General features: G+C 68.6%; 43 protein-coding genes, 1 tRNA gene and 3 pseudogenes (1 of these 47 running past the window's edge). 14 read left to right on the top strand and 33 right to left on the bottom strand.

Annotated elements, in window-relative coordinates; genetic code table 11:
* Positions 1 to 11 precede the first annotated feature (11 nt).
* The 3 genes and pseudogenes from HG543_RS03370 to HG543_RS03385 all read left to right on the top strand — a co-directional run.
* A pseudogene (locus HG543_RS03370) lies at positions 12 to 6,119 on the top strand (amino acid adenylation domain-containing protein); the annotation flags it as partial.
* Positions 6,096 to 6,226, top strand: a tRNA-OTHER gene (locus tag HG543_RS03375). The pseudogene HG543_RS03370 and the gene HG543_RS03375, both read left to right, overlap by 24 nt.
* Before the next feature lie 720 nt (positions 6,227 to 6,946).
* The gene (locus HG543_RS03385) at positions 6,947 to 7,252 is read left to right on the top strand and encodes a hypothetical protein (protein WP_169343187.1); all 306 of its coding nucleotides are present in this window, start codon (positions 6,947 to 6,949) and stop codon (positions 7,250 to 7,252) included.
* Between the two features lie 117 nt (positions 7,253 to 7,369).
* On the opposite strand, the gene HG543_RS03390 is transcribed toward HG543_RS03385, so the two are convergent.
* The 6 genes from HG543_RS03390 to HG543_RS03415 form a co-directional block, all read right to left on the bottom strand.
* Positions 7,370 to 9,676: a hypothetical protein gene (locus HG543_RS03390; RefSeq protein WP_169343188.1), complete on the bottom strand. Its 2,307-nt coding sequence runs from the start codon at positions 9,674 to 9,676 to the stop codon at positions 7,370 to 7,372.
* 197 nt (positions 9,677 to 9,873) lie between these two features.
* Positions 9,874 to 11,094: a tyrosine-type recombinase/integrase gene (locus HG543_RS03395; RefSeq protein WP_169343189.1), complete on the bottom strand. Its 1,221-nt coding sequence runs from the start codon at positions 11,092 to 11,094 to the stop codon at positions 9,874 to 9,876.
* Positions 11,091 to 11,315: a helix-turn-helix domain-containing protein gene (locus HG543_RS03400; protein WP_169343190.1), complete on the bottom strand. Its 225-nt coding sequence runs from the start codon at positions 11,313 to 11,315 to the stop codon at positions 11,091 to 11,093. Before HG543_RS03400 ends, HG543_RS03395 begins: the two co-directional genes overlap by 4 nt.
* Positions 11,316 to 11,323: 8 nt before the next feature.
* Positions 11,324 to 12,853 carry a primase-helicase family protein gene (locus HG543_RS03405; protein ID WP_169343191.1) on the bottom strand — a complete coding sequence of 510 codons (1,530 nt, stop codon included), beginning with the start codon at positions 12,851 to 12,853 and terminating at the stop codon, positions 11,324 to 11,326.
* Entirely contained in the window at positions 12,850 to 13,908 is a 1,059-nt protein-coding gene (locus tag HG543_RS03410; RefSeq protein ID WP_169343192.1) for a hypothetical protein, read from the bottom strand. Before HG543_RS03410 ends, HG543_RS03405 begins: the two co-directional genes overlap by 4 nt.
* A 260-nt stretch (positions 13,909 to 14,168) precedes the next feature.
* A complete protein-coding gene (locus tag HG543_RS03415; protein ID WP_169343193.1) occupies positions 14,169 to 14,453 on the bottom strand; it encodes a hypothetical protein in 285 nt (94 codons plus the stop codon).
* Between the two features lie 917 nt (positions 14,454 to 15,370).
* On the opposite strand from HG543_RS03415, the pseudogene HG543_RS54935 reads away from it, so the two are divergent.
* From HG543_RS54935 to HG543_RS03430, 3 genes and pseudogenes are all read left to right on the top strand, one after another.
* A pseudogene (locus tag HG543_RS54935) lies at positions 15,371 to 15,520 on the top strand (primosomal replication protein N); the annotation flags it as partial.
* Positions 15,521 to 15,895: 375 nt separating this feature from the next.
* A complete protein-coding gene (locus tag HG543_RS03425) occupies positions 15,896 to 16,981 on the top strand; it encodes a phage major capsid protein (RefSeq protein WP_169343194.1) in 1,086 nt (361 codons plus the stop codon).
* A gap of 104 nt (positions 16,982 to 17,085) precedes the next feature.
* Entirely contained in the window at positions 17,086 to 17,286 is a 201-nt protein-coding gene (locus HG543_RS03430; RefSeq protein ID WP_246356725.1) for a hypothetical protein, read from the top strand.
* A gap of 800 nt (positions 17,287 to 18,086) precedes the next feature.
* On the opposite strand, the gene HG543_RS03435 is transcribed toward HG543_RS03430, so the two are convergent.
* The 3 genes from HG543_RS03435 to HG543_RS03445 form a co-directional block, all read right to left on the bottom strand.
* Positions 18,087 to 18,845 (bottom strand): hypothetical protein, encoded by a 759-nt coding sequence (locus HG543_RS03435; RefSeq protein ID WP_169343195.1) that lies wholly within the window; start codon positions 18,843 to 18,845, stop codon positions 18,087 to 18,089.
* Between the two features lie 169 nt (positions 18,846 to 19,014).
* Positions 19,015 to 20,196: a trypsin-like serine protease gene (locus tag HG543_RS03440; RefSeq protein WP_169343196.1), complete on the bottom strand. Its 1,182-nt coding sequence runs from the start codon at positions 20,194 to 20,196 to the stop codon at positions 19,015 to 19,017.
* 12 nt (positions 20,197 to 20,208) lie between these two features.
* A complete protein-coding gene (locus HG543_RS03445; RefSeq protein WP_169343197.1) occupies positions 20,209 to 20,748 on the bottom strand; it encodes a hypothetical protein in 540 nt (179 codons plus the stop codon).
* A 202-nt stretch (positions 20,749 to 20,950) separates the two neighbouring features.
* Between HG543_RS03445 and HG543_RS56155 the strand changes: the two are divergent.
* The 4 genes and pseudogenes from HG543_RS56155 to HG543_RS03460 all read left to right on the top strand — a co-directional run.
* Positions 20,951 to 21,154, top strand: a pseudogene (locus HG543_RS56155) (DUF5953 family protein); the annotation flags it as partial.
* A gap of 159 nt (positions 21,155 to 21,313) precedes the next feature.
* The gene (locus HG543_RS03450; RefSeq protein ID WP_343073265.1) at positions 21,314 to 22,177 is read left to right on the top strand and encodes a DUF2381 family protein; all 864 of its coding nucleotides are present in this window, start codon (positions 21,314 to 21,316) and stop codon (positions 22,175 to 22,177) included.
* A complete protein-coding gene (locus tag HG543_RS03455; RefSeq protein WP_169343198.1) occupies positions 22,174 to 23,955 on the top strand; it encodes a serine/threonine protein kinase in 1,782 nt (593 codons plus the stop codon). The genes HG543_RS03450 and HG543_RS03455 overlap by 4 nt, the downstream gene beginning before the upstream one ends.
* Positions 23,956 to 24,118: 163 nt before the next feature.
* On the top strand, positions 24,119 to 25,270 hold the full coding sequence (locus HG543_RS03460; protein ID WP_169343199.1) for a serine/threonine protein kinase: 1,152 nt from the start codon (positions 24,119 to 24,121) through the stop codon (positions 25,268 to 25,270).
* Between the two features lie 787 nt (positions 25,271 to 26,057).
* Here the strand turns inward: HG543_RS03460 and HG543_RS03465 are convergent.
* From HG543_RS03465 to HG543_RS03495, 7 genes are read right to left on the bottom strand one after another with little or no spacing between them, the layout of a single operon-like run.
* On the bottom strand, positions 26,058 to 27,434 hold the full coding sequence (locus HG543_RS03465) for a class I adenylate-forming enzyme family protein (protein WP_169343200.1): 1,377 nt from the start codon (positions 27,432 to 27,434) through the stop codon (positions 26,058 to 26,060).
* 5 nt (positions 27,435 to 27,439) lie between these two features.
* On the bottom strand, positions 27,440 to 28,450 hold the full coding sequence (locus tag HG543_RS03470) for a 3-oxoacyl-ACP synthase III family protein (RefSeq protein ID WP_169343201.1): 1,011 nt from the start codon (positions 28,448 to 28,450) through the stop codon (positions 27,440 to 27,442).
* Positions 28,447 to 29,202, bottom strand: coding sequence for an SDR family NAD(P)-dependent oxidoreductase (locus tag HG543_RS03475; protein ID WP_169343202.1), 756 nt, complete (start codon positions 29,200 to 29,202; stop codon positions 28,447 to 28,449). Before HG543_RS03475 ends, HG543_RS03470 begins: the two co-directional genes overlap by 4 nt.
* Complete coding sequence (locus HG543_RS03480; RefSeq protein ID WP_169343203.1) at positions 29,199 to 29,435, bottom strand: acyl carrier protein; 237 nt, start codon at positions 29,433 to 29,435, stop codon at positions 29,199 to 29,201. The genes HG543_RS03475 and HG543_RS03480 overlap by 4 nt, the downstream gene beginning before the upstream one ends.
* A gap of 17 nt (positions 29,436 to 29,452) precedes the next feature.
* Positions 29,453 to 30,502 carry a 3-oxoacyl-ACP synthase III family protein gene (locus HG543_RS03485; protein WP_169343204.1) on the bottom strand — a complete coding sequence of 350 codons (1,050 nt, stop codon included), beginning with the start codon at positions 30,500 to 30,502 and terminating at the stop codon, positions 29,453 to 29,455.
* Positions 30,499 to 31,263 (bottom strand): hypothetical protein, encoded by a 765-nt coding sequence (locus tag HG543_RS03490; RefSeq protein ID WP_169343205.1) that lies wholly within the window; start codon positions 31,261 to 31,263, stop codon positions 30,499 to 30,501. The genes HG543_RS03485 and HG543_RS03490 overlap by 4 nt, the downstream gene beginning before the upstream one ends.
* A gap of 23 nt (positions 31,264 to 31,286) precedes the next feature.
* Positions 31,287 to 32,450 (bottom strand): MDR/zinc-dependent alcohol dehydrogenase-like family protein, encoded by a 1,164-nt coding sequence (locus tag HG543_RS03495; RefSeq protein ID WP_169343206.1) that lies wholly within the window; start codon positions 32,448 to 32,450, stop codon positions 31,287 to 31,289.
* Positions 32,451 to 32,885: 435 nt separating this feature from the next.
* Between HG543_RS03495 and HG543_RS03500 the strand changes: the two genes are divergently transcribed.
* Entirely contained in the window at positions 32,886 to 33,641 is a 756-nt protein-coding gene (locus tag HG543_RS03500) for a LysM peptidoglycan-binding domain-containing protein (protein WP_169343207.1), read from the top strand.
* A gap of 79 nt (positions 33,642 to 33,720) precedes the next feature.
* Here the strand turns inward: HG543_RS03500 and HG543_RS03505 are convergent, their stop codons facing one another.
* The gene (locus tag HG543_RS03505) at positions 33,721 to 34,278 is read right to left on the bottom strand and encodes a GNAT family N-acetyltransferase (RefSeq protein ID WP_169343208.1); all 558 of its coding nucleotides are present in this window, start codon (positions 34,276 to 34,278) and stop codon (positions 33,721 to 33,723) included.
* A 187-nt stretch (positions 34,279 to 34,465) separates the two neighbouring features.
* On the opposite strand from HG543_RS03505, the gene HG543_RS03510 reads away from it, so the two are divergent.
* On the top strand, positions 34,466 to 35,638 hold the full coding sequence (locus HG543_RS03510; RefSeq protein WP_343073264.1) for a hypothetical protein: 1,173 nt from the start codon (positions 34,466 to 34,468) through the stop codon (positions 35,636 to 35,638).
* A 7-nt stretch (positions 35,639 to 35,645) separates the two neighbouring features.
* Here HG543_RS03510 and HG543_RS03515 read toward each other — a convergent pair whose 3' ends face one another.
* The 13 genes from HG543_RS03515 to HG543_RS03575 form a co-directional block, all read right to left on the bottom strand.
* Complete coding sequence (locus tag HG543_RS03515) at positions 35,646 to 40,526, bottom strand: non-ribosomal peptide synthetase (RefSeq protein ID WP_169343209.1); 4,881 nt, start codon at positions 40,524 to 40,526, stop codon at positions 35,646 to 35,648.
* An 87-nt stretch (positions 40,527 to 40,613) separates the two neighbouring features.
* Complete coding sequence (gene amcH, locus HG543_RS03520; RefSeq protein WP_169343210.1) at positions 40,614 to 42,023, bottom strand: adenylate-forming 2-oxoglutaryl-ACP ligase AmcH; 1,410 nt, start codon at positions 42,021 to 42,023, stop codon at positions 40,614 to 40,616.
* Between the two features lie 115 nt (positions 42,024 to 42,138).
* Positions 42,139 to 42,696 (bottom strand): cispentacin moiety biosynthesis protein AmcG, encoded by a 558-nt coding sequence (amcG, locus tag HG543_RS03525; protein ID WP_169343211.1) that lies wholly within the window; start codon positions 42,694 to 42,696, stop codon positions 42,139 to 42,141.
* On the bottom strand, positions 42,693 to 43,814 hold the full coding sequence (amcF, locus tag HG543_RS03530; RefSeq protein ID WP_169343212.1) for a cispentacin biosynthesis acyltransferase subunit AmcF: 1,122 nt from the start codon (positions 43,812 to 43,814) through the stop codon (positions 42,693 to 42,695). The genes amcG and amcF overlap by 4 nt, the downstream gene beginning before the upstream one ends.
* A complete protein-coding gene (gene amcE, locus HG543_RS03535) occupies positions 43,808 to 44,338 on the bottom strand; it encodes a cispentacin biosynthesis cyclizing decarboxylase AmcE (protein WP_171818298.1) in 531 nt (176 codons plus the stop codon). The genes amcF and amcE overlap by 7 nt, the downstream gene beginning before the upstream one ends.
* Positions 44,287 to 44,703: an acyl-CoA thioesterase gene (locus HG543_RS03540; RefSeq protein ID WP_169343213.1), complete on the bottom strand. Its 417-nt coding sequence runs from the start codon at positions 44,701 to 44,703 to the stop codon at positions 44,287 to 44,289. Before HG543_RS03540 ends, amcE begins: the two co-directional genes overlap by 52 nt.
* The gene (amcC, locus tag HG543_RS03545; protein WP_169343214.1) at positions 44,700 to 46,094 is read right to left on the bottom strand and encodes an amipurimycin biosynthesis protein AmcC; all 1,395 of its coding nucleotides are present in this window, start codon (positions 46,092 to 46,094) and stop codon (positions 44,700 to 44,702) included. Before amcC ends, HG543_RS03540 begins: the two co-directional genes overlap by 4 nt.
* Positions 46,091 to 46,363 carry a cispentacin biosynthesis acyl carrier protein AmcB gene (gene amcB, locus HG543_RS03550; RefSeq protein WP_169343215.1) on the bottom strand — a complete coding sequence of 91 codons (273 nt, stop codon included), beginning with the start codon at positions 46,361 to 46,363 and terminating at the stop codon, positions 46,091 to 46,093. Before amcB ends, amcC begins: the two co-directional genes overlap by 4 nt.
* Before the next feature lie 20 nt (positions 46,364 to 46,383).
* Positions 46,384 to 47,376, bottom strand: coding sequence for an NAD(P)H-quinone oxidoreductase (locus tag HG543_RS03555; protein ID WP_169343216.1), 993 nt, complete (start codon positions 47,374 to 47,376; stop codon positions 46,384 to 46,386).
* Between the two features lie 4 nt (positions 47,377 to 47,380).
* Complete coding sequence (locus HG543_RS03560; protein WP_169343217.1) at positions 47,381 to 47,911, bottom strand: MaoC family dehydratase; 531 nt, start codon at positions 47,909 to 47,911, stop codon at positions 47,381 to 47,383.
* Positions 47,912 to 47,942: 31 nt separating this feature from the next.
* Entirely contained in the window at positions 47,943 to 49,175 is a 1,233-nt protein-coding gene (locus HG543_RS03565; protein WP_169343218.1) for an aminotransferase class I/II-fold pyridoxal phosphate-dependent enzyme, read from the bottom strand.
* Between the two features lie 55 nt (positions 49,176 to 49,230).
* Entirely contained in the window at positions 49,231 to 50,079 is an 849-nt protein-coding gene (locus HG543_RS03570; RefSeq protein WP_169343219.1) for an HpcH/HpaI aldolase/citrate lyase family protein, read from the bottom strand.
* 531 nt (positions 50,080 to 50,610) lie between these two features.
* Complete coding sequence (locus HG543_RS03575) at positions 50,611 to 51,015, bottom strand: hypothetical protein (RefSeq protein ID WP_169343220.1); 405 nt, start codon at positions 51,013 to 51,015, stop codon at positions 50,611 to 50,613.
* 109 nt (positions 51,016 to 51,124) lie between these two features.
* Here HG543_RS03575 and HG543_RS03580 point away from each other — a divergent pair, with 109 nt between their 5' ends.
* Together HG543_RS03580 and HG543_RS03585 are read left to right on the top strand one after the other, a co-directional pair.
* Positions 51,125 to 51,688, top strand: coding sequence for a cytochrome P450 (locus tag HG543_RS03580; protein WP_169343221.1), 564 nt, complete (start codon positions 51,125 to 51,127; stop codon positions 51,686 to 51,688).
* Positions 51,689 to 51,761: 73 nt separating this feature from the next.
* A complete protein-coding gene (locus tag HG543_RS03585) occupies positions 51,762 to 52,304 on the top strand; it encodes an SMI1/KNR4 family protein (protein WP_169343222.1) in 543 nt (180 codons plus the stop codon).
* 128 nt (positions 52,305 to 52,432) lie between these two features.
* Here the strand turns inward: HG543_RS03585 and HG543_RS03590 are convergent, their stop codons facing one another.
* From HG543_RS03590 to HG543_RS03600, 3 genes are all read right to left on the bottom strand, one after another.
* Entirely contained in the window at positions 52,433 to 54,571 is a 2,139-nt protein-coding gene (locus HG543_RS03590; RefSeq protein ID WP_169343223.1) for a M28 family peptidase, read from the bottom strand.
* Between the two features lie 63 nt (positions 54,572 to 54,634).
* Entirely contained in the window at positions 54,635 to 55,678 is a 1,044-nt protein-coding gene (locus HG543_RS03595; RefSeq protein WP_211193701.1) for a proline iminopeptidase-family hydrolase, read from the bottom strand.
* A gap of 134 nt (positions 55,679 to 55,812) precedes the next feature.
* Positions 55,813 to 57,671 carry the 3' portion of an amidohydrolase family protein gene (locus tag HG543_RS03600; RefSeq protein ID WP_169343224.1) on the bottom strand. The gene runs 766 nt beyond the window's last position, so the window shows 1,859 of its 2,625 coding nt (coding positions 767-2,625); its start codon lies off the right edge, out of view; it ends in the stop codon at positions 55,813 to 55,815.

Below are 57,671 nucleotides of genomic sequence, written 5' to 3' on the forward strand. Positions count from 1 at the left end.
CGCACCAGGAGGTGCCCTTCGAGAGGCTGGTGGAGGAGCTGCAGCCCGAGCGCGACATGAGCCGCGGCCCGCTCTTCCAGGTGATGTTCGTGCTGCAGAACGCGCCGGGCGGAGCGGTGAAGCTGCCAGGGCTGACGCTGGAGGCGGCCGAGTCGTCGGGCAAGACGGCCAAGTTCGACCTCACCCTCGGCATGGGTGAGTCGGAAGAAGGGCTCTCCGGAGGCCTGGAGTTCAACAGCGACCTGTTCGAGCCGGAGACGGTGGAGCGGCTGCTGGGGCATCTGCGGGTGCTGGTGGAGGCAGCGGTCGCGAGGCCCGAGACGCGCCTGGCGGATCTGCCGTTGATGGGTGAGGAGGAGCAGCGCCGGCTCGTGTCCGAGTGGAGCGGGACGCGAGTGGAGTACCCGCGCGAGGCGGGCCTGCACGAGCTGTTCGAAGCGCAGGTACAGAGGACGCCGGAAGCGGTCGCGGTGGAGTACGCGGGCCAGCGGCTGACGTACGCGCAGCTCAACCAGCGCGCCAACCAGCTCGGGCATCACCTGAGGGGCATGGGAGTGGGCCCCGAGGTGCGCGTGGGGCTGTGCGTGGAACGCTCGCTGGATCTGGTGGTGAGCGTGCTGGGTATCCTGAAGGCGGGCGGTGTGTACGTGCCGCTGGATGCCAGCTACCCGGTGGAACGGCTGGCCTGGATGCGGCGCGAAGCCGGTGTGGCCCTGTTGGTCGCGCAGGAGTCGCTGCTCAACAAGCTCGCGCTGCCGGATGGCGAAGCCGTGGTGCGCGTGGATACCGACTGGCAGGCGCGCATCGCTCGCCAGCCGGACAGCAATCCGCGTCCCGTTGTGGGTGGCGACAACCTGGCGTACGTGATGTTCACGTCGGGAAGCACGGGCAAGCCGAAGGGCGTGGGCGTGCCGCACCGGGCGGTGGCTCGGCTGGTGCTGAGCAACGCGGGAGTCCAGGGAGCTGCGGGAACGGGCCTCATGGCCACCGGTGTGAGCACCGGCTCCGCTACTGACGCGGCAGCCGACTACGCGCACTTCGGACCGGAGGAGGTGTGGCTGCAGCTGGCGCCCATCTCGTTCGACGCTTCGACGCTGGAAGTCTGGGGTGCGCTGCTGCATGGCGCGAAGCTGGTGGTGTACCCGGCGGGCACTCCGTCGCTGGAGGAATTGGGCCGTGCGCTGGGCGAGTCTGGCATCACGTCCCTGTGGCTGACGGCGGCCCTCTTCGAGCAGATGCAGGCGAGGCAGCCCGAAGCGCTGGCGCGAGTGAAGCAGGTGCTCGCGGGTGGCGACGTGCTGCCGGTGACGCGAGTGAAGGAGCGGCTGGCCTCTGGAAACGTGCTCATCAACGGGTACGGCCCGACGGAGAACACGACCTTCTCCGCGTGCTACCGCATGGAGGGAGTGGAGGAGCTGGGCGCCTCGGTGCCTATCGGCCGTCCCATCACGAATACGTCCGCGTACGTGCTGGACGCCTCCCTGCGCCCGGTCCCGGTGGGAGTGCCGGGCGAGCTGTACGTGGGAGGAGAGGGCCTGGCGGTAGGGTACGTGGGCCGGCCGGAGCTGACGGCCGAGCGCTTCGTGCCCAACCCGTTCGGCGACGGAGAGCGGCTGTACCGCACGGGCGACCAGGTGCGCTGGAGGAAGAACGGCACGCTGGAGTTCCTCGGCCGCAACGACACGCAGGTGAAGGTGCGCGGCTTCCGAATCGAGCCGGGCGAGGTGGAGACGGCGCTGGCGCAGCACGCGGGCGTCAGTGAGGCCGCCGTCGTGGCGCGGGAGGACGGAGCCGAAGGCAAGCGGCTGGTGGCGTACGTGACGGCGAAGGAGGGCGCGGCACTGGACGTGGCCACGCTGCGCACGCACCTGAAGCAGCGGCTGCCGGAGTACATGGTGCCGTCCGCGTACGTGGTGCTGGACGTGCTGCCACTCACACCCAACGGCAAGGTGGACCGCAAGGCCCTGCCTACGCCGGAGAGCGCGTCCGAAATCCACAGGCATGAGTACGTCGCACCCCGCACGCCGGTGGAGGAAGTGCTGGCCAGCCTGTGGTCGGAGGTGCTGCGTCAGGACAGGGTGGGCGTGCGCGACGACTTCTTCGCGCTGGGTGGCCACTCACTGCTCGCGACGCAGCTCGTGTCGCGGGTGCGTGAGTCCTTCCAGGTGGAGCTGCCGCTGCGCGAACTGTTCGAGTCGCCGACGATCGCGCAGCTGGCCCTCCGCATCGAGAGCGCACGTGCCATCACCGGGGGAACGCAGGCGCCGCCTTTGAAGCCCGCGCCTCGCGATGGCGCGCCGCCGCTGTCCTTCGCGCAGCAGCGCCTGTGGTTCCTGGAGCAGCTAGAACCGGGGAGCACCGTCTACAACGTGCCCTCGGCGGTGCGACTGTCCGGCTCGCTGGACGCAGGCGCCCTGGAGCACGCCTTCCACGAGCTGGTCCGCCGCCACGAGTCGCTGCGCACGACCTTCCAGGTCATGGGTGGCGCTCCCGTGCAGATCATCGACCCGCGGGGCCGCGCACGGCTCGACGTGGTGGACCTGTGCCACCTCTCCGAGTCCGAGCGCGAGGCGGAAGCGCGTCGGCGGGCCCTGGAAGAATCCCAGCGCCCGTTCGACCTGGAGCGGGGCCCTCTCCTGAGGACGACGCTCCTGAAGCTGTCGGACCAGGAGCACGTGCTCGTCCTGGTGATGCACCACATCATCTCCGACGGCTGGTCCATGGGACTCCTGGTCCAGGAACTCGCACAGCTCTACGCGGCGTTCTCCCAGTCGTTGCCGTCTCCGCTGCCGGAGCTGCCGCTCCAGTACGCGGACTACGCCATCTGGCAGCGCGGCTGGCTGAGCGGTGACGTGCTGGACGCTCAGCTGGGCTACTGGAAGCAGCAGCTCGACGGCGCACCCCGGCTGCTGGAGCTGCCCACGGACCTGCCTCGGCCGGCGGTGCAGTCCCTGGAGGGAGCCTTCGCGCCGTTCTCGCTGGGCCGCGAGCTGTCCGAGGCCGTGAAGGCGCTCGGCCGCCGCGAGGGCGTGACGCCGTTCATGGTGTTGCTGGCGGCGTTCCAGGCCGTGCTGGCGCGTTACTCGGGCCAGGAGGACATCTGCGTCGGCTCGCCCATCGCGGGCCGCACGCGCGGCGAGACGGAGGGCCTCATCGGCTTCTTCGTCAACACGCTGGTGCTCCGCACGCGGCTGGACGGCAATCCCTCGTTCCGCGAGATGCTCGCCCGCGTGCGCGAGGTGACGCTCGGTGCCTACGCGCACCAGGACGTACCCTTCGAGAAGCTCGTCGAGGAGCTGCGTCCCGAGCGCAGCCTGAGTCACTCGCCGCTGTTCCAGGTGATGCTCACCCTCGACAGCACGCCCAAGGCGGCGGGGCAGGGGATGTCCGGCCTGACGCTCCAGCCCGTGGAGGTGGAGCACCGGGTGGCGCGGTTCGACCTCACGCTCGGTCTGGCCGACGGCGAGGACGGACTCACTGGAGGCCTGGAGTACAGCACCGCCCTGTTCGAGCGCGCGACCGTGGAGCGGCTGCTCGGCCACCTGAAGGCGCTGCTCGAAGGGGCCATCGCCCGGCCGGAGCAGTCCGTCTTCGCGGTGCCCCTGCTGCGCGACGACGAGAAGCGGCGGCTGCTGGTGGAGTGGAACGACACCGGCTCGGCGGGTCCGGCGGACGCGTGCATCCACACGCTCGTGGAGCGCCAGGTGTCCGCCACGCCGGACGCGGTGGCGGTGAGGGCCGGCGCGGTGGCGCTGACGTACCGCGAGCTCGACCTGCGGGCCAACCGGCTGGCGCATCACCTGCGCGGACTCGGCGTGGGGCCGGAGGTCCGGGTGGGCCTGTGCATCGAGCGCACGGAGGACCTGGTGGTGGCGGTGCTGGGCATCCTCAAGGCGGGCGGCGCGTACGTGCCGTTGGATCCCGCGTACCCGCGCCAGCGGCTCGCGTACATGCTGGAGGACGCGAAGCCGCGGGTGCTCGTGGGACAGCGGCGGCTCCTGGAGTCGCTGCCCCCGTCGGAGGCGGCCTGGGTGGCGCTCGATGAGGCGCACACCCTGGCGTCCGCGCGCGGGGACGCACCGGTCTCCGGCGTCGCTCCGGACCATCTGGCCTACGTGCTGTTCACGTCGGGCAGCACGGGACGCCCCAAGGGCGTGGCGCTGGAGCACCGGAGCGCGGTGGCCTTCCTGCGCTGGACGGCCCGCGCCTTCGCGGCGGCTGAGCTGGCCGGCGTGCTGGCCTCCACCTCGCTCAACTTCGACCTGTCCGTCTTCGAGCTGTTCGCTCCGCTGACGCGCGGTGGCGCGGTGGTGGTGGCGAGGAACGCGCTCGAGCTGCCGTCGCTTCCGGCGGCGGACCGGGTGACGCTCATCAACACGGTTCCGTCGGCCATGGCGGAGCTGGTGCGCGCCAACGCGGTGCCGGGCTCGGTGAGGACGGTGAACCTGGCCGGCGAGCCGCTGGCCAACTCGCTGGTGCAGGCCATCCACCAGGCGGCGCCCGGCGTGGAGCGCGTGCTCAACCTGTACGGGCCCACGGAGGACACGACGTACTCGACGTGGACGGTGGCGCCCCGGGGCGCGCGGCGGGAGCCGACGCTCGGCAGGCCGCTGGATGGAACGCGCGCGTACGTGCTGGATGCGCTGGGGCAGCCGGTGCCCCAGGGCGTGGCCGGCGAGCTGTACCTGGCCGGCGCGGGCCTGGCGCGCGGCTACGTGGACCGGCCGGAGCTGACGGCCGAGCGCTTCGTGCCGGACCCGTTCAGCCAGGAGCCCGGAGCGCGGCTGTACCGGACCGGAGACCGGGTGCGGTGGCTGCCGGAGGGCGTGCTCCAGTACCTCGGCCGCATCGACCAGCAGGTGAAGGTGCGCGGCTTCCGCATCGAGCTGGGCGAGGTCGAGGCCGCGCTGCGCCAGCAGCCGGACGTGCGCGACGCGGTGGTGCTGGCGCGTGAGGGCCGGCTGGTGGCCTACGTCGTGGCCCGGTCGGGCGGGGCGCTCGACGCGGCGGAGCTGCGGCGGTTCGTGAAGGAGCGGGTACCTGACTTCATGGTGCCCGCGGCCTTCGTGACGCTGGACGCGCTGCCGCTGACGCCCAATGGCAAGGTGGACCGCAAGGCGCTTCCGGCGCCGGAGGTCCGCTCGGAGCCGGCGCGTGCCTACGTGCCGCCGCGCGACGAGGTGGAGCTGCTGCTCGCGCGAATCTGGGAGGAGCTGCTGGGCGTCGGGCCCATCGGCATCCACTCGGACTTCTTCGAGCTGGGCGGACACTCGCTCCTGGCCATGCGGATGATGTCGCTCATCCGCGAGCGCCTGGGACGGAGCCTGCCCGTGGTGTCGCTGTTCCAGTCGGGCACGCTGGAGGAGCTGGCGGCGCGCCTGCGCGAGGCGCCGGGGCACCTGTCACCGCTGGTGCCGCTCACCACGGGAGGCTCGCGCCGTCCGTTCTTCAGCGTCCACCCGGTCAGCGGCAACGTCCTGCCGTACCTGGAGCTGGCGCGCGCGCTGGGGCCGGAGCAGCCGTTCTACGCGTTCCAGTCGCCCGGCATCGACGGAGAGGGCACTCCGCTGGAGACGGTGGAGGCGCTGGCGGCGCGCTACGTGGAGGAGCTGCGCGCGGTCCAACCGTCCGGCCCGTACCGGTTGGGAGGCTGGTCGCTGGGAGGCGTCGTGGCCTTCGAGATGGCGCGGCAGCTGGAGCAGCGAGGGGAGCGGGTGGAGCAGCTCGTGCTCATCGACGCGTATGCCTTCGACCAGCGTCCGCCGGAGGGGGCAGGGGAGTCGTGGCTCGCGGCCCGGTTCGTGGAGTTCACGGCGCGGCTCGTCGGACTGCCCGTGCCGGAGCTCCGCGAGGAGGAGGTGCCCGGAGGCGATGCGCTGCTGAGTCGCTTGCTGGAGGCGGGCCGCAACGCCGGTGTCCTGGCGCGCGGCGTGGGCCTGGAGCAGCTCCGCGCGCTGTACCGAGTCTTCGCGAGCAACCTCCGTGCGCTCTGGGACTACCAGCCCGGTGCCTACGGTGGTCGTGTCACCCTGGTTCGCGCCAGTGAGACACAGGTGCCCACGGGGCCGGATGGTGGCTGGGCGATGCTCGCGGCCGGAGGCGTGGAGGTGCACGAGCTTCCGGGTGACCACCACTCCGTCCTCCACGCGCCGAGCGTGGAGCTGCTCGCGAGGAAGATTCAGGAGTGATGGCACAGAGGCGGCGGGTTCGGTTCCCGCCGCCTCCAATGAAAGCAACCCGCCGCTCTGAGCCCGGCCAGCCCGCCTGCCGGAACTGAGCCCTCGGCGGGGCTGGGACAACTGGCAGACGGCGCAGTAACGGTCGCTCCAGTGGGCGAACAACGAGCCCAACGCCCACGGCAGCCAGGACGAGGTCTGGTACGGCCGCTTCGATATTCCGCCGTACATCTCGTTCAGCACCATCCAGTTCGCCTTCTACGTGGATGACGCGTCCGGCAACCGCACCTGGAACAACAACAACGGGCAGAACTTCGTCGTGTACCGCTGAGCCGCGCCTGGCTCCGGGCTCGAGCGTCTCGAGGACCGCGCCGCGTTCTCGTTCTACCCTGACCGGCCGCGTAGGCCATGCCGCCGTGCCCTCCGTCACTGCAGGGCGCACGCCGCGCGCAGGAAGAGGGTGAGGACGTCCGAGAGGAGCCTCACGTCCTTGAGCAGCACCCACCGTCCAGGTGAAGGCTCATGTCTTTCATTGGCCACGCGTCCCACTCCCCTGGTTTGATTTTTGATTGAAGGAGGGACGACCCTGGGGGCCGTTCATGAAAACCCATCGCGGCGCTCCTCCTGGATCGGTTTCTTCACGGACTCCAGGAGGTCCGATTTTTTTGGGGTTTGACCTGCCATTGGTTCCAGGCAGTATGCGCCGGACTGTCCTCGTCTTCCGGACAGCCGTTGAGCCGCAGTGGTGCCACTTCAACCCGAGAGACGTCATGAACCTGCTCCGCCGCTCCCTGCTCCTGATCCCCGCCCTCTTCCTCGCGCCGCTGTCCGCCAGCGCGGCGGCTCCCTACTACCCGTACTGTGACTACAAGTGCGTCGGCCAGTGGGAGTGCAGCACCCCGTGCTGGGACTTCGACAGGACCATCACCACGTGCGGAGAGTACTTCGGCGTTTGCGATGGCCTGACGGCGCAGCCGTCCGAGGTGCAGGCCTTCGTGCAACCGGAGGCCGCCCAGCAGGAGACCGATGACGCGGCGCTCATCTGCCGCGCTCCCGTCGAGCAGGCCCAGGGCTGATCACCCATCGCGGTCACTCATTCCTGGAGCGGTGTCTTCACGGACTCCAGGAATGAGGTTTTGATCTGTCTCCGAACACTCGAGAGCTGCCGCTGCCCGGCGTGCTGCCGGTGTGCCTCAGAAGTGCAAGCGGTAGCCCACCGACAGCGCGGCGGTCCACCCGTCGCCAGAGCCCGCCTGACCGCGGAGCAGCTCGGCGCCCAGCAGCAACGGGCCGAGGCCCCCCTCCACCGCGGCGCCCCAGGTGCCGAGCTCCCCGTCCAGCAGCGGCAGCCAGCGGGCGCTGAGCACCAGGCGCTGCGCCCTGCCGTCCAGCAGGGCCAGGGCGAGCTGCGGCCCGGCGAGAAGCGCGCTCGTCGCCTGCGTCTCGCCCGTCACGGGCGCGGTCGCCTGCACGCGCTGCCACTCGGCCGAGGCTCCCAGGCCAATGCGCCCCAGCCAGAAGCGCGCGCCAGGCACCACCCGGAAGAGCTGCTGTTTGGCCGTGCCGCCCAGCTGCCGCAGGTACTGACCCTGCGCGTGCAGCTCGAGGCCCGAGGCCATCCCGCCCTCGAGCGGCGGCTCCCCGAAGAAGCCGAGGCGCAGGCCCAGTGTCGCGCCGCCCAGGTAGGTGTTCCCGGAGTCCAGCGTGCCTGGCAGCGAGAGGCTTGCGCCGCTGGCGGCGAGCGAGAGCTCCCTGCCGGGGCGCGCCCGCGGGTCCTCGCTCCGCGCGAGCGTATCCGCGTGCGCCTTCGCGTCCTTTTCCCGGCGCTCCTCCCCCTCTGCCTCGAGCCGGCGCAGGCGCTCCTCACCGGCGCGCTGTTCCTGCTCCTGCAGCTCGAGCGCGGCGTACTTCGCGCGGCGGGCCTCCTCCTGCGCCTGGGCCTTGCGCGCGTCCTGGGCCACGCGCGCCTCGCGCTGTTCGGCCTCCTCGCGCTGCAGGGCCTCACGCTGGGCACGCAGCGCCTTCTCGCGCGCCTCCTGCTCGGCCTTCAGCTGCGCCACGGCGCGCCGGTGGGCCCCCGCGCGCTCCTCGGCCTGCTCCGCCAGTTGCTCGGCGCGCTCGCGCGCCTCCTCCCGCCGCTGCTCCTCGGCGCGGGCCTGTGCCTCCAGCTTGCGCCGCTCGGCCTCGCGCTCCGCCTTCTCGAGCTGCGCCTCGCGCCGACGCTCCATCTCCTCCTGCTCTTGCGTGAGCTTTTCGCGCTGCTCCCGCCGCAGGCGCTCCAGCTCCGTGCGCTCCGCGGCCAGGCGCTCGGCCCGCTCGCGTTCGGCCTGTACACGTGCCGCCTCCAACCGCGCCGCCTCCTCGCGCTGGGCCTGCACACGCGCCGCCTCCAACCGCGCCGCCTCCTCGCGCTGGGCCTGCAACCGCCGCTGCTCCTCGGCGCGGGCGCGCTGCTCCGCCTCCATGCGGGCGCGCTGCTCCTCGGCGCGGGCGCGCTGCTCCGCCTCCATGCGGGTGCGCTGCTCCTCGGCGCGGGTGCGTTGCTCCGCCTCCATGCGGGCGCGCTGCTCCTCGGCGCGGGTGCGTTGCTCCGCCTCCATGCGGGCGCGCTGCGCTGCCGCCTCGCCCGCGGCATGCTCCTGCTCGGCCTGTGCGTCCGGCTGGATGGTGCGGGCCTCGATGGTGGCAAACGCAGGCGGCGCGGGCCTCGATGCGGACGGCGCCGGCGTGGCGGCCGCCAGGAGAGGGGCCTCCGATGGAGAGGCACTCGCTCCGGACGCCGTCGGTGCAGCGGGCATCGATGCAGCGGGCATCGCGGCAGCCGTCATCGGCGCAGCGGACGTCGCGGCAGCTGCCATCGGCGCAGCGGATGTCGGCGCAGCGGACGTCGGCGCAGGCGCCACCGGCGGGACCGCCGCCGCTGGGGCCGCCCCCGGAGCGGCCACGGCCGCCGCGGGCGTGGGCGCGGCCACATGCTGGGCCACGGCGGGAACGGCGACTGCGGCACCCGACGTGCCCGCAGCGCTCACCACCGCGCCGCCGGGGCGCTGCCCGCAGCGCGCGAGGGCGCCCTGCGTCCAGGTGGCCCACCGCAGCGCCTCCGCGTGCACCTGCCGGTGCGTCGAGGCGTGGATGCGGCGCTGGCGGGCCTGCGCGGCGAAGCCTCCCTGGGTAAGGTCGCAGTGGGCCGGGGCCTCGACGTGCGCAAGGGGAAGCTGGAGGTCGAAGGCCTCACCGCCCACGGGCGCGGCGAGCTGGGCGCGGAGCGCCGCCTCGTCGTGCGCCGCGGCGCGGGTGTTCACCGCCTCGGCGTCCGTGCGACAGCGCTTCAGCGCGCCGTCGCACAGCTCGCCGGGGATGCGGCAGGCGTTGGAGGCCTCCTCCAGCGAGCGCGCGAGCCGCTCGTCCGCCTCGGCCGCCGCGAGCAGTAGCGCTGCGTCACGGGGCGCCGGTAACGCGCAGTCCTGCGCGCGGGCGGGGAGGGAGAGCAGCGCCGCCACGACACAGCTCAGGGCGGCGCAATTCAGGAGGGCAGGGGCAGGGGGCGTCCTCACGGAGGGAGACAATAGCGCCCTTCGGAGCGGACTCCGAGTGCGCGCCCCTGGCAGGCTGCTGAAAAACACCGGTGCGGGATCGCCCTTCTGGGAGTGCCAGGCGGCAGGTTCGATTCCCGCCGCCTCCACATTTTAGGCCGTGATCACGGCTGGTTAGCAGCACCTTCCAGCCGTGTTGCGTCTATGTCGCGTGCCGGCGCAAAGGGCGCGTCGAGCACCGCGACAGCCTGCTTCCGGGTCTCGGGGCTCAGGTGGGCGTAGCGCATCGTCATTTCGATGGTCGCGTGCCCCATCAGCTCCTGAATCACCTTCAGCGGAACCCCCTTCATTGCGAGGTGGCTCCCGTAGGTGTGCCGCAGGTCGTGCCAGCCGATTTGCCCCTGCTCGCGGGTGATGCCCGCCGCCCGGAGCGCCCGACGTAGCGGCGCCTTCAACGTCCCTTCGGTGAGCTGCTGTCCGTCCTCATGGCAGAACACGAAGCGGCCCCGAAGGTGCCGGTGTGCCTTGAGGGCATCCACCACGGACGCAGGCAGCTCGACCGCCCGCTCGCGCCCGCCCTTCGGCAAGCCCTCCACCCCGCGCCAGATAGTCCGGCGAACGTGAAGGGTGCTCCGCTGCCAGTCCAGGTCGGTCCACTGGAGCCCGATTAGCTCCCCCAGCCGCAGCCCCGCCTTGAGGGCGACGAGCAGCACGGGACGCCACTCCAGGTCAGCAGCGGCGACAAGCCGCTCGGCTTCGTCGAAGTTCAGGAAGTCGAAGGCAGCCTTCGGCACCTTCCCGAAGAGCTTCACGCGCGGGGCCTGCGGGATGACCCGTTGCTCTTCCGCGAGCGTCAGCAGCTTGTGAAGCACGGTCAGAACGTTGTTGATGGTCTTCAAGCTCAGGGGCTTGGGCTCCACGTCCTGCCGCTTCCGGATCGCCGCCTTTGTGGGAGCTTCCTTCCGGGCGCGAGCGGCTGACTTCTTCTTCCGCATTAGCGCCTTGAAGTCTTCGATTTCAGCCGGGCCGATCTTCGCGAGCGCCATCTTCCCGAAGAACGGAACGACGTGATCGGCAAGGATCTGCCCCTTGCTCACGACGCTTGAGTGTTTGTTGTTGTTCTCGCTGTAGGTGAGGAAACGCGGGGTGAACTCCGCGAGCGTGATCGGGCTTTCCTCGCCGCACTTCTCCTTTCCGAAAGTCCCATTCAGGAGGGCTTGCCGCAGCTCGCGCTCGTATTGCTGAGCACCGCGACGGGTCTGCACGGGCGACGTCTTCGTCACCCGCTCTTCCCGTCCGTCTGCGTGCTGAAACACGATGTCCACCGTCCAGCTCTCCTGAATCTTCCCGGCTTTGTTCTTCCACTTCCGCGACCTGACGCTCATTGCTTCACCCTGCCGTCAGGACCGCGTCCCTTACCGGGGGAGGACTCTACCAGGGCGGCACGGCGGATCCGCAGCGCTTTCCCCACGCGCACGACCCCGGGTATCTGCCCCAACCGGATCGACTCACAGAGCGTCTTCCGGTTCACGCGCAGGAGACCGGCGGCTTCGTCGACGGTGAGAAACTCGGGCGCGCTGGAGCCCGCTTCCGTGGGCATCTTCATCGCAGGGCTCAGCTCCCGTTGCTGGGCGTCGCGTGACCCGGTCTGGGCTCGGCTGTCGAGTTCGCGGCACCGGAACTCGTCCCGGCAGCGCTACGCGGTCCCGTGAGAGGAACGACGTTCGTTGCGAGCGCCGTTGCATCGTCGCCCGTCTGATGCCACGGAGGTAGCCAGCCCCGCGTCTTGCTGTCGCGCTGCTCAGTCCAGCCCGCCGACTTCAGCGCGGAAAGGAAGGTTCTCTTCTGCGGTGGATGCTTTTGCCCCACCACACGGCAGAAGCCGCAGACCGCCGCATACAGCACGTCGTTCGTGAACGCCTTCGTCTTGCCGACCACGGGCCCCGGAGGCGCGTGCATGTTCGACGGCGCGTTGGGACTCTTCGTCGCCCAGTCGAGAATCTGGCGGTCGCGGTCCGGGCTGTCGCTCAAATCGCGCAGGAACTGCTCCGTCACTGGCTCGCTGAGCTGCTGAAGCTCCTCACGGGAAGCGTTCGCGTGCGGCCTGCGGACTCGCCGCGCGTCCACGGCGCGGTTGACCATGGCGTGAGCGAAGGCGGCCACCTGCACCATGAACTCGGGCGTAAAGGCGTCGTCCTCACTCGGCGCGTGCAGCGATTCCAAGAACTCCCGATGCGTCATGCCGAGGTCCGGGTGCTGATACTCGGCGGGCTTGGTCTTGTTGTGGAACACCGTCCAGCGGCGGTCGTTCTCCTCGATTTCGATTGGCTTCGTTCGGTTGGTAGCGGCGAGGAGTCCGGCGCGGTTTGATGCTGGGGTTCGGGGAACGCCCTTGCTCTCCAGGAAGACCTCGCTATCGGTGATCATCGCCTTGAGCCCGTCGCCGAGCGAACCGCCGCGCTTGTGGTTGTCGAGCAGCTCGTTGGCGAAGATGAGGAGCTTCGTAGCGAAGTGGAGGTTGTAGGGCTTGGCCAGGTCCGCCTCGCCAATCTGGACGCAGTTGGAAGGCCCCAGCAGGTGCGCGAGCACGCGATAGAGCGCGTTCTTTCCGGAGCCCGGGGGCCCTTGCAGAAGGATGGCGGTGCCCGGCCTGGAGCCCGGATTCTGCACCTTGAACGCGATCCAGTTGAGCAGCCAGTCAAGGCCGGCTTCGTCTTCGGCGAGCCAGAGCAGAACGCGGCGCACGTCGGACCAATCGCCCGAAACCGGCACGAGCGTAGGAGCCTCCCAGGTGTTGACCGCGAGCGTCTCGTCCTTACGCATGAGGAGATCGGGCGCGTTCGGCTTGCACTCAATGGCCATGACGCCCGCGCAGAGACCCGGCACGTTGGGTGAAGCGGCCAACGGGCTGACTCCACGCGGCCACATATTTCGCGGGTCCACCAGCCCTCGCAGAATCAGGTAGTCCTCGGCTGCCTTCTGCGTCAGGAACTCCGGAGCGAAGCCGCGCCCATCGTGGCGCCGTGCAAGGTAGCGCTCCAGCGGAACGACCTTCACGAGCGGCAACTTAGCGACCTGGGCAAGCGCTGCTTCCGTGTCGGCTGCGTGGGCCAGCGCGTCACCGGGATGGATGGTCGTGCTCATTGCTCGCCCCCATTAAGATGGCCAGCGCTGGCCGCCAGCCCCAGAGCACGGCGCCATTCCGCATACTCCGCTTCCCGTTGGGCCACTCTCTGGCGGTCCCATTGCGTGAGCTTGGCGCGAGCCCCGCGCAGCCCTCGCAGCGCTTCACTCCACACGTCGCGGGAGGGCTCCAGCCGCACGAGCGCATCGAGCGAGCGGCGCGCGGTTTCGAGGAGGCTTTCCGAACTCTCCTCGGGCGTGGCGACGCGGGCGAGCATTTCGGTCAGCTTGTTGATGCCCAGGTGCCGCTGCCCGTCGAGCATGAGCACTTCGCCCGCGTCCATCTGCGCGAGAACCGTCACGGCGTCGGGACGCTTGAAGCGCCGGAGCCGCCTACGCACGTCGTTGGGGTCAGCCGCCCGCGAGCCGTCCACCTGTTCTTCATTGGGACGCTCGGCATAGCGCGCGAAGGGCTGCCGCAGCAGGGGACCGAACTCGGCCTGCACGTCGAGCGGCTGGCCCTGGTGGTGCTCCGGGGCTGGACGTGGCAGCGCGTTGCAGGGGTCCCAGCTTGGCAGGTAGTAGAGCCGCGCAACGTCCTTGCAGGAGATATCGGCCTTCAACGTGGCTTCCGTCAGGCCCCCGAGCCCCACGCACTGCATGAGGCGCGGCCAAAGGCGCTCGGACCAACGGCTCGCCGAGCCAACGGGCACGGGCTCACTGAACGGGAAGACGACGCGGTAGCGGATGGGCTTCGCGGTGCGCCCGTAGGAGTGCGTTGGGTAGGCGAGGAACCACAACCCACGGCGGCGCAGGCTCGCCAGCCACGCATCCAGCGCGGCCTGCGTTTCACCGTCGAAGTCCACGATGCCCAGAGTGACGTAAGAGAAGTTCGCGTTGCGGCGGTAGGGTGCTGGCGTGGGTTGCCCGTCCTTGCCCTCGTAGAGCCCATCGGCGCAGGGCGGATGCGGCTTGGCCGGGATGATGGCGCGGCCGTCCTTCTCCGGACGCACGAGCGGAGCGGCGGCCACCTCGTAAAGAGCGCCCATCAGCTCGCCCGCTGAGCCGAACTCCACGACATCCAGGCTCCCGGGAGTGAAGCGCGAGTCAGTCAGGCAGACCGTCCAGGAAGCGGGCACCTGCGCGGGGGCCGACGCTCGGTTTCCCGCGTCAACATGGGACGGCATGGGGGGAGCTGTGACGGAAGTCCCAACGCGCTGGGGCTCCGTCATTGCTCCGTCACTGGGGTTTTCACTCTGTACGTGACGGAGTGACGGAACTCTCTCTTCCTTAAGGAGAATAGAGAGAGAGGGGAAGGAGACACGAGCTGCGTCAGTCATTCCGTCACCCCCTCGCGACGTGGGGCAGGCGTAGCGACCGGCGTCAGCGCGTTGGGGTCGGCGAGCATGTAGACGCGCGGCACCGCACCGCGCACGCCGGGTCTGTGACGGTGGGACACGCGCACCGCGCCAGTGGCCAGCAGAAGGGTCAGGGCCCGTCGAGTGAACTGTTCTCCGGAGCCGAGGTGCCCGCGCAGCTCCTTCACGGTGAGGCCATCAGGCCCGGCTTGGGTGAGTGCTGTGATGACGTGAGGAATGGACTTTTCGAGAACTTCAATCATGTTTGTTTTTCGTTGTTTCTCCCATCGCGGTAAATGCGTGCGTTTTTTGGCCGGTGGTTCACGGGCACTGGCACCGATGGGCGAACGTGCTCCGCTCGCTCGCAACCCAAAGGGCCTAGCATTCCGCAGCCTGCCCTCGCGATGGACGGACCTGGAGACGCCCCCCCGGTTCGGATTTCCGCAGCCCGGGCACTTGGGACCGTGCTCGGCGGTCGTACACGCTCAGAAAATTTCCAAAAAATCTCGCGGGTTCGGTTGGGTTTTACCGTCCGTACCCCTCGAAATCTTGCCGAAACCGCCCCCGTAACCGGCTGGATGCCGATGCGTCGGCTACGGGCAGAGCAGGTACACTCGCCCCGCGCCACGGTCCCCAGGTGCCGCTGCCCGCCCTTGGCACCGCACTCGCCCGCGCGTCGGCTGCCGCGCTCCTGGAGCCCCTCTACAGGCCCGCCGTGCTGTCCCTCGCGTCTGGTGGCTCCAATGCCCGGCTTTGGCCCGGCCAGCAAGCAAGCGCGCCCCAACAGACTCCGACGCCTTCCGCATGCAGCTCGGCAGAAGTGCGCGCCGACGCCGTCAGCGGCGAATGAGCCACAGACAAAAACCGCACCCATTTACCGGGTGCAATGCCGAACCCGATCACACGCTCTCTTCAGCTCGCCGCCGTTCGGAAGGATGCGGCTGCACCGACCGCCGTCGAGGCTGGCAGCGGTCGGCGTGTCTACACGTTCCGGGCGAGCGACGGTGACTTCGATCGCTACTCCGACCGGCTGAACGCCAAGGGTTGGAGGATCGACGGGTACAACGTGAACGGCGTCGTTCTCTTCAATCACGACGACGGCGTTCAGGCTGCACTCACGGGGGCTGAGCCGCCGCTTCCCATCGGTAAGGGGCGCGTCTACGTCGAAGGCGACGCGCTGATGATCGATGTCGAGTTTGACGACGACGACGACTTCGCGAAGCGCGTCGAGCGGAAGGTCGCGAAGGGCATCCTCAACGCTGTCTCAGTCCGCTACCTGATGCTCCCTGGCCAGTACCGCGCGAACGATCGCGGCGGCTTCGACTGTGACGCTCAAGAGCTGCTCGAAGTTTCGATCGTGACGATCCCGGCGAACGCGCGAGCTGTGCGCGCGAAGTCGCTCGACGGTGCGGGTGAAGACATCGTCGAGCGCATCGCGAAGCGGGTCGTCGAGCTGCTCGACGCACGCGCCGAAGCGAAGGCCGACGACGACGAGAACGACAAGCCTGACGCGAGCGCCGAGCCGGCCGACAAGCCTGACGAGCCCGCGCCCGCGAACGAGAGCAAGCCCGATTCGGGCGAGCCGCCTGCCGACGCGCCGAAGGCAGACGACGACGAAGAGGAAAGACGAAGGGTTTCAACGCAGCCGACGCCGCGAAGCAATTCGTCGAGGCATTCAAAAGCTACATCCGAGGAGTGTGAAGTAATGACTCACGAGCAGATCACGAAAATGGTGAAGGCGCTCGGCCCCGAGGTCGCGCGTGAGCTGATCAACGCTGCGGCCCGAAGCGCCCCCGGCCGCGTGGGTACAGACAGGGCGACGCGCGAGGGCAGCGTCTACGCAAGCGTCGCGAACTTTGGCGCGTTCACGAAGAGCGTCATCGCCTTGGGTCGCCGCACGGGCGCGGGCGAGCTGCTCGACGCCGCGAAGCGCTTCGGCAATGCCGACGTGCAGAAGGCGGTTCAGCTCAGCAAGTTCGACAGCGCGGGCGTGCTCGCACCGATCCAGCAGAGCGGCGAGGTGATCGAATTCCTCCGACCCGAGGCCGCGCTGCTCAAGCTCGGCGTGCGAACCCAGCCGTTCAAGGGCGAGTTGCACATGGGCACGCAGACGGGGACTTCTGTCTTCAAGTGGGTTGGCGAGGGGGAGACGGTCCCGAGGAGCGCGCCGAAGTACGGGAAGCTCGTGCTCAAGGCGCACAAGGCGATGGTCCTCACCGACGTCAGCAACGACCTGCTGCGCACGCCGGGGGTCGGTGACGCGAGCGTCGGTGAGGACATCCGCGCCACCGTGGCTGATGGCCTCGACGACGCTGGCTTCAACGGTGACGGCACAAGCGCCGCGCCGAAGGGGCTCTTCGTGCAGCTCGACCCCGCGCAGGTCTTCGCGAGCACGGGCACGACCGCCGCGGCATACCTGGCCGACATCGATAGGGCGGTCGAGCTGCCGCTGACCGCGCATGTTCGCATGGGCACTGCGGCGTGGGTCATTCACCCGACCCGGGCGACTGCGCTGATGCAGCTCAAGGACACGGGCATCTTCATCTTCCGTCAGGAGATGCTCGACAAGGGCACGATCCGGGGCTTCCCCTTCGTGATGACGACTCGCGTCCCCGTGACGAAGATCGTCTTCTCGGCGGACTGGCGGCAATTCATTTACGGGATCGACGAGAATCTGATCCTCTCCGAGCACGACACCCGAGCCGAGCACGACGAGACGACCATCCGCGCGATCGTGAAGGGCGACTTCAAGCTGCGCCAGCCGAAGGCGTTCAGCTCGATCACCTACTAAGCCGACTGGGTGATACCGGGGCAGCTCGCACAGTGCATGCGGAAGACCTGCCCGCGCTCGAAGCTGGCCGTCTTGGGGGGAACCACGACAACGCGGTTCTACGCATGCTGTCGGCCAGTGCGCCGTCGCTCGTCGCGGGTTTCTGGGAGAGGTTCGCCCGCGACCTGGACTTCGAGCCGCTCGGGGTCGAGTGGGTGCCGGAGACCGCGCAGCCCCTCAAGCGCGGCAAGCTCCGCCTGATGCGCGGTCACGTCTGGCATCGAGTCCAGGAGACGGGCACATGCACGGGCCCCGACGCCCCGTAGACGAGGCGCGCTTGCTCGTGGCTCGTGGAGCCCGGCATTTAATCGCTCGCTCTAGCGGGGGGGCTGCCTGGAGACACTCCCCCCCGGTTCGGATTTCCGGAGCGCCGTCACTTGGAACCTTGCTCGGCGGTCGTACACGCTGGGAAAATTTCCAAAAAAGCTGGGGCCGCTGATTTTGCTGCGTGTTCCCCCTGAAAACTTGCCGAAATTGTACAGCTTTGCCTGTCGCTTTCGAGTCCGCTGAGTGCAAGCCTAGCAGGCTGCCGCTACGGCATGACTCATCGCTCCTGAGCCGGTGCGCGAGTCCTGCTGGCCGCCCGCTCCGAAGCGTTGGTTATTGCGATCTGAGGGCCCGCCACGATTCCGCTGCGCCAATGCTCGAGGCCTCGGATGGCCCCGTTGGCGAGACATTCGTTGCGTCGTTCCTAGCGTTCGCAGGCGGCCCACGATGCCATTTTCCCTAGCCGGTGCCCCGGGGGGACCCTGCGTGTTCGTTGCTACGCTCCCAAGGCTTTCCAGCGCCTTTGGTCGGTACCGTAGCTGCCGATTAATGGACCGCCCAGCCGGCACAGAGCTGCTAATGCTCGCGGCAGAGCCATCGCACGCCGCGCCGAGCGCCGGTGCGAATAAACGCTCCTCTCCCTTGTCGTGGCTCGCCGCTGCTTGGGGGGCCGCCATGGGGGCGGTTGTCGAGCAAGCGGCTCATGCCTGCTCCTTCTCCGCTCACTCGTTGCGCGCCAAATCTGCCAGTACAGAAGGCTGTCAATCTACTTGACGATGCCGCAATTGCTGCGGTCTCGTCACCGAGTGGTACGCAGCAAGAGATCAATGTCCTGAGCATGGGCCCATAACGCCGCGAGCAACTTGTGAAACAGTGCCTCATCTAGAGGTAATGGTTGATCAAGAACTAGAGAGGGGATCGAGCCTTTGCAGCCCTCAAACGTTCGATCGTCGGTCAGTCCACGAGAGTGAACAATGCAGTTCCGAAACAACTGAGCTGCATGGAGATGCTGCAAGTTTAGCTTGTGCTCTGAATCCGCTTTGACAACATTGATTCCAAGCACGGAGTCAACGGCGGTAGGACGCTTCGAGTAGTTTTCCCCGAGAACTTCGGCAGTCCGATGCCCGACCCATAGTCGCTTAACGAAGTCCGCTGCTGTCTCCGCTGATGTGGCTTGGTCGATTGGAATCTGCATCTTTATCGACTTGTCGGGAAGGGGTTCGTCTTCAAGGTGCTTACGAACCGTTCGTTCCAAGAATGCTTCGTAGTGTGCAACAGCATCTACCAAGCAAAGTTGTCGCAAGCGAGACGACTGTCCATCTACAAGCGACTTAAGCTCTGAGGTGGACAGGTTAAGATGGCTGGAAACCGATGTGGGGATAGCGGCGCGCGCAGTTCCTGATGCGGTGGCCGCTTTGAGTGCGTGCGCTCCAGCAACCGCAAGCCAGTAAAAATGATTTATATCCGTCAGCGCATCTTGGAACGCGGCGAGAGCATCGGAAACTGGCGGGCGGTGCTCTCGTTTCGGCAACACGCGTGCAGGTCGTTTATTCGCCATCGGTAGCCTCCAAGATCAAAATACAATGCGGCGATGAAGGTTCTGGTCGTCTATTCATCTGCCCTCTTGGGGCTACCTCAGTTCACTAGAGCTTGTTTCTGTAGGATACGCTCCTGTCAGGCGACTCCTCCGGCGGAGAAGTTGTCCGGATTCCTAGCCGAAGCCGGCTCTAGGGGGATGTTTGCAGTTGGGTTGGCTGGGGGGGGATATCGGGAGTCGGCGCAGGCCGAGCGTCTTCAGTCGCCTTCGCCACTTCGGCTGTTTGTAGGCGTTGTATTTCACTGCGCAGCCAATCTCGATAAAAGTGCGTGTTGGTAAACGTCGACGTCTGACCAGTGCCAAGACTGGCAACCCCAATGATTGAAGGTGTGCCCCCTCCCGCATCTTCTCGCAAGCAGGGCCCGCCACTGTCACCTCTGTAGATATGTGGTCCTGGCTGCGTCACCTGAATTTTCTTTCCTCCCTCAATCGATGTCCTTGATATAACGTTCCTTCCAGAGCGCCGGTGTCCATAAATCCCGCCGACTATCTTGTCGAAACCGAACCCAACCATCGTTCCAGCTTCACTTGTCCGCGCCTCTGTGTCGGACAGAATGGCACTACCCCAATTGCTCTGTACGTCTTTTTCAAGAAGCAGGAGGGCCAGATCGGCATCGCTTGAGGAGACTGTTTCTTTGTTGTTTGCCATCGTGATGAGGATCTTTAGGTTGGGATGAGGAATAACATCGGTAACGCCATGAGGTGTGCTCTTCAACTCATAGCGCTGCCGGGGGCCTCTCCTAGTCATGATGGTTACTGGCTCATAACGAACAGTAGTTATTTCGACCTCGGAAGCACAGTCAGAGCTATCGATAAGCGCTTTCCCTTCGTCTCCTGGAGTGGTGGCTGGCTTCATTGCGCATACGCAGTGTCCAGCTGTGAGAACAAGGCGAGGGCCAATTAGAGTGCCGGTGCATCTTCCTCTGTTTGCAATTAATGGGTCGGAAGATGTAACCATTACAACAAATGGGAAACGATTCTCTTCGTCTACGGCCGCATCCAGAACAAAAAGTCTTTCGTCAAGCTGCTGTATCTCTTGTGCTGTCGTGGGCGCTGTCGTGGGCGCTGTCGTGGGCGCTGTCGTGGGCGCTGTCCCTTCGCTGTTCACAAGAATAAGCGCATCAAGCTTTTTGCTAACAGACTTGACTGCCTTGGCGGTGTCGTGAATAGCAGCCTTCTTGGCGGGTGTGGGTGTGTTTGGATTGACTTTTAGTATGTCCCCATCCAAAGCAAAGCTGCGGTTTGGTGACAAGGTAAGGACTGCAAGAAGGGACGCGAGAAGCTGAGCAGTTCTGTAGTGTCTAATGCTCATTGGGGCTCCCAATTACCATACGGCGAATGGGATGAATGCATCGTCGCCGAGAACAAATGCGTCAATTCGGGCGCTAAGGCCATAGTAAGTTGTGCCTGAAATGAAGTCGCGGCCGATGCTGAATGCAATTGGGCCCAAGCCAAGAAAACCGCTGATGCCAAAGCGCCCCTTTACCTCATCGCTTTCGCCGCTTCCGACGCCGGCGTTCAATGCAGCGCCTAGCATCACCATGGGAGAAAGTGTGAGATTGCCGTCGCCATTGTAAATGCCCTTGCCAATCATCAAGGCGGCTCCGCCTCCTATTTCAAGCTTATTGCCAAGAATCGCTTCTCCATCCTTCACGCGGAGTTCTGTGAAGCCAACGGGCAGCGTTGCCGTAAGCAGCAGGATATTGTAGCGCTTTCCAATTTCTTTCTCTGCGTTCAAGAGTACTGGTTGGCCTAGGCGCTGTTCAGCTAGGATGCGCTCAAAGGCTTCACCTCCAAAGACTTGGGCATTCGCGCGCCCGGACAAACAAATGAAGCAGAACAGCAAAAAGATGCTTGGCCTCATTTCCCCTCCCGTTTGACATTTGTGCTGCGAAGACTCCCCACATCAAAGAGTGGCTTCTGTGCAAAAGTCAACCCCCGGCGCAACTGGCTCACAATGCTCCTAAGCTCCGTTGTCGGTAGATCGCCCGGTAATTCCTCCGTAGGAGGGGTGGCTTGACAGAACGATGTCCTGCCGCAGCAGGCTCTAAGGAATTCCGCACCGCCTGGTGTGGCTGAACTACTGGTCGGTACCTGCCGCACGGGCCATCGGGTTGCCATCCCCTGCGCGCGACGCCGAGTTGCTGTCACGGGTGCGGCGCACGGCATCGGGTGGCTGGGCCGCGCAGCTCACGGACGCGCCGCTTGACCTGGACAGCCCCGCCCTCCTGGGCGCGCTCCTGCGGGTCTATGGTCGATTCCCGGAGATCGGCGGTCGCACTGCACTTTGCCCCCTCCGTGCCGGGGCGAGGGGGCTGCTCCCTTCCGTAGGGAAGGAGGGCGCTGCGCATTCGCAGGCGGTGGTAGCGTGCCCCGTCTTCGGAGGTCAGGCACCATTGCTGCTACCCGTTAGATTGGCCCTTGCGCTCGTGCTGCTGGGGGGAGCTGCGCCGCGAGCCGAAGCCGCCCCGCCGCGCACGAAGCGAGAGCGGCCGGTCGCTGTCGTCGTGAACCCGGCCGAACCGTTGCCCGAGATTCGCGTCGAAGCGGCAGCCCCGACGTTACTGTTCTTCCCGACGACGGTCGCGGAAAGCACGCTCACTGTTGACGAGAAGCCGCGCACGATCGACACGGCGGCGGTTCCGGGCGACGGGTCGCGGATTCGGGTGCTCGACGTGGGCAAGCGCTCGATCATCGTTCAGCCCGTCGAGGATCTTCGGGCGGGTGAGCGACACGAGCTTGCGGTTTTCTTCGCGGACGGGCGCGCACCGGCACGGGCCGCATTCGTGCTCGTGACCGACCCGGCCGAAGCGGACGCACGGATCGACGTGGAACGCCGCGAGCCGCCGACAGCCGCGTGCCCTGCCGAAGCGCCGCGGCCCCCTCCCAGGCCGGAAGACTTCGTGCTGCTGGGCTACGTCGACGAGAAAGGGGTCAGGAGGGGCGCGGTTCGCCCGGCTAAGGATGATGCGCTGGGGTTGGAGTCAGGGCAGGGCAGCTCGTATCGCGGGGCAACGTGGGCGCTGGTGGACGTGGTGATCGTCAACTCGGCCGGTCAGCAACCATGGACGCCGCGCGAGGCGATTTTTAGGGGCAAGCGGGGCGCCACGCTGCCGGCTCGGGTCGTGACAGTAGGCAACGGGGAGATTGCTCCGGGGGCATCGCTTCGGGTGCTCGCCGTTGCGGACACGTTGCCGGCGAGCGTGGGCGAGGTCTTCGCTTTGGAGGTGCGCGGTTCGGGTGGCCGTAGCCTTGTGATTCCGGGTGTCCGCTTTACGGAGGGCGACCAATGACGTTGAACCTAATCCGCCTGCCATCCGGCACGGTGATTGACGGATGGCACGTCGTGAAGGAACTAGGTAACGGCGGGTTTGCTGTCGTCTACCTTGTGGAGAAGAACGGCAAGCCCCACGCGCTCAAGCTCGCGCGACACCGCGACGCTAGCGGGGACGAAAAGAAAACCCATGCCCGCGTGGTGCAGGAGTTGGCGATCCTGTTGACGCTGAGCCATCCGAACATCGTCAGCCCGCGCGGGTTCGGGTACGCGGAGACGGGGAACGTGTTCCTCGTGCTGGATTACGTGGACGGCTGGACGCTCGGAGAGTGGAAGGAACGCAAGCACCCAACCGCGCACGAGATTCTGAGCGTGTTTGTGAAGCTCGCTTCGGCGCTGGCTTACATGCACAGCAAGGGCATTCTTCACCGTGACTTGAAGCTAGAAAATGTGCTGATCCGGAAGAGCGACGGAGAGCCGGTCATCATTGACTATAGCTGTGCGACCCACGGCCACGCGGACGAATTGACCGACGAGGGGCTGCCCCCAGGCACAGACCGTTTCCGAGCGCCTGAGCAATTCAGATTTCTGCGGGCGCACCTTGACGAGCACCGGGCGCGTTACGCCTTCCAGGTGGCCGACGAGATCTTCGCGTTGGGCGCGATGCTCTACGAGCTGCTGACCGATGCGCGACCGACTCAACACCGCGATCGCTTCACCCTCAATCACCCGATTGCCGCGCCTCTAGCTGCAAGGGTGGTGAACCCTCGCGTTCCGGCAGCGCTCAGCGACCTAGTCGAATCCATGCTGTCCCGCGATCCCACACGGCGCCCCGTCGATACCGAAGTGCTTCGTCGGGAGCTGGCGGAACTTCTGGAGGACCCGGGGGCGGACTACACAGCGCCAGTGCATCCACCGTCCGAGCAGCGGCAGCCCGAGCCCGCCGAAGGTGGGGCGCCGGCTGCGTTGGCGCCGAAGGGCAAGCCCCGCTCGCTCAGGCTCGGGCAGCTCGCGGCGGGTGCCGCTGTCGTTGTCCTTGCCGCCGTCGTGGCCCTCTGGAACGTCCCCCAGGAAGCGCCCACGCCGCCCGCCGAGCCGCACGTCGCCGCGCGCGCGGTGCCCCCTAACGTCCCTTCCGCGCCCCTCAAGACAGTCTCGCCTGATATGTCAGCCCCCGCCCCCATGTTTCCGGGGGACGCAGGCACCGCACCTGCCGCCGTTCAGGAGGATGTTTCCGTGAAGACCCAGCGACCCGAAGCCCCTAAGCAGGCGCGAGCCGGACGTGCCCAAACGGCGCCCACCTTGCCGGACGTGTGCAAAGGGCTCCCGCTCGTCGCCGCCCTTGCGATGGGGTGTCCGGGTGTCCAGGTCAGGCCGGAACCTTTCACCTGCCCAGCGGGAGCGCAGGAGGCAATGCGCGACGAGCTGCATTGGCGCGTTGACGGCGAGCGGTTTCAGCTCGTGATCGACGACCGGAAGGGTCGCGAGGAAGACCCGTGGTTTCCCGCTGGCGCTGACGTGGTGGGGGTCGTCCCGAAGGGCGTGACCGACCCCCGGCATTTGCAGGTCGCGCCCCCAGGCACGCGGTTCCTCGGGGGGAAGGTCTATCTCATTCCCGAGAAGACGCGGGACGGCGATCCCGGGCGGGTGGTCGTGAAGTATGACCGCGTGAAGGTGCCTGGAAAGGACGAGCTGCCCGTGTGCTTCGTGGTGGACTTGCCGGCCGAAGCTGTGAAGGACACGGCGGCGAAGTCCCGCAATTGGGGCACCGGCAAGCCGGTTTCTGAGTGGCCCTGAGCGTCCCCGCAGGGTGACGTGGCGGGTAGGTGGTCCGATTTCGTTCGGGCCCGCTCGTCAACACCCCACCCTGTGAGGGAGTTCCAATTGCCCTGATCCCTTGGGTAACGTGCCCCTGCGTCGCGTTGGCCCGGTGCCCGCGCGACTGGCGGGAGGACCGAGGATGCCGGCAATTGAGTTCAAGCTCCCCAGGGGGGCGATTCTGTTCAACGACGGTACGCACGCCTACGAGTTCCGGGAGAACTTGGGAGAGGCCCACCACGGGCTGAATCTCTTCGTCGCGCGGCGCCGCACGCTTGAGGGGAACCACCCGAGGGGGAAGGTGCTGCTCAAGGCGGTTGGGGTGCCGAGCGGCATGGAGGCTCGGAGCGTCTACCGGGCACGGGCGAAGCTAGAAGAGCAGGTGCGGCTTTCCACGTACCTTGAGCACCCGGGGATCCTCCGCGTTCACGGGCTGCACAAGGCGGAAACGGCTTGGTACGTGATCACCGATCACCCGGTCGGGCACAAGCTCGACGACCTGCTCGCGATCGTTTCGGAGTGCGATCGGTGGTTCTCGCCGTTCTTCACGCTGTACGTCGGCGAGCAGGTCGCGAGCGCCCTTGAGCACGCGCACGGGGCGAAGGACGAAAAGGAGAACCCACTCGGCATCGTTCACCGGGCGATCGACCTGGAGCACGTTTTCGTCGATTGGGAGGGCGGGGTACAGGTCTCCGACTTCGGCCTCGCACTCTCCCGGTTGCCCGGTCGCGTCGTTTCCTCCAAGCGCCGCTTGCCTGGGGATGCCTACTTCGCTTCACCGGAAATGCTTCTAGGGCTTCGCGTGGACGCTCGCTCGGATCTCTTCATGCTCGGGCTCGTCATGCTGGAGCTGTCCACGGGGAAGAACCTGCTCGACGCGCCTGACGGGGTCTCGGAAGAGGCAAAGGCGGCGCTTTCACGAAGGCAGCTCGCCCGCGTCGAGCGCGCCGTCACTCGTGCCCGGCTGGCGGGTTGTGACCCGGTGGTCGAGACGACGATCTGGCGCGCGGCGACCTACACGCAGGCGGACGTGGAGGCGGTAACGGAGAAGCTCCCCCAAAGCCTCCGCCTGCCGCTGTGCAAGCTCCTTCAACGCTTGCCCGCCAAGCGCTACCAGACGGCAGGGGAGCTAGCGACGGAGCTGCGCGGATGGCTCGGCGGGCACTTCGGCAAAGAGGGCGCGGCGGCTGAGCTGATGGAGGTCGCGAAGGTGTCCGGCGAGGCCATGGTCGAGATGGGCCTAGGCCGCCCCCGCCGTCACGGGCTGCCGCAGGACGAGGTCAGCACGCGCTAACTTTCCCGCGTGGGGGCTTGCGCTGTGCGCGTGTCGGCTGGTGGCTTCGCGGTGAGCCCTACTCGCGAACGGCAGCCGCGTCGGTGTTGACGTTGGCGACAAACCCGTGGGCAAGAAGGGCTCACCGCCCACGTGGCGGCATGAAAGGACCAACCAATGACGCCCGAAAGCCTGCGAGAAACTGACCCGGTGATGTACGAAACGCTGAGGCAGATTGACCCAAGATGTCTGGACCTGCTCACTTGCGCCCAATGCCCGCGACGCTTCGAGTTTAGGCTCCGACGTGCCGGGGAGTCTCATAAGCCCTGGTCTCCAGTGGCCGTCCGCGTTGAGTCCGCAGGGCGCGTGGAAGAGCATTGGCGGGTGTTCTGCTTCGAGTGTCGGGGCGATCTGACGTGGGGCGAGTTGCAGCAGGTTGTCCTCGACGAACTCGCCACGCGCGAATGGTCGGCGCCGAAATTCGTTGGTGAGCGCAGGTGCTAGGCTGCTCGTGAGCGCGGCCTACGCAAGCGTTGCCCGGTGCCGTCCCGCCACTGGCTCCCGCCATGTTGCGTCTATGTCGCGTGAGCCTGCGGAACGGGCTGGAACAGGGGGGGACGGGATGGGACGCGGCGGGATATCGACTCCCAAGCATTCCGGGCGGTTACGAGGTAAGGGCGCGATCCTGTTGGGGTTTTCGCACCGCCCGGCGCGGGTTCGATTCCCGCCGCCTCCACTGAGAAGAGTGAGCCCCGTGGATCGAAGCCTGCCTCAACGCACGATTCACCTCATCCATCGAGCGAGTCGCTCAGCCGATACGTAGCTCCGGCCGAAGGGCTTCGCCGAGGCGGGCGCGCTGCAGCTTCCCATTCGCTGTCCGTGGGAGTTGCTCCACCCGGTAATAGTCGGCGGGAACCTTGTGCGCGGACAGGAGGCCCTGCAGCGTCTGCCGCAGCGCGCGCCTGGACGGGCAGGGCGTTCCGGGGCGCAGCTGGAGGAAGGCGGTGAGGGTGGTGCCGTAGAGCGGGTCCTCCCGCCCCCACACCGCGGCATCCTCCACGCCGGGCAGCTCGCGCAGCGCCGCTTCGATTTCAAAGGGGCTCAGGCGCTCGCCGCCGACCTTGAGCAGGTCGTCATTGCGGCCCAGGAGTGTCACCAGCCCGTCCGGCCCCAGCTCCGCCAGGTCCCCGGTGCGCAGCCAGCCGTCCTCCACCTTCTCGCGCGTGGCCTCGGGAGCACCCAGGTATCCCAGCATCAGCTGGTCGCCCCTCACGCACAGCTCGCCCCCGGCGGTGAGCTTCACGGCGAGATTGCCCACCGGGTAGCCGGTGGCATTGCTCAGGAACGCGGGATGATCACTGCGCAGGCACAGCACGCGCGGTGACAGCTCCGTCTGGCCATAGTTGGTGTACACGCGGCCGTGGGGAAAGGCCCGAAGCAGCCGCTGGCGCAGTGGCAGGCTCAGCGCCGCGCCCGCGGAGATGACGTGCGTGACGCCCCCGGTGCGCGGCGGCCCGTCTCCCACGAGTCGAAGCAGCGTCTCATGGTGGGAGGGAACACCGCTGATCATCCCCACCAGACGGCCTTCGTCGAGCAGCGCCTTGAGCTCCACCAGGTTGCCGAGCAGCGTGGTGGGAAGGCCCGCCGCCAGTGCCGGCAACAACTGGCCCAGCAGGCCGAAGGAGTAGGAGAGCGGAAGGAACAGCGTCTGGGCCGGCGCGGAATCGAAGTCCAACGATGCCCGCACGGCGGCCACGTTCGCCTCGATGTTCCGCCGAGAGAGCTGCACGGCGCGCGGCGCTCCCGTGCTGCCGGAGGTGAATAGCACCACCGATGTGTCCGGGTGATGCTGGGGGCTCTCGGCTTCGCTCCGCCAGGTGACGGAGAGTGCCGCGTCCAGCTCGAAGCAGCAGCCCAGGCCCTGCCGCCGCGCGTCCACCTCCACGGCGGTCCACTCGGGAGCGAACACGGCCTGGGGGACACCAGCCTCGTACAGTGCGAGGAAGCTGGCGATGAACTCCCGGGTCCGATGGGCCCGCAGGATGGCGATACCCGGTGGCAGGTCTCCGAGGCGGCGCTTTCGCGCCTCCACCTCGTCTCGCAGGGCACCGAAGGAGACGGACTCGCCGCCGAGCGTGAGGGCCACCTCGGCGTCGGCCCGGGTGAATGCGTGCAGAGAGCTCATGGCGGTCACAGGCTGTGCAGCAGCGCGCACGCCGAGGCGCCTCCCGCGCCCGCGGATACGAGGAGGACACGCTGCCCCGGCTTCAGCGGCAGCTGTTCCTTGAGGTGCGCGAGCGCGATGCCCACGCTCGCTCCCGAGGTGTTGCCCGTGAAGCGCACCGTCTCCACCACCCGGGCCGGGTCCGCTCCCAGCTTCTCCGTTATCGCCCGCATCAGGTGCAGGTTGGCCTGGTGGGGAACAATCCAGTCCACGTCCGCCACCGTCAGCTCCAGGCGGCGCAGGAGCGAGTCCGCGCCCGAGGACATGTTGTCCACGCCCTTCATGAACAGCGTGGCTCCGTGCTCCATCTTCAGGAAGACCTTGGAGGGGTCATCGTTCCGGTGGTGCGGCAGTCGCGAGCCTCCTGCCCGGATGGCGATGATGTCCGCCATGGACGCATCCGCCGCCAGCTCGCTCGCCACGAGCTGGAAGTCCGCGCCTTCGGGCTGACGGGAAACAAGACAGCTCGCGCCCCCGTCTCCGAACAGCGCCGAGGTTGCCAGGTCCTCGCGGTTGAGGAACTTGGAGCGGATGTCCGCCGCGATGACCAACTGGTCGCTGCCCGTGGACGACGCGAGCGCCACTGCCAGATGCACCGCGCTGGTGAAACCGGCGCACGCCGCGCTCAGGTCCACCACGCCAACCCGGTCCAACCCCAGGCGCGGCAAGATGAGCGGCGAGGTGGGCGGCGTGGGAAAGTCGCCGGAGACGGTGGCCAGCAGCACCTGGCCAATGCGCTCGCGGTCGATGCGCGCGTCCTCCAGCAGGCGTAGGGCCGCCGCGACCGCGACGTCGCTGCAGGCCTGCCCGTCCTCCACCCAGCGCCGCTCCTCCACGCCCGTGCGGTGCGTAATCCAGCTCGGCCGCGCGCGGGTGCCCATCCAGTCGAGCACGTCCTGGTTCGTCACGACGCGCTCGGGCAGCCAGGAACGGGGCCCCCGCAGGTACACCGGCTCCAAGGGTCTCAGGAAGCTCATGTCCGCAACACTCCTTCCAACCGGAACATCGGCAGCCCGCCCGTGACGTCCAGGACCGCGCCGTTGATGTACTGATGCGCGGACAGCAGCGGGTCGAGCACCTCGCCGACGTGCTCGGGCTCGCCCAGCGTTCCCTGCGGGATGACGCCGCTCATCCGCTCCACGTAGCGGGGCTTCGACCAGTACTTCCGCGTCCGCTCCGTCTTGAAGATGCCCAGCCGCACCGTGTTGGCCAGGACGTTGAAGTCGCCGTAGTCCACCGCCAGGTTGCGCATCAGTCCCTCCAGCGCGGACTTGCACAGGACATAGGCGCCGTAGCGTCCCGTGCCGTTGACGGTGGAGACGCTGGAGATGAAGACGATGCGCCCCCACCGCGCCTCCACCATCGACGGCAGCACCCGGCGCAGCAGCCAGAGGTTGCCCATCAGGTTCGCCGTGACGTCCGCCTCCAGCGCCTCCTGCGGCAACTCATGGAAGCGGTAGAGCGGAGGCCGTCGCGTCCACGCGTTCAACACCAGCCCCTGGAGTCCTTCCGCCAGCAACTCCGAGAGGGCCGCTTCGCTCATGGCCGGGGCCGACAGGTCCAGCACCAGCCCCCGGACTTCCAGCCCCTCCGCCCGGTAGCGGGCCCGCGTCTCCTCCAGCGACTCCGCCGAGGACGCCGTCACGATGACCTCGTCCCCCAGCGCCAGCCGGCGGCGGGCGATGGAGCGCCCGATGTCCGAGCTGCCTCCGGTGATGAGCACCCTCATGACGCCCCCAGCTTCCGCAGCCAGAAGGCCAGGGAGGCGAGGTTCTGGAAGGCAGCCTCCGAGAAGTCGCGACCGGAGATGCGAATCGAGAACTCCTTCTCCAGGGCCGCCACGGAGAGCACCATCATCAGGCTGTCCATTCCGTACGCGGACAGTGACTCGGACGTGCCGGTGGGCAGGTCCTCCATGCCCGCGGCACGCAGCGCCTTGCCAATGCGTTCGACCAGTTCCATTGCATCACCCCCGCTTTTCAGCGCTTCACCCAGTGCTGCATCGCGAAGGACAGGCCGCCGCCCACGCTCATCAGCAGCACCCCATCTCCTGGCGCGAACAGGCGCTGCTCCAGGGCCTCGGACAGCGAGAACAGGACGGAGGCCCCGCCCACGTTGCCCACGCGCTCCGCGCTCCAGACGAGGCTCGCGCTCAGTCCCCCCACGTCGCAGACCTGCTCGATGAGCTTCCGATTGATTTGATGGGCCACCACCCAGCGGATGTCCTTCAGGCCCCGGCCGCCCGGGAACATCGCGCCGAGCATCTCCAGGTAGCGCCGCAGGGCCTCTTCGCGGAGCCGCGTGCCATCTCCGGCCATGCAGTAGCCACCTGCCTCCAGCGTGGCCCGGTCCGGGGGCAGCCGCCCCGGCGTGGTGTACAGGTCCACCAGGGCCCCATCCGTGGCGTAGAGGCACCGGCGGATTTCGAAGTCGGGGGTGGCCTCGTCGCGCTTCAGCCACAGGGCCGCGCCCCCGTCCGCGAGGATGAACCAGGTCTCCTTCATGGCCGGGTTCATCACCTTGGAGAGCGTCTCCGCGCAGCTCACCAGGACGTTGCCGTAGCCGCTTCCCAAGAGCGCCACCGCGAGATGCAGGCTGGCCAGCGAGGTGGAGCAGCCCGCCTTCACCTCCCACGCGGCGGCGTGACTCTCCAGCCGTCCCAGGATGGCCGCGGCCTGCGAGCCCGTGTAGCGGCTCGTCGTCGTCGTGCCGTGGATGAGGGCCTCCACCTCCGCACCGCTCCTCCCACCGAGCGCCTGCCTCGCCGCGGCGAGGGCCAGCGACTCGCTCGTCTCCTCGTCCTCGCGGGGAGGTGTTTCTCCGGAGGAGGGCAGGCGCGCCAGGTGGCGGAGGCTGAAGCCCAGCCGCGTCGCCACCTTCCGGCCCAATGTCTCCAGGGCCTCGGCGGACCGGCCCTGCTGCTCTGGGTCCAACGCGAGCAGCTCCGCGTTGGACACGGGCCGTACCCCCGGCAGGGCGCGGCCATGCCCCAGCACCTGGACGCCCAGGCGCGGCTCCAGGACGTTCATGACGGGCGCTCCTCGGTGCGGCGGGCGGGGTTGAAGTGCTCCCACTCGAAGTTCTCCACCCTCGAGTCCTCGGGCAGGGTGTCCTTCAGGAGCTTGTTGTGCATGCCAATCCAGCTGCGCGCGCCGATGGTGGTGCGCGGCCCCACCACGGCCCCGGCCGCCAGGAAGACGTTGTCGCCGATGTTCACCTCCCCCAACATCACCTTGTCCCCCAGGAACATGTGCCCGATGACGAGGACGTTGGCGCCCATCGTGCAGCCCTTGCCGATGGTCAGCAGTGGGTAGTCCGCCAGCATCGCGAAGAGGGAGGAGTTCACCCCGTACGCGATGCGCGCCCCCATGGCCCGCCAGTAGAGGTACTTGGTGACGTAGAAGGAGAAGAAGAACGGATGGAGCCCGGAGATGCGCACCGAGTGGCCCAGGCACAGCGTCATGAACCAGGCCAGGTAGTCTCGGGACATCTCCATCTTGTAGGTGCCCGGCCGCATCCTCGGGATGCACAGGCGGACGAGCCAGCACACCGCCAGGAAGGCGCCGGCCAGGACTCCGGGGGCCAGCAGCGCCCAGAGCGGGAAGGCCGGCTGCTCCCAGCTCCAGCGCAGGTAGAGCGCGAAGGTCCACCACGCCGCCAGCGCGGGTGTCAGCGAGAACGTCATGGTGATGAGGTCCACCAGGAGCACCCGTGTGAAGCCGAACCCCTGGGACTGGTGCTTGAACTTCCGCCGCGCGGTGCCGAGCGCGTCCACCGTGCTCTCCGTCATGGTGTCTCCTGCCCGTGTCGGGCTCACTGCTCGGGGTTGACCTGATAGAGGGGGAAGTAGGACGCGACGCGCCCTTCCTCGACGTCACGCGCCAACTGGGGCACCTCGTCCCAGGCGTAGACGCGCTCTCCGTCCACCGGGGGCAGCCAGCCGGCCTCCTCGGCGAAGCCCACCGCCGCCACGGCCTCGGAGAAGCGCGCGTAGTGGGTGTTGATGTGCTGGTGGCGCTTCGTGCACTCGGTGGAGCGCGACACGTCCATCAGGTCCGCGCCCAGCTTCCAGCCCGCGGAGGTGATGACGCCCTCGCGTCCCAGCGCCTTGAGCGCGGCCTGGAGGAGGGGGCCGCCGATGTGGTCCAGGAAGATGGAGACGTCCTGGCCCCGGCCCGCCTCCTTCACCCGTGCCAGGAACTGCTTCTCCGACTGCGTGTAGCGCTGCCGGTACGCGGCGTCCGCGGCGAAGCGGGCCGCGTCGAGCGTCAGGTCCGGGAACTCGCGCCGGTCCAACGGGATGATGCCCACGGACTCCAGGTGGCGCAGCCGCTCCTCCTGCGAGGCGACCATGGCCACCCGGCACCCGGCGTACCGGGCCAGCCGCAGCTGCGCATAGGCCACACCGCCGCCCCAGCCCACCACGAAGGGCACCGGGCAGTCCGACTCGCTGACCTGCAGGCGGAAGCACCCCCAGGCGAGCCGCCAGTTGGACCAGGCGGTGATGTAGCGGAGCGAGAAGGCCGCCCACTGTCTCAGCGAGTGGCGGCTGTTGGCGGGAATGGGGATGAGGACGTGCTGCGGCAGCCGCGTCCGGCGGGCGAGCAGGCCCATGGTGCGGGTGGCGTCGTAGGCCAGCACCTTGACGGGATAGCCGTGCTCGTCTGGTTCGGCGTTGCAGAAAACGAGGCAGTGGTCTCCAGGGCGGATGCGGGTGACGGCGCTGCCCGTCTCCACCACGCGCACCACGCCCGCGTTGCCGATGACCACCTTGTCCTCACGGCGCAGCCGGCAGATATCCACCGGCACACGCTGGATGGCGTGGCCCATGTTGCCCTCCCAGCAGCCGTAGATGGGCTCCGCCACCACGTCCTCCGGGCCGGGGTCCGGGAAGGCGAAGTCCTCTTCCACCAGCGCCCCCGGAAGGGCTTGTCCCCGCTCGCCCCGGTGAAGGACCCAGGCCTGCGTCTCTTGCATGACTCCTCCAATGGCTCGCACACCGCGTGCCGAAGTGGAGGAAATGATGTTGAAACCTGATTCAGGTCTCAAGAATGCCCGGGGTGCGGTCCGGGGCTGTTCTCGGCAGCGCGCAGCGGGTCGCGGACCGCGTGGGAGGCGAGGAAACGCGGGAGGTCTGATTCCACGGGGGGCGCGTCAAGGGACTTGTCGCGTGAGAGGGGGGCAGCCGGTGCGCTGCGCCTCCTGCACAGCCGGGGTGCGGTTCGCGGAGGGGGCCAGCCCCGTACCGACTCTCAACCTCGAGCTGCCCGACTCGAGAGGGGTCACTCCACCGATTTTCCTCAGGATTTCCTGAAGGACGGCCCGGGCCCGGGGACGAATTCCAAGAGTCCGGGAATTTCGACGCAACTTCCAGCGGGTTGACGCGAGAATCAGCGCAGGAGATCCACCTCAATGTCCACGTCCGTCAGCAGAACCCGCCAGGGTACTTCTTCCTACAAGTCCCGCGGGGTCGACACCCCCGACAAGCCCGGAAACCGCTACACGATCCGCAAGGGTGACACCCTCTCGGCCCTCGCCGTTCGCTTCAAGACGACCGTCAAGGAGCTGGCGCGCATCAACAACATCGCCAATCCGAACCTCATCTACGCGGGCGATACGCTGCGCCTGCCCGGCTCCGGCAAGAGCACCGGCTACAACGGGAAGGACAGCTTCGACTCCGGCAAGAGCGGCCCCAAGGGCTCCAGTGGCTCGAAGGGCTCCAGCGGCGCGCAGAACGGCGGGAAGGTCAACGGGAGCAGCGGCGCACAGCCGGGCCAGGCGACGCCCGCGATGCGCAAGCTCGCGGAGGCGGGGCGCAAGGCGGCGCTGAGCATGGGCGGGTACAACAGCCAGGGCCTGTGCGCCACGGGCGTGAGCAAGGCCATCCAGAACGCCTTCGGCTTCAAGGTCTGGGGCAACGGCAACCAGATCGACAACAACCTGCCGCGCGACAAGTTCAAGCAGGTCAACATGTCGCTCGAGGAGGCGCTGAAGATTCCGGGCCTCGTCCTCACCTGGGAGCGCACGTCCTCGGCGGCGGGCCAGAAGTACGGCCACACGGCCATCACCACCGGCGACGGCCGCTCCTCCGTGAGCGACTTCATCGAGCGCAACACGCTCGGCGCGGGTGGCCGCAGCGGGTTCAAGGTCTTCATGCCCATCATCTGAGGGCACCCCTCAGAACCAGTGCATGAGGGGCGGGAAGCGTACCGGCTTCCCGCCGCCTCGCATGCGAGATGCCCGTGGCTCAGCGCTTCGGCGGAGGTCCGTCCTCGGCCGTGGCGCCCTCCACCCGCTGCATGGCGTAGTTCGTGAACCACTGCCCCCCGCGCTCGACACGCTGCTCCCGTACCACGGTGAAGCCGGAGCGCTCGAAGAGCGGGCGTGCGGTGATGCTCGCCGCCACGGTCAGTCGCGCGAGTCCCCGTCGGCGCGCCTCGCCGAGCACGTGCGCCATGAGCGCCGTCGCGACACCGCGCCGGGCGTGCTCGGGGTGCACGAAGAACATGTCGATGTAGCCGTCGTCGGACAGGTCGGTGAACCCGGCGACGGCTCCGTCCCGCTCCGCGACCCAGGTGCCCGCCGCGGCGCGCCGCCGCGCGAAGGTCTCCACGTCGAGGTCGTCCGGAGCCCAGGCGCGCACCTGCTCAGGGGAGTAGTCGGCGGATGCGACCTCGCGCACGCTGCGGCGGAACAGCTCCAGCAGCACCGGCGCGTCGGCGGGGACATACGGGCGGATGACGATGGTCACGCCGCACCTTGCCCGGCGGACCGAGGGGGCGTCCAGCCGATTCCAGGCGAACACTCCGGTTGTTGACTCCGTGGTCGGCGTGAGCCCGTTCCACGGTGCAGGTGAGCCGTGGACGGGGGGGCCGCATTTCTGTTCACCGGGCTGCTGGAGAGGCCCCGTGCCGTCCCTTTGAGCACTCCTTGACGGTCTCTTCACACTTCGGCTTTGCACCCGCTTGGGGGAATCGCGCTAGAAGGCGCGCGTGATCCGCTCGCTTCTTCTCATCCTGTCTGTCTCGGCAACGGTCGTGGTCGCTACTTCCTGCTCCTCGGCGGAGCCGGTACCGGATGCCTCTCGCTCCCCTGACGCCCCGGAGGACCCGGCGCCCCCGCCGCCCTCGGAGGACCCGGCACCTCCGCCACCCCCGGAGGACCTGGCGCTCCCAAGCGTCCTGCGTTTCGAAGCGAACCCCGCGACCATCGCTCCGGGCGAGTCCGTCGAGCTGTCCTGGGAGGTCACCGGCGCGCGACGCGTTTCCATCAATCAAGGCGTGGGTGAGGTGCGCGGAACCTCGGTGCGGGTCAGCCCGACAGCGACGACGACGTACACGCTCACGGCGACCAACAATCGCGGGAGCACCACGGCGAACACCAGGGTCACGGTGAGCGCGCCCGGTGGGACGAAGATCTCCGGGGTCCTCACGACGCGCACGCTGACGCGCGCGGGCTCGCCGTACGAGGTGACCGGCGACCTGACGGTGCCAGCAGGGAACCGGCTCACCATCGAGCCCGATGTCCACCTGAAGTTCATGGGGCGCTTCAAGCTCTCCGTGTTCGGACGAATCACCGCGCGGGGCACCGCCGCGATGCCCATCCTCTTCACCGCGGACAATCCCACCGCCGGCTGGAGGGGGATGCGGCTGGCGGCGACGTCGGATTCCGGTTCGGACATCCTCGAACACTGCATCTTCGAGCACGGCAACAAGGTCGGCGGTCAGGACGGCGCGGGCGCGGAGGGCTCGTACTCCGATAACGCCGGTGGCGCGCTCTGGATTGGCTCGCGTGCGAACGTGAACGTGAACAACAACGTGTTCCGCTCCAACAAGGCGCCCGCGTTCGGCGGCGCGCTGATGCTGATCTCTCCGACCAGCTCGGGTGTCGCCACCGGGAACACCTTCCACGACAACGAGTGCACCGGTCCGCGAACCCAGTTCCAGGGCGTGGGCGGGGCGGTCAACACAGCTCACCTCTCGGCCAGCACCCAGTGGACGTTCCGCGGCGGCGAGTTCAGCGACAACAGGGCCCCGGAGGGTGGGGCGCTCTATTTCTTCGACAGCAACGTGACGCTCGACGGCATCGCGATGTCGGGCAACAGCCCGCAGAACTGGGCGACGCCAGAGCCGCACCGGCTGACCGTCATCAACACGCCGAGGTAGCCGGGCGCTACGGGGGGGCGGGCGCCTTCAGCTCCGGCGGCAAGTGCAGGTCCGGGTTCGCCAGCACGGCGTCCAGCAGTCCCACCAGCTCCGCGTACAGCCCCTCCGCGGTGGCCGTCTCGAACAGGTCGGTGTTGTACTCCAGCACGCCGGCGAACCCCTCGGGCGTCTCCGTCAATGACAGGGTGAGTTCGTACGTGACGGAGCCGCGGCCGACATCCACTGGCACCACGGAGAGGCCGGGGAACTCCAGCGGTGAGGCTGGCGCGTTCTGCAGGACGAACATGGCCTGGAACATCGGCGACCGGTTCGCTGGCGGCTCCACCCCGAGCGACGCCACCACCTGATCGAGAGGCACCTCCTGGTGGGCATAGGCCGCCAGGGTCTCCTCGCGCACCTGTCGGAGCAGCTCGCGGAAGGCCGGGGCGCCGCGCAGGCTGACGCGCAGGCACAGCCCGTTGACGAACATCCCGATGAGCGGCTCCAGCTCCGGGCGGAGGCGGTTGGCGATGGGCGAGCCGATGACCACCTCCTCCTGTCCCGAGCGCCGCGCCAGCACGGCCCCATAGACCGCCAGCAGGGCCATGAAGGGCGTCACCCCCTCGCGACGGCAGAGCGCGTGCAGCGCCCGGCTGCGTTCTCCACCGAGGCGAATCGGCCGGCGGATGCCGTTGAACGTGCGAACCGGCGGCCTCGGCCGGTCCGTGGGGAGGTCGAGCAGGGTGGGCGCCCCGGCGAGCGCCTTCTTCCAGAAGCCGAGCCGTTCCTCCAGCTCCTCGCCGGACAGCCACTCGCGCTGCCACGCCGCGTAGTCCGGATACTGGATGTCCAGGGGCCGAAGGCCGGATTCCGCGCCGGTGACGCTGGCCGTGTACAGCCGGCCCAGCTCGCGCGCGAGGACGCCCATGGACCAGCCATCCGAGGCGATGTGGTGCATGCAGAAGAACAGCAGGTGCTCGTCGTCCCCGAGCCGCAGCAGCGACGCGTGCAGCAGCGGGCCTCGCGTCAGGTCGAACGGCCGCAGCGCGGACTCCTGCATGTAACGCATCGCCTCCGCCTCGCGGTCATCGCGCCCGCGCAGGTCCACCTGCTGGAGCTGGAAGCCGGAGGGTGGGTGGACCCGCTGCACCGGGACGCCATCCTCTTCGGAGTAGGTGACGCGCAGCGACTCGTGACGGGCGATGAGGCCCTCGAAGGCCGCTTCGATGTGGCGCGGCTCCACCGGACCGATGAGCCGGAACGCCCGGGGGATGTTGTAGGCGCTCGACTGGGGCGCTCGCTGGAAGAAGCGCCAGAGGCGCACCTGCGAGAAGGACAGGGTCATCGGACCACCGCGAGGCACGCGGCGCAGCGGGGGCACCGGACGCGCGAGCTCCGCCGGGGGCTCCAGGCTGGAGAGGTGCTGCGCCAGCTCGGCCACCGTGGGGCCCGTGAACAGCGTGCGCAGGGAGAGCTCCTTCCCGAGCTCGGCGCGTACCCGTGAGACGAGCTGCGTGGCGAGGAGGGAGTGGCCGCCGAGGTGGAAGAAGTTGTCGTGGATGCCCACGCGCTCCATGTCCAGCAGCGAGCCCCACAGCCGGCAGAGGGTTTCTTCCGTCGCGGTGCGCGGCGGCTGGTAGCTGGACTCATCCCCCCGGGCCGGCTCGGGCGCGGGCAGGGCTCGGCGGTCCACCTTGCCGTTGGGCGTCAGCGGCAGGGCGGGCAGCACGGTGAAGGAAGCGGGCACCATGTGTTCGGGCAGCCGCTCTCGCAGCCACGCGCGCAGCGTGGCTTGAGCGGGCGGCTGCTCGCGTGCGACGACGTAGGCGGCCAGCTTGCGGTCCCCTCCGGCCTCCAGCGCCACCACCGTGCAGTCCTTCACGGCCGGGTGCTGGCGCAGCAGTTCCTCGATTTCGCCCAGCTCCACGCGGAAGCCGCGAATCTTCACCTGCAGGTCGATGCGGCCGAGGTACTCGATGCGGCCGTCGGGCAGGTAGCGGGCCAGGTCGCCCGTCTTGTAGAGGCGCGCGCCCGGCTCGGAGCCGAAGGGGTCGGGCACGTAGGTGCGCGCGGTGAGCTCCGGGCGGTTGAAGTAGCCACGGCCCAGGCGCTCTCCCCCGACGTAGAGCTCTCCCGGGACACCGATGGGCACTGGCCGCAGGTGCTTGTCCAGGAGGTAGACGGGGCCGTTGGTGATGGGGCGGCCGATGGGCACCGGGTGGCCGAGCAACGGCGGTGCGTCGATGGGGTGGAAGGTGGAGAAGACGGTGCACTCGGTGGGGCCGTAGCCGTTGAGCAGGCGGCGGGGCGGGCCGTGTCGCAGCACCTCGCGGACCGCCAGCGGGTCCGCGGCCTCGCCACCGAAGACGAGGGTGTGCACGTGACGGAAGGCGTCCGGCACCTGGCGCGCCAGCAGGTGCAGCACGGCGGTGGTGACGAACATGATGGTGATGGCCCCGTCCTTCACCTGGGCGGCGAACTCCTGGGGCTCGCGCGCGGGGTTGGCGGTGATGCCGACGAGCCGGGCGCCGTGCAGCAGCGCGCCCCAGATTTCGAAGGTGCTTGGATCGAACGAGGCATTGGAGGCCTGCGCGACGCGGTCCTCCGGGGTGAAGCGGACGAAGTTCGTGTTGAAGAGCAGGGCCGCGATGCCACGGTGCAGGATGGCGCTGCCCTTGGGCCTGCCGGTGGAGCCGGAGGTGTAGATGACGTAGGCGAGGTTCTCGGGGCCGGCGGAGGATGGCAGCGGAAGAACGGAGTGCCGGGAGATGGCCTCCCAGTCGGAGTCGACGCGGACGACCGGAACCGAGAAGGGCGGCAGGTGCTGGAGCTGCGAGTGGTGGACGAGCAGCAGGCCGACGCGGGAGTCCTGGAGCATGAAGGCCAGCCGCTCCGCCGGGTACGAGGCCTCCAGGGGAAGGTAGGCGCCACCGGCCTTCAGGACGCCCAGAATGCTGACGATGAGGTCCACGGAGCGCTCGACGCACAGGCCGACGAGGACCTCGGGGCCGACGCCGAGCGAGCGCAGGTGGCGGGCGAGCTGGTTGGTGCGCTCATCGAGCTGACGGTAGGTGAGGCTCTGGGAACCGAAGGAGACTGCAACGGCGTCCGGCGTGCGAGCGGCCTGGAGGGAGAAGAGCTCGTGGACGCAGAGGTCTCGGGGGAAGTCGGCGGAGGCGGCATTCCACTCGCGCAGCAGCAGGTGACGCTCTTCGGGAGTGAGGAGCGGCAGTGCCGAGAGGCGCTGGTGCGGGTCGGCGGCGACGGCCTGGAGCAGCACCTGGAGGTGCTTGGCCATGCGCTGGATGCGCTCGTCATCGAAGAGGTCGGTGTCGTACTCGAAGCTGACGCGAAGGCCGTCGGGAACCCTCGCCATGTAGAGGATGAGGTCGCACTTCGCGGTCCCGGTGTTCACCTCCCAGGACTCCGCCGTGGCAGTGAGCTGGAGCGCGGCGGAAGGGTCCGCCTCCAGCATGGGCGCACTCTGCAGGACGAACATCACCTGGAAGAGCTGCGCGTGGCTGAGAGTGCGCTCCGGCTGGAGGACCTCGACCAGCTTCTCGAAAGGCAGCTCCTGGTGGGCGAAGGCCCCGAGCGTCACCTCGCGCACGCGGGCGAGTAGATCGACGAAGCGCGGGTCGCCCGACACGTCGTTGCGCAGGACGAGCGTGTTGACGAACAGGCCGACGAGGCGCTCCAGCTCCGGCCGGATGCGCCCGGCGATGGGCGAGCCGATGACGAGGTCCTCCTGCCCGGAGTAGCGGTGCAGGAGGGCACTGAAGCCCGCGAGGAGCGTCATGAAGAGGGTGGCTCGCTCCCTGAGGCAGAGTGCATCGATGGCCCGCGCGGTCTCCTCGGAGATGTGGAATGTCCGCCGGGTGCCCTTGAAGCGCTGGACCGGAGGCCGTGGGCGGTCGGTCGGGAGTTCGAGGAGCGTGGGGGCTCCGGTGAGCCGCTGGCGCCAGTAGGAGAGGAGCCGCTCCTGATGCGGGCCCGGCAGCCACTTTCGCAGCCAGCTCGCGAAGTCCGCGTACCGGAGGGGAAGCTCGGGGAGGGACGAGGGCCGGCCGGCGGCGAAGTCCGTGTAGAGCGTCCGCAGCTCGCGCATGAGGACGCCCACGGACCAGCCGTCGGACACGATGTGGTGGATGGTGATGAGGAGCCGGTGGTCCTGCTCGCCGAGCCGCAGCAGCGTGCCGTGGATGATGGGGCCTGTGAGGATGTCGATGGGCTTTTGCGCCTGCTCGGCCGCGATGCGCGAGGTCTCCGCGTCACGCGCGTCCGGAGGCAGGTGGCGCAGGTCGATGACCGTCAGGGGGAAGGGGCGCGGTGGCGCGATGTGCTCGACCGGGCCCGTGGCGCTGGAAGCGAAGATGGCCCGGAGTGCCTCGTGACGGCGGACCAGCTCGTCGAGGGCGCGCTGGAGCACGCCGACGTCGAGCTGCGAGGTGATGCGATAGAAGATGGGAATGTTGTACGTGGCCGTCCCCGGGTGGAGCTGCTCCATGAACCAGAGCCGCTCCTGCGCGAAGGAGAGCGGAACGTCGCTTCCGTGGGAGAGGGGACGGAGGTCGGGCTCCTGCTCCGAGGCCGAGGTTCCTCGCGCGGAATCGATGGCCGCCGACAGGTCCGCGATGGTGGGCGCGTCGAAGATGCTCGGTAGGGGGAACCGCAGGTGGAAGAGCTCGTTGAGGCGCGAGACGAGCTGCGTGGCGAGCAGCGAGTGGCCGCCGAGGTGGAAGAAGTCGTCGTGGATGCCCACGCGCTCGACCTCCAGCAGCGAGCTCCAGAGCTGGCAGAGGAGCTCCTCCGTCGGGGTGCGCGGGGGCTGATAGCCGGTCGGTTCGGCACCGGAAGTGGAAGGGGATTGGGCTGCCAGGGTCGCGGCTTTGACGGGAGCGAGCGTCATCGGGAAGTCCTTCGCTTGTCCGGGGCACGACGCGGTGCGAGGCCGCGCGGGTGCTCGATGGGGGTGATTGCCTTCATGCGCTCCGCCTCACTTGTGCAGCGCGGCGGTGGCGCCATCCGCGGAGACGACCTGGATGCGCCGTGGGCGCTCCGCGAGCCGCAGCAGGCGGGAGAGCGCCTCGGACAGGTGGTCCATGGAGCGCCCCTCGTCCGCCACGGTGAGGACCATCTCGTAGTCATCCCCCTCCGTGCCGGGGACGACCTGCGTGCGCACGGTGAGCACGCCGGGGAGCGTGGTGGCCAGGCGGCGCACGGAGGCCATGCAGATCTTCTCGCTGCCCCGGATGAGGAAGTCGGAGAGCCGCCCCTGGAAGTACAGGTAGCCGTCCGCGTCGATGTCGAAGATGTCCCCCGTGGCCAGCAGGTTCGGGCCGCGCCAGGCGTGCAGCTTCTCGCCCTCCACCAGGCCGATGCGCCGCTTCATCAGCGTGTCCGAGGACACCAGCAGCTCCTTCTGGCCGCCGGTGCCTCGGGGATGCAGCGACACCTGTGTCCCCGGGAGCGGCAGGCCCACGGAGGCGAAGCGGTGGGACGGCTCGGCGTGGGCCGCCAGCGTGGCGACCCGGGGCCCGGCCTCGGACAGGCCATAGGTGATGTACAGCTCACCCCGGGGCCGCTGGCGCAGCAGTCGCGCCACGTGCTCCGATGAGAGTGCATCCCCTCCGACGCCCAGGGAGCGCAGCCCCTCCGGGAAGTCTCCGCCTTGTTGAAGCAGCGAGCGCACCAGCAGCGGCGTCAGGGCGGACACGGTGACACCGTGGTCGGCGAGCAGCCGCAGGTACGCGGCGGGCTGGAACGGAGGCCCGCTGATGACCAGGTCCGCGCCCCGAAGCAGTGAGGCGAAGGCCTGCGCCACCAGGGAGTACGAGTAGTAGAGCGGCAGGTTTACCAGCACCGTGTCCCCGGCGCGCAGGCCCACCGCGTCCGCGTGACGGCGCGCGTTCCGGAAGAGCGCGTCGAGGTCGAACACGCAGCCACTGGCGAAGCCCGAGGTGCCCGAGGTGAGCAGGACCATCTCCCCGGGAAGGGCGGCTGGAGGTTGCGTCTCGGGGAACAGGGCGACCTCGGCCCCTCCCAGCGTGAAGCGTTCCACCTCGCGGACCTGCGGGGCAGGGCGGCGCATGGCGACCAGCGCGCGCGCCGGGAGCGCCTCCACGAGCGCCTGTTGTCGCGCTGCGGGCGCGGAAGGAGACACCAGCGCGGGCACTCCGCGCGCGGCCAGAATCGCGAAGACCTGCGCCAGCAGCTCCGCCCCGTTCGGCAGGGCCAGCAGGACGACATCTCCCGGCCTCAGGCCTCGCGCCCGCCAGGAGGCCGCGAGCCGCTCCACCGAGCGCTCCGCGGGGGCACCGGACTCCGTGAGGTCCCGGACGCGGTCAAGGAACGCTTGAATGGACGGAAGAGAGATTCCCGCGAGTTCCGTGACGGGCTCCTTCATGGGGATACACCTCCAGCGTGAAGGCGCCTCACGAGGAGCGCCGCGTCCATCCTGAGGCCCTGTAACGGCTGAATGGACAATGGGGAGCTGCCTACGAGGCCCGTGAAGGGTTCATTCATGGGAGCACGGCTCCGGGCTGAAGGGTCCTCACGAGGAGCGCCGCGTCTACCCCCTGACCCATGCCCCGCGAGAGCACGGCACAGGCGGCGCGAGGCGGGCCGCCGGGCACGGATGCCGCGGTCCCGATGAGCGCGTAGTCGACGACGCCTCGCGCGAGCCACGCGGCGGAGAGCGTCAGGGCGATACCTGCTGCCTCCTCCACGGGCATCGTCAACGCGAGCGTCGGCCCGCGCAGGCCATGGACGATGCAGGCGAGCCCGGTGGGCGCGCTCGGGTTGGCGGCGGGAAACCGGATGGGGGAAGCGAAGCCGCGCAGTGCCTCGCTCGCGGCGTGGGCCATGGCCTCCGGTGGCGCTTCGGGCCCCACCTGGATGAGCGAACACCGGTCCACAACGGCCCGGAAGCCCTCACCCAACGGCGCGGTGGCCTCGCCAATGGCGAGCACCAGTGCCCAGGACATCGGGTCCGCATAGCGCACGGCGGTCTTTACCCGCGCCGCGTACGGGTTGGGCCCACCGCCCCGCGCCTCCGCACCGCCAAGCAGCACGATCATCGCGGCACCTCGAAGACGAGAGACGTGTCGAAACCCCCGAACCCGAGCGTGAGGCTCAGGCCGATTCGCGCCTCGTGACGCACCGGCCGGCCCAGGGGAAGGGCACAGGGAAAGTCCGGCTCCGGTTGCTCCAGACCCGCGATGGGAGGCACCACGCCCTCGCGCAATCCGAGGATGAGGGCAATCGCCTCCATCGCGCCCGTCGCGCCGAGGGCGTGGCCAAACGCGCCCTTCGTCGCGAAGACCAGCGGGCGCGACCCCGGGCCGAAGACGGCCCGGAACGCCTCCGCCTCCGCGCGGTCATTCGCGGGTGTGGCCGAGCCGTGCGCGTTGACGAGCCCGATGTCCTCCGGCGCCAGCCCCGCGTCGGACAAGGAGCGCTCCATGGCCAGCCGTGCCCCCGTGGCGGCGGGGTCCGGAGCCGTCATGCTCGCCGCGTCGTTGGCCGAGCCCGCTCCCCGGAAGACGGCGAGCAGCGGCGCCGAGCGCCCCCGTGCATGCGCCATGGACTCCAGCACGAGGAAGCCAGCGCCCTCGCCGAGCAACATGCCGTCATGCCGGGTGTCGAAGGCGCGCGGCCGGGTAGGGGACATGGTGGACAGCGCAGAGTGCGCCAGCCGCTTGCTCTGCGTGAGGACATCCACGCCGCCGCAGACACACACCTGAGCCGCCCCGGAGCGGATGAGCTCCGCGCCCATCAGGATGGCATCCGACCCCGAGGAGCACGCCGTCGAGAGGCACACCGGCGCCGTGCTCGCACCCACCGCACGGGCCACCTCGTCCGCCCAGGCGTGAAGCGGCAGCTCCCGCTCGCGCGCATCGTCGAGCCAGGCCCCCAGGCTCGTTCCCAGCACGAAGCGCGTGCCGGTGCCGCCCGCCTCCAGCCGTGCCTCGGCCAGCGCGCGGCCCAGCGTCTCCACCGCCAGACGCCGCAGCCGGGGCGCGGGGTCATCGCCAGCTGGCGGAATGGCCGCGGCCAGCGCGTTCCTCAGCCGATGCGGAGAGGCCACCTCGACGAAGCCATGCTCCCCGGCCAGCAGCCGCCGCCACACGTCGCCGAGCCCGTGGCCCAGCGCCGTGCTCCACGCGGCCCCGGTCACCGCGACGGGCGCTACCATAGCGGCGAGCCCAGCTCCGACACCTTGGTGCGCACGAGGCTGGCGCGGAACGCCGCCACGCGGCGTTTGTCCACCGTCGCCCTGCCCGAATAGACGAAGAGCCCACCGGCCAGGCGGCTCACGTCGACGCGCAGCAGCACCTGGTCCCCCGGCACGACGACCTTGAGGAACCGGCTCTCCACCGAGCCAATCAGCGTCAGCTCGTCCTCGGCCAGCATCGACGTGCTCATCTGGTAGAGGATGATGCCCGCCTGGGCGAAGGCCTGGATGAGGTTGCTGCCGGGGTAGATGGCGCGCTCGGGGAAGTGGCCCGCGATGCAGTCCAGGTTCCCCGAGATGGAGATGACGGCCTCCAGGAACTTCCCGGGCTCGTGGTCCACGATGCGGTCCAGGAGGATCATCGGATGCCGGTGGCGGAGCCACTGGCGCAGGGCGGTGAAGCCCAGGGGTCTGGGCTGTCGCGTCCCCTCGCTCACGGAGAGGGGGACGGCACGAGGGAGGCGCTGAGGGTCGGTGGAATGCATGCGGGATCTCCGCTCTCACGGTTGACGACAGCCATGTCCAGACTTCCAGAGGCGAGCAGCACCGGCTCGGGCTCCTGGCCCTCGCGGTAGACCTGCACGCCCAGCTTGAGACTCGCGGGGCCCACGTGCTCCACGCTGGCCACCAGCCTCAGCCAGTCCTGGAAGCGCGCGGCGGCGCGGTAGCGGATGCGCAGCTCCCGCACCCGCAAATCCAACCCCTGTCCTCCGAGCGCCCCCAGCCCCGTGCCCCGGCGCTCCAATTCCTCCAGCGCCGCCGTCTCCAGCAGCGAGGCGTAGCGGGAGAAGTGGACGACCCCGGACGCATCGGTGTCCACGTGCTCCACCCGGTGGCGCAGGGGCGTCATGACCCGGTCTCCACGAACCGCCGGGTGCCCTCGCGGATGCGCTCGACGATGTGCCGCAGGTCGTCCTCGCCCGCGATGAGCGGCGGAGCGACGCGCATGGCGGGGAACAGGTAGCGCAGCCCGTGGGAGCGCCGGCCCGCTCCGGCCATGAACTCCACGAAGACGCCGGCCTCCAGGAGCCGGTGGCGCAGACGCGTGAGGCCGCCCGAGGCACGCTCGGTCAGCTCGATGCCGTTCATGTAGCCCAGGCCCCGGACCTCCAGGAACAACTCCGGGAACGCCTCCACCACGTCGCGACGCAGCCGGGCGCGCAGCTCCTCGCCCAGCGCTCCAGCGCGCTCGACGAGCCGTTCCTCCTCGAGGTACCGCAGGCCCGTGCGCATCAGCGCGCAGGTGAGGGGCCGAAGGTCCGACGTGGACACCGCGCCGCTGGAGCGCACGGACAGCTCGCGCCGCGCGATGACCATGGACGTGGAGACGGCGCCCATGCCCAGGCTCTTGCCGATGACGGTGATGTCGGTGGGGATGGGCCCCTCCTCATCCGTCATGGCGAAGAAGCGGCCCGTCTTCGCGAAGGTGAGCACCTCGTCCGCCACCAGGAGCACGCCGTGCTCACGGCACAGCCCCGCCAGCCGCCGCAGATAGCCCGGCGGTGGCACGAGGATGCCGGCGTCACCCTGGATGGGCTCGACGAAGACCGCGGACAGCTTCGAGCCCTGCTCGGCGAAGAAGCGCTCCAGCACCTCCCGCTCGCCGAAGGGCAGGAACGCCACGTCCAGGCCGAAGGGCGGCTCGGTGGCCGGCGGGGGCAGGCCCATGCGGTAGTGCCGGCGATTGAGCAGCGGCACCAGTCCGCCCGTCCACCCATGCCAGGCGCCCTCGAAGGCCAGCACCGTCCTCCGCGCCTCGCGGCCCGGCTTCACCGTCAGGCGCCTCCGGTCGAAGCCGGACTCCAGCACCAGCCGCAGCGCGAGCTCCAAGCCCTCCGAGCCGGAGTTGCGGCCGCTCGCGTGGTACTCGCTTCCCGGGAAGCGGTCCGCCCAGCGACCGCCGGGGCCGAACAGCTCCTCCAGCAGCCTCGTCCGCTCCAGCGAGCCCAGCTCGTCCGTGACGTAGCCGCGCTCCAGGCCCTCCCGCAGCGCTTCGTGGAGGCAGGGGTGACCCGCGCCCAGACAGGCGCTGGCGTAGCCGCCGCTGGCGTCCATCACCTCCAGCACCCGGCCCGCGTCCGCGCCTTCCAGCGGAACCATCTGCTGCACGAGCCCACGCGCCCGCAGGCACGCGAAGGGCAGGCGCCCGCCGCCGTAGTGGTCCATCTGCAGGGCCAGTCCGGCGCGCAGCCGTTCCAGCTCCGCGCCTTCCAGCCTCCCTCCGGGAGCGGGAACCTTCACCGCGCGCCCCCAGCGGACGAGGCCTTCAGGCCCGCGATGAGCGTCGCGATCTGGTTCACCGTCCGGAAGTTCTCCGAGTTGAAGTCCTCGTCGGAGATGCTCACCTTGAACTCGTCCTCGCAGATGACGCGCAGCTCGAGGAAGCCCACCGAGTCCAGGCCGATGACGGACTGCAGACCGTCATCCGCGCCGATCTGCTCCGGGGGGAGCTCGACGAACAGGTTGTTGATGAGAATCTTCTTGATGCTTGCCGTCAGCTCTTCATGCATGTGTGGAGTTCCTCTCTCTGTCAGGGCCGATCCGCGTCCACGGTGAGCACGAGCTTCCCGATGTTGCGGTTGGCCTCCATCTCCGCCAGCGCCGCTCCCACGTCCTCCAGCGGGTACCGCGCGTGGATGACGGGGCGCAGCTCCCCCCGGTCGAGCACTTCCATCCATCGCTGGCGGAAGCGCTCGTTCACCTGGCGCTTCTCGCGCATGGGCCGCAGCCGCAGCGACGAGCCCTTCACCTGCAGGCGGCGCTGCACGACGCGCAGCAGATCCACCTGCGTGGACATGCCGTCCAGCAGCCCCACCAGCACCAGGCATCCCTCGTGTCCCAGCACGGACAGGTTGCGTTCCAGCCACGCGCCGCCGATGAAGTCCATCACCAGCGGGACACCCTCGCCGTGCGTCAGGCGGAGGACCTCGTGGACGAAGTCCTGCTCCCGGTAGTTGAAGACGGCGTCGGCGCCCAGCGCGCGCAGGGCCTCCATCTTCGGCCACGTACCCACCGTGCAGTACGTGGTCGCTCCCACGTGCCGGGCCATCTGAACCATGGTGGTGCCGATGCTGCTGGCCGCCGCGTGGATGAGCACCGCCTGCCCGCGCTGGAGCCCACCGAGGGTGAAGAGCGTCTCGTTTGCGGTGAGGCAGGACTCCGCGGTGGCCGCCGCCTCCGCGAAGTCGAAGCCCTCGGGAATCGGGAGAGCCATGCCCTGGTCCAGCAGGCAGTACTCGGCGAGCCCGCCGCCCTCCACCACGCCGAAGACGCGCTGCCCCCGGGTGAAGCCCTTCACGTCCTCACCCCAGGCCTCCACGGTGCCGGCTATCTCCACGCCGGGGATGGAGGACTGACCCTCGGGGACGTGGTACTCGCCCTGGCGCTGCAGCAGGTCCGCGCGGTTGAGCGCCGTGGCATGCACCTTCACCCGCAGCGCCTCGCGCGTGGGCACCGGCTTCGGCACCTCGCGCAGCTTCACCACCTCCGGCCCGCCGGAGCCCTCGAAGATGACGGCCCGCATGGCGTCAGTACCTCGCCCTTTCCTCGACGGCCCGCTCGCGGGTGGGCACGAGGAAGCTGCGCTCGAACGAGAGGAACACCTCGCCCTTCGCCGTGAGGCCCACCGTCTCGCAGGTGATGATTCCCTCTCCCGTCCGGCGGGTGGACAGCCGCTTGGACAGGATGCGGCTCTCCGCGTAGAGGGTGTCCCCCGCGAAGACGGGGTGCGTGAGGCGGATCTTGTCCCAGCCGAGGTTGGCGGTGGCCCTGCCGCTCGTGCTGCGCACGCTCATCCCGCAGACGATGCTGAACGTCACCAGGCTGGAGATGAGCGGCCGCTCCCACACCGTCTGCTCGCAGTACGCGGCGTCGAGGTGCAGCGGCGACGGGTTCATGCACAGCGTGTTCATCAGGACGTTGTCGGCCTCCGTCACCGTCCTGCCGGGCCGGTGCTCGAAGACGTCCCCCACGGTGAAGTCCTCGTAGTGGAAGCCGAGGACCTCCCGGTACCGCTGGGGCCCAACCTGCTTGTAGCCGGTGATTCCGGTGCCCTCCATGGCGTGCGTCCTCGCGTCCCGTGGGTGGGCGTCAGAAGTGGGAGAGGATGTCCTTCACGTCGTCGCAGAACTTGCGGACCTGCTCGAGCGTGAGGTCCGCGCGCATCATCACGCGCACGCCGGCCTCGCCCCGGGCGACCACGGGGAAGAACACCGCCGAGCAGTAGTAGCCCCGCTGGTACAGCTCCGCGGACAGCCGGATGGCCCGGTCCTCCTCGCCCACCTGGATGAGGCGGATGGGCATCCCGTTGCCCGCGTGCGCCGAGGGGAACTGGCTGTCGAAGTACTGGATGTTGCGCTGCAGCTGGTCCTGGAGCTGGCGCAGCTCCGGCGAGCGGTGCAGCTCGATGCTGGCCAGCGACGCACCCAGCGACGGCACCTGGAGATTCTGCGACCAGGCCAGCGGCCCCGCGTTCCGGTAGAGGAAGTCGAAGATCTTCTCGCTGCCCAGCATGGCGATGCCCCCCGCGCTGCCGAACGCCTTGGCCAGCGAGGCCACAATCATCGTCAGCGGGTTCATCTTCAGGCGCGAGCGCACGTAGCCCTCGCCGCGCTCGCCGGTGATGGAGAGCGAGTGCGAGTCGTCGATGTAGAGGAACAGCCCGTAGCGCTCCTGGAGCTGCAAGAGCCCCTCCAGCGCCGTCAGCCCGCCCATGGAGTAGGCGCCGTCCGCGACGTAGGCCACGCGGGGGTACTTCTTGCAGACGTCCTCCAGGTAGTTGAGGTCGTTGTGCGGGCTCGTCAGCACCAGGGCCTCATCGCCGCAGATGGGCTTGATGTAGGCCATGGAGAAGTGACAGAAGCGGTCGAACACCATGACGCGCGGCTGGCCGTCCTCGGTGACGTGGCCCGAGGCGAGCAGCGGGAGGATGCCCGCGGTCAGCGCGCTGCACGTGGCGCCCGGCAGGGTGGGGCAGCCGTACAGCTCCCGCAGTCCTTCCTCCATGCGCGCCATCAGGTTCAGCCGGATGCGCAGCGTGGACATGGACAGGCTGTTGGTGCCGGCTTCCCGGAGCGCGTCGATGGAGCCCTGGAGGATCTTCGGGTGGTGGTTGAGGCCCAGGTACGAGCACGAGCACAGCGTCATGAACTCGTGGCCTGTCTTGGTGTCGATGAGCCGGTTGTTCGACTCGAAGTCCACCTTGATGCCGATGAGGCCGTTGTCCTTGGCGTGCTGCCAGCCACGGTCTCCCACGGCGATGAGCTTCTCGTTGTTGCGATAGCGCCGGGGACCCAAGACGCTCTGCGCGCTGCTTGCTTCCATGTGGACTCCTCCTGGGGGCACTGGGAACCGCGGGGTGGGGGATGCGCGGAGGGCTTCAGCCCTCCTGGGGGCCGAACTCCTCGAGCGTGCGCTTCGCCGCCTCGACGAACGGGGCACCCATCATGGTCCCCTCCACCACGCAGATGTTGAAGTCGCGGGCCTGGCTCTCCTTGACGATCTTCCGCGCCTTGCGCAGCGTGTTCTCGTCCGGGGAGAAGGCCTCGTTGATGATGTCCACCTGGCGAGGGTGGACGGCGGCCTTGCCGCTGAAACCCATGCTCCGGGCCAGCCGGCATTCGTTGCGCAGGCCCTCCACGTCCGCCATGTCGAACAGCGGCGAGTCGACGACCTGCACGTTGGCACCCCGCGCCGCGGAGACGAGCTGGGCGCGCGCGTAGTGCAGGGGCTCCCACGAGAGGGACGCGCCGATGCTGAAGGAGTAGTCCGCCGAGCCGAACACGAGCGCCTTGAGCCTCGGCGTCGCGCGGGCGATGGCGTGGACGTTCTCCACGCCTCGCGGGGTCTCCACCAGGGCGAGCAGGTCCACCTGCGCGCACGCGGGGCCGAGCACCTGCTCGACAATCTCCAGGTCCCTCGGCGACTCCACCTTGGGGACGAGCACCGCGTCGGGCTTGACGGCGTAGTTCCGCAGGGCGAGCAGGTCCCTCATCCCCTCGGGACGGGTGACGGCGTTGATGCGCACGGCCAGGCGGCTGGACGACCCGCGCGGTGCGGAGAAGAAGGACTCAGCCTGCTGCCGCGCGGCGTCCTTGTGGCTGGCGGCCACGGAGTCCTCGAGGTCCACCAGACTGATGTCCGCGCCCGACTGCTGTCCTCGTGCGAAACGGTCCACGGCCAACGCCGGGGTGAACAGGATGGAGCGGCAATACCGGGTGAACCTCATGATTGCCTCCGGGGTAGGGGCCTGCTTGACGCGCACCCGTGCCAGGGCCTTCCGGTGAGAGACCGGCGGCCCGCTCGAGGCGCGATGTCCTTGGTTTGATGATTGTCTGGGTACTCTCGTTACGCGGCGCCGTCAAGAAGGCGTGCAATCAATTGCAGAGAATCCCCATGCAATGTGTTGATATGTCTTTTCACATAGAAATACGTGTCTCTACGTTTAGTCACGTATTTCTGGATGTGGAAAGCATCGAGACCCGGAGTGCGGGGAGGGGCGTCCGGGACTCGAGCGGCATGGCTGCCACGGCGCGTCAGGTAGCGGCGTTCATTCCGCGCACGCAACTGGGGTTCATGGCGGCGGTGGTGGCCGCGTGGCGGGCGCGCTCCCGGGGCTCATTCGGGGTCGGGCAGCAGCTGCGTGCCGCCCTAACCCCGGGCCTCGCGATGGGGCTCACCGCATTCATCGTCATCCACTACGACTTCCGGCTCTGGCTGGGCGACGCCGAGGTACGGCGGCTCGTCGCCGTGCCGTGGGTTACTTCACGCGCCCCTGCCCGGCGAGCTCGCAGTCGGACCGTGACACCTGCCCGAAGCACTTCACCAACGTCAGCGTCCCACGCTCCACGTGATTGAGGGTCCCGGCCATCTCGCATGTCGGCTCGATGCGCTCACGGGTCTGCCCGACCTGCCGCCAGTGCTCAATTCGCAGGCCCTCACCCCACCGCGGCTCCGTGGAGGTCTGGAAGGCTCCGCTTTGTTCGGGCACGGCGAGGGTGAACTTGCCGTCTTCCAGTGGAAGCGCGGGCGCCCCAGCCACGTTGAACTCCATCGCGATGCAGCCATTGAACTTCTCGGGAACCACCCACCGCAGCCCTGGCTGATTCCCCGCGCAGGAGAGCAGCGACAGCGCGAGGCACACGAAGCCGAGTCGTCTATCCATATCGTCCCCCATGAATGCGGAGACGGTACCTGTGCTCGTCGAGCACGGGCGGAAACAAAACCATCGGACACCGATAACCACGGGTTATTGAAGAGCCGGCACGTCCCAGGTGCTGCACGACCTGCAGGATGAGCTCGCGGTGCTCCAGGGGGAGGCGCCCACGCATGAGCAGTTCGCCGCGCTGCCGCTGCTCGATGCCGTCGTGAAGGAGAGCATGCGGCTGCTGTCACCGGTGGCCTTCACCGCGCGCACCGCCGCCAAGGGCGCGACGCTCGCGGGACATGAGCTGCCGGAGCGGGCGGAGGTCTTCATCAGCCCGCTCGTCACGCACCGGCTCCCCGAGCTCTACGAGCACCCGAACCGCTTCTTGCCCGAGCGGTGGCTGAAGGGTGAGCCTCCGTCGTCTTGGGCATACCTGCCGTTCGGGGCCGGTCCGCACGTGTGCGTGGGCTCGAGCCTCGCCGCGCTCGAAATCCGCCTGACGCTCGCGATGCTGCTGCAGCGCTTCACGCTCCTGCCTCCCGAGGGCGCGCGCATCGACCACCGGGTGCAGGCGACGCTGTCGACGAAGGCGGGAATGCCGATGCGGGTGCTGCCGAAGCAGCGCGTCGAGCGGCCCCCGCGAATCACCGCGGACATCCGCGAGCTTTTCGACGTTCCCGCCGGTGTCTGATTGCCCGGTACCGCCGCGTCACTCACCCTGGATTCGGCCCCGTGTGGCGGGCCACGACGGAGGGAGGACGACCGTGGGGCACTGGAATCGGGGCTTCGAGCTGCTACGCGCGCAGAGAATCCACGTCGCGCCCGGACTGACCGCCGCCGAGCTCGCGCAAGCGGAGGAGAGGTTCCAGTTCCGCTTCCCGCCCGACCTCGCCGAATTCCTCCGTGAGGGACTGCCGACAGGCGACGGGTTCCCGCGCTGGCGCACCCTGGATGCGACGCTGAGCAGGCAGTTCGGGTGGCCGCTCGAGGGGATGCTCTTCGACGTGGAGTGCAACGGGTTCTGGGTCGATGAGTGGGGCGAGCGCCCCGAGGACCTGGAGGCGGCGAAGCGAATCGCCACCGAAGCGGTGCGCGCCGCGCCGGTGCTCGTGCCGGTCTACGCGCATCGCTACCTGCCCGCGGAGCCGCTCGAGGCGGGCAACCCGGTCATCTCCGTGCACCAGACGGACATCATCTGCTACGGGCACGACCTCGCCTCGTACTTCGAGGCGGAGTGGGGCGTGGGATACCAGGCCGCCGTCCGGCACGAACTCTGCCGGCCCATCCGGTTCTGGCCCGTGGGCTGACGGCGCGCTCGGCATGACCCCGGCCCGCCACGGAAGCGGGCCGGGCTCTCTGCCATCAGGGCGCCGGAGGGTCGGTCACCGTCCATCGCGCACTCGCGTGTTGCCGGCTTCCCGTTGCGACCTCTCCCTCAGCGGGCCCGCGTCATGACGCCGCCACGCTCCAGCAACCCGAAGAGGTCCATCAGCGCCTCCACGGGGAAGGCGTGGCCGTACTCGGCGTAGGCCGCGTCGCGGATGTCCGCCACGGAGCGCTTGCCGTTCGCATAGCTCGCGACGGCATCGGGCAGTTGGAAGAAACGCAGCTCGCTCTCTCCACGCTCCCGCAGGGCGGTGGTCGCCGCGTCCATCGCGGCCTGCACGGCGGCCAGGCGCGGCTTGTCCTCGGGGCTCGCCTTGCCCGCGACGTCGTCGAAGGAGGCCAGCTCCTGGCCCTTCACGCGCCGGGGCACGTAGGACCGGGCCCGGCGCTCGGCCTCGGTGGGGGCGGGCTCCTTCAGGGACACGCCGCGCGCCTTGGCGTCCGCCTCCAGACGGTCCAGGGACTGTTCCTCGGCATCGTCCAGTGTCTTGGCCAGGGCCTTCACCGATGCCGCGGGCGCGCCCAGCGGCACGCACGAGAGCAGGGCCTCGCGCTCGCGCTGGTGGGCGGCGCGCATCGCGGCGCGGGCCAGGCGGTACGTGCCGGGCAGCTGCGTGGCGGGAACCGCGGTCAGGTCGCGGCGGGCGTTGAATTCGTCCTCCGCCACGCGCTTCACGCCATGCACCGCCACCAGTCGCGCCAGCTCCAACGCGCCCGCGCCTTCGGCCCAGGCGGCGACGGTGACTCCGGCGAGACCCGCGAAGGCGGCGCGGTGGAGCTGCGTGGGGTCCACGTTCTCCAGCCGGTCGCCGCTGGTGTGGTAGGCGTCGTCGGGCCACGTGCCGTAGGCCACCCCGGGGATGCCGTGGTCGTTGAAGAGCTGGTGGTCCGAGCCGCGGCTGTAGCGCTCCATGTGGGCGTCCAGCGGATCCCTCGAGCCGGTGACGGAGCCGATGCGGAAGTCCTTGCGCGACGGGTACACCACCCCGTTGAAGCGGTTCATGAAGGCCACCGTGGACTCGGACACGGTGTTAACGAAGCTCGCGTTCCAGTCCGGCGTGGCGGTCACCATGAAGCGCGAGTGCACGCGGGTCAGGTTCGCGCCGAGCATGTCGAAGTTGAAGTTGGCCACCCGCCGCACCGGGTCGTTGGCGTGGTGGTCGAACCACTCGCGGGTGCCCTCGAACTCCGGCAGCCACAGCACGCGCACGGTGCGCACCGGCGGCGGCAGCACGCCCCGGCGGATGAGCGTGGTGTACGTGCGCACCATCTCCAGCACGGTGGCCGACCCCGAGGCGTTGTCGTTGGCCCCGGGCTTGTAGTGGTCCAGGTGGGCGGTGAGGACAACCTCCTCACCGGCGCGGGTGCCGGGGATGACGCCTCTGACGATGCTGTAGTGGCCCTCGCGCGTCTCGGTGGCGACGCTCACGTCCACCGTCACCGGACCCGCCTGGAGCTGGGCGCGCAGCTCGCGTCCCTGGCGGTCGGAGACCATGAACGCGAAGGGCGTCCGCCCGCCCGGCGCCAGCAGCCCCGGCGGCACGCGGGCCCAGCCAATCTGGTCCGGGAAGTCGCCGTCCAGGCGGTGCTGGAAGTTCCAGGGCGGCGTCGAGTACGACGAGATGACGCCCACGGCCCCGCGCTCCGACACTCCCTTGCGAATCGCGAAGCCGGGAGGGCCCCGGGTGAGGAGCACCTTGCCCTTCACGTCCTTGCCCGTGTAGTCCGCGTCCGCCATGCCGGTGCCCACGTCGACAAGCTCCAGGCCCGTGCCCTCGAAGCTGCCGCTGCCCCCCGCCAGGGACATGGGCTGGTCGGCGTAGGAGGTGACCTTGTGCCGGTGCGGGGTGGATACCCACAGCTCGCCCCGGGAGGCGCGCCACTGGGGGCCGTCCTTCATCGGCTCCAGGCGCACGTCCTGGAGCCCCGCGGCCTCGGCGGCACCCTTCAGCCACTCGGCCGCCTCGGCGTAGCCCCCCTGATTGTCACGGGCGAGGAGGGCCAGCCGCTGCACGTCGTCGTACGCGCGGTCGCCCGAACTCTCACTGATGAGCGCTCGCACCACCTCGTCGCGCAGCACGAGGCCGGTGGTGGGCGACACGGGCCCCACGGGTGACGGAGGCGGCTGGGCGGCGGCGCCGGAAGCGGTGAGGGCGGCGAGGGCGAAGGGGAGCAGTCGGAGGTGCATGAGGTGTCTCACGGCACCTCACTCTGTCACCGCGCCCGCTGGTGTCCACCGGCTTGCGCCGTCTCAGAACCGGCCGGCGTCCATGTCGAGCAGGAAGCGCACCAGGCCTTCCATGTACGTCTTCTGGTCGTCGTACATGGCCATGTGGCTGCCATTGGGGCAGTGCAGGTAGCGGCCGCGCTTCACCTGGCCCGCCATCCACTCCATGTGCTTGGGGTCCATGGTGTCGTGCTGGGCGCCGATGACGAGCGTGGGCACGGTGATGCGCTGCAGGTCCGCGCTGCGGTCCCACTTCTCCAGGATGCCGCTGAGGCCCATCTCGCTGGGGCCCTGCATGGGCACGTAGACCTTGGGGTTGATGTGCGCGAACGAGCGCTGCGCCGGCTCGGGCCACTGCGCCGCCGGCATCCGCAGGATGTGGTGCTCGTAGTAGTGCGGCACCAGCAGCTCCATGTAGCGCGGGTTCGTGTAGTCCTTCGCGGCCTCCAGCTTCTGCAGCTCCTCGCGGACCTCGGTGGGAATGGCCGGGATGAGGACGTTCTTCGCGTAGTCGTTGTACGCGGGGCAGCTCGACATCATGTTGGAGATGACGAGGCCGCGCAGGTTCTGTGGGTACTTGAGCGCGTACTCCGTCGCGAGGATGCCGCCCCACGAGTGGCCGAGCAGGAAGAAGTTGTCCGGCCCGAGGCCCAGGGCCTTGCGCACCTGCTCCACCTCTTCCACGAAGTGCTCGGTGGACAGGAGGGACGACAGCGTCGCGTCGTCGGGCTGGTCGCTGCGGTGCGAGCCGAGCTGGTCGTAGTAGTAGTACTCGATGCCCGCGCCGGGGAGGAAGGTGTCGAAGGCCTCGAAGTACTCGTGCGTGCCGCCGGGGCCGCCGTGCAGCAGCAACAGCTTGATGGTGGGGTTGTTGCCCACGCGCTTGGTCCAGACGTGGAACGTGCCCTTCGCCGTCTGGATGGGGATGCGCCGCGCGCCTCCGCCCAGCACGTCCATGCGGCCGGTCTGGTCGAAGTAGCGGGCTGCGTCCGCAGGGGCCGAGCCCCTCGTGGCACAGCCCTGGGCGAGCAGCGCGAACACAGCCAGGGCCCACAACGTCTTCATCATGAGGTCCGCTCCAGGTTGGGGCGCCTCCAGGATGAAGCCGGGCGGCGCGAGCGGCGCAGCATAGCCGCCGGGACGGCCGGCTCGTTCAGGATGACGGCGTGGTGGGGCCGCCACCAACGCCTTCTGGAATGCCATCAAAGCTCCCAGTTCGGCTCCTCCTCGAACGTGTCGAGCGCTTCTGACGAGGATGGAGCCCCTGGAGGAGGAGCCGCCTCGACTTCCTCTGGTTCCTGCTCCACTTCGTGAGGCGCGGACGAGGGACGAAGCCTCCTGGACCACGGCTTCAACACGGCTCGCCATCGGCTGGCGACCTCATCGAGGTACCTGGGGTCCGAGCTGGCGGGGAGCGTGAACCGCGAGCGCCAGCCTGCGAGACGGACCCGATCAACCCACTCCAGCGCCTCCTGGGCGGTGAGGTTGGCCTGCCGCAGGCCGGAGTAGAAATACACGTATTCATCGGCGAGCCGCGTCGCGAAGGTGACGGGGTCATCCGTATTGATGGAGACCAGCAGTGGCGCCTCCGACGCTCGAACGGCCGGTGGCCGGTGCTTCTTCGCCCCTCGCTGGGAGGGGCCGAGCGTCAACCGCAGCGCGGGCGGGACCTCGTGGACGCCCAGGTCCGAGGTCAGGAGGTTGCTCGAGGGATTGCTCTCGATGGTGATCTCCTGGCGCCCGAGCAGCCAGCGAAGCCATTGTTGTGCCTCCTCCAGCATGGAGACCTCGCCGTCATCGATGGTGACGGGAACCGGCCGAAGACCTCGCTGAAACCAGGCAGTCGAGGTCAGGTACCGCCGAACGATTTCCAGGGCGTTCTCGGGATGCGCGCCAACGGAGCCTGGCGCTACACGCCTTGGGTAGCCCAGGCGTTCGAGCAACTCGGGAACGTGTCGAAGCCTTCTGGCCTCGAGATACATGTCGAGGTCGGGCGAGGGATCTCCGAAGACATCGCGGAGGAGACGCCGCAATTCCGTGCGCACCAACTCCCGCCGGGAGCCTCTGCCCGTGAAGTCGCCTCGTTGGTAGCGCTCCAACTCCCACAGGAGGTCGTCGATCCGCTCCTCGGCGGGCTGAGGAATCATCCGCGCATTTCGCGCCCAGAGCCGGGGCGAAATGCTCAGGGCGACCCCATGGCCAATCCGATCTCCCTGGCGAAGCGCGCCGAAATCCACCACCTCGTGGATGCGCCGCAGGCCCTCGACGAGCCGGCGGAAGTCCTCCCCCACATGGTAGGTCACGCCCAGCCGCGGAAGGGGCTGCTCGGCGCCACGCGCGGCGAGCACGCGCGAGGCATGAACCGAGGCACGACGGGCTTCCTCGAGAATTCCCAGCGTGACCCAGGTGGGCGCGGAGAGTTCCGTGCTTGCGACATCGAGGCCACGGATGAGCAACTGCATGCTCGGAAAGCGCTCCAGGGCCCCCACGATGGCGAGTGCACGGCGCCGCTGCTCCGAGTACCAGTCACCGAACCTCACGCCCGTTCCGTTGCCTTCCGGGTCGGCATGGAGCCTGTGCTGCGGATGGCGTGTATTGAGGTTCTCCTTCACGAAATGGAAGACGAGGCCCACTTCGGTTCGGACGGCGGGCTCCCCGGAACGCTGCCGGTGGTGGAAGCCAAGGCTTCCCTCCGCGAGCTTCTGGACGTCCCGGCACAGCATGGCCCAGGACTCGGGGGGCGTTCGCCGAAGCTCCAGCGCGCCGAGGTGGAGGTCGGCGCTTTCATGTTCGAGCGCGGCCTCGAAGAGGGTCGCGTCCATGTCGCCGCGAAACGCCTTGAGGCGGCTGAAATACCGCTGGAACCAGTCGAGTCCCGCGGTTCCTGGTTCCAGGACCAGGAAGTCGTAGGCGCGGCAGCGGACGCGCTGGTACTGCCAGAAGAAGCGCGTGAACTCCGCGTCCACCAGCTCCGAGCGGATGGCTCGCAGCGCATGGGTGGTGAAGACGGTCTCCGAAAGAACCCTGCCCGGGACTCCCCTGAACCATCCGGCGATGGGAT

Origin of the sequence: Pyxidicoccus fallax (genome assembly GCF_012933655.1) — a bacterium.
In the GTDB taxonomy this organism is placed as follows: domain Bacteria; phylum Myxococcota; class Myxococcia; order Myxococcales; family Myxococcaceae; genus Myxococcus; species Myxococcus fallax.

Coding starts and splice junctions, on each gene's coding strand:
- HG543_RS03415 (WP_169343193.1), bottom strand. CDS start 14,453: ATGATTGAAGTTCTCGAAAAGTCCATTCCTCACGTCATCACAGCACTC.
- HG543_RS03575 (WP_169343220.1), bottom strand. CDS start 51,015: ATGGATAGACGACTCGGCTTCGTGTGCCTCGCGCTGTCGCTGCTCTCC.
- HG543_RS03400 (WP_169343190.1), bottom strand. CDS start 11,315: ATGAAGATGCCCACGGAAGCGGGCTCCAGCGCGCCCGAGTTTCTCACC.
- HG543_RS03440 (WP_169343196.1), bottom strand. CDS start 20,196: ATGAGCATTAGACACTACAGAACTGCTCAGCTTCTCGCGTCCCTTCTT.
- HG543_RS03430 (WP_246356725.1), top strand. CDS start 17,086: ATGCTGTCGGCCAGTGCGCCGTCGCTCGTCGCGGGTTTCTGGGAGAGG.
- HG543_RS03560 (WP_169343217.1), bottom strand. CDS start 47,911: ATGGAGGGCACCGGAATCACCGGCTACAAGCAGGTTGGGCCCCAGCGG.
- HG543_RS03595 (WP_211193701.1), bottom strand. CDS start 55,678: ATGATGAAGACGTTGTGGGCCCTGGCTGTGTTCGCGCTGCTCGCCCAG.
- HG543_RS03570 (WP_169343219.1), bottom strand. CDS start 50,079: ATGAGGTTCACCCGGTATTGCCGCTCCATCCTGTTCACCCCGGCGTTG.
- HG543_RS03455 (WP_169343198.1), top strand. CDS start 22,174: ATGACGTTGAACCTAATCCGCCTGCCATCCGGCACGGTGATTGACGGA.
- HG543_RS03590 (WP_169343223.1), bottom strand. CDS start 54,571: ATGCACCTCCGACTGCTCCCCTTCGCCCTCGCCGCCCTCACCGCTTCC.
- amcG (WP_169343211.1), bottom strand. CDS start 42,696: ATGATCGTGCTGCTTGGCGGTGCGGAGGCGCGGGGCGGTGGGCCCAAC.
- amcH (WP_169343210.1), bottom strand. CDS start 42,023: ATGAAGGAGCCCGTCACGGAACTCGCGGGAATCTCTCTTCCGTCCATT.
- HG543_RS03480 (WP_169343203.1), bottom strand. CDS start 29,435: ATGGAACTGGTCGAACGCATTGGCAAGGCGCTGCGTGCCGCGGGCATG.
- HG543_RS03565 (WP_169343218.1), bottom strand. CDS start 49,175: ATGGAAGCAAGCAGCGCGCAGAGCGTCTTGGGTCCCCGGCGCTATCGC.
- HG543_RS03500 (WP_169343207.1), top strand. CDS start 32,886: ATGTCCACGTCCGTCAGCAGAACCCGCCAGGGTACTTCTTCCTACAAG.
- HG543_RS03460 (WP_169343199.1), top strand. CDS start 24,119: ATGCCGGCAATTGAGTTCAAGCTCCCCAGGGGGGCGATTCTGTTCAAC.
- HG543_RS03465 (WP_169343200.1), bottom strand. CDS start 27,434: ATGAGCTCTCTGCACGCATTCACCCGGGCCGACGCCGAGGTGGCCCTC.
- amcF (WP_169343212.1), bottom strand. CDS start 43,814: ATGGTAGCGCCCGTCGCGGTGACCGGGGCCGCGTGGAGCACGGCGCTG.
- HG543_RS03395 (WP_169343189.1), bottom strand. CDS start 11,094: ATGAGCGTCAGGTCGCGGAAGTGGAAGAACAAAGCCGGGAAGATTCAG.
- HG543_RS03435 (WP_169343195.1), bottom strand. CDS start 18,845: ATGGCGAATAAACGACCTGCACGCGTGTTGCCGAAACGAGAGCACCGC.
- HG543_RS03490 (WP_169343205.1), bottom strand. CDS start 31,263: ATGACGGAGAGCACGGTGGACGCGCTCGGCACCGCGCGGCGGAAGTTC.
- HG543_RS03425 (WP_169343194.1), top strand. CDS start 15,896: ATGACTCACGAGCAGATCACGAAAATGGTGAAGGCGCTCGGCCCCGAG.
- HG543_RS03485 (WP_169343204.1), bottom strand. CDS start 30,502: ATGAACGTCCTGGAGCCGCGCCTGGGCGTCCAGGTGCTGGGGCATGGC.
- amcB (WP_169343215.1), bottom strand. CDS start 46,363: ATGCATGAAGAGCTGACGGCAAGCATCAAGAAGATTCTCATCAACAAC.
- HG543_RS03555 (WP_169343216.1), bottom strand. CDS start 47,376: ATGCGGGCCGTCATCTTCGAGGGCTCCGGCGGGCCGGAGGTGGTGAAG.
- HG543_RS03470 (WP_169343201.1), bottom strand. CDS start 28,450: ATGAGCTTCCTGAGACCCTTGGAGCCGGTGTACCTGCGGGGGCCCCGT.
- HG543_RS03495 (WP_169343206.1), bottom strand. CDS start 32,450: ATGCAAGAGACGCAGGCCTGGGTCCTTCACCGGGGCGAGCGGGGACAA.
- HG543_RS03475 (WP_169343202.1), bottom strand. CDS start 29,202: ATGAGGGTGCTCATCACCGGAGGCAGCTCGGACATCGGGCGCTCCATC.
- HG543_RS03445 (WP_169343197.1), bottom strand. CDS start 20,748: ATGAGGCCAAGCATCTTTTTGCTGTTCTGCTTCATTTGTTTGTCCGGG.
- amcE (WP_171818298.1), bottom strand. CDS start 44,338: ATGCATTCCACCGACCCTCAGCGCCTCCCTCGTGCCGTCCCCCTCTCC.
- HG543_RS03515 (WP_169343209.1), bottom strand. CDS start 40,526: ATGACGCTCGCTCCCGTCAAAGCCGCGACCCTGGCAGCCCAATCCCCT.
- HG543_RS03385 (WP_169343187.1), top strand. CDS start 6,947: ATGAACCTGCTCCGCCGCTCCCTGCTCCTGATCCCCGCCCTCTTCCTC.
- HG543_RS03540 (WP_169343213.1), bottom strand. CDS start 44,703: ATGACGCCCCTGCGCCACCGGGTGGAGCACGTGGACACCGATGCGTCC.
- HG543_RS03405 (WP_169343191.1), bottom strand. CDS start 12,853: ATGAGCACGACCATCCATCCCGGTGACGCGCTGGCCCACGCAGCCGAC.